At 71.6% G+C, this 55547-nt stretch carries 60 protein-coding genes (2 of these 60 only partly in view); 35 read left to right on the top strand and 25 right to left on the bottom strand.

The annotated features are described in order from the left end of the window. A protein-coding gene (locus ASD11_RS10780) for a SpoIID/LytB domain-containing protein (RefSeq protein ID WP_056286953.1) crosses the window boundary here: on the top strand, window positions 1-1579 show its 3' portion. Its footprint begins 1157 nt before the window's first position; only the last 1579 of its 2736 coding nucleotides appear in the window; its start codon lies off the left edge, out of view; its stop codon occupies window positions 1577-1579. A gap of 24 nt (window positions 1580-1603) precedes the next feature. After that, entirely contained in the window at window positions 1604-1999 is a 396-nt protein-coding gene (locus ASD11_RS10775; RefSeq protein ID WP_056286952.1) for a phage holin family protein, read from the top strand. A gap of 71 nt (window positions 2000-2070) precedes the next feature. Here the strand turns inward: ASD11_RS10775 and ASD11_RS10770 are convergent, their stop codons facing one another. The 4 genes from ASD11_RS10770 to ASD11_RS10755 all read right to left on the bottom strand — a co-directional run bounded on the left by ASD11_RS10770 (window position 2071) and on the right by ASD11_RS10755 (window position 5856). Then, complete coding sequence (locus ASD11_RS10770) at window positions 2071-3855, bottom strand: acetyl/propionyl/methylcrotonyl-CoA carboxylase subunit alpha (RefSeq protein ID WP_235503300.1); 1785 nt, start codon at window positions 3853-3855, stop codon at window positions 2071-2073. 145 nt (window positions 3856-4000) lie between these two features. Further along, a complete protein-coding gene (gene greA / locus ASD11_RS10765) occupies window positions 4001-4501 on the bottom strand; it encodes a transcription elongation factor GreA (protein WP_056286950.1) in 501 nt (166 codons plus the stop codon). Window positions 4502-4566: 65 nt separating this feature from the next. Further along, window positions 4567-4950, bottom strand: a complete 384-nt coding sequence (locus tag ASD11_RS10760) for a DUF4307 domain-containing protein (RefSeq protein ID WP_162246477.1) — start codon at window positions 4948-4950, stop codon at window positions 4567-4569. 51 nt (window positions 4951-5001) lie between these two features. Beyond that, window positions 5002-5856, bottom strand: coding sequence for an SDR family NAD(P)-dependent oxidoreductase (locus ASD11_RS10755; protein ID WP_056286946.1), 855 nt, complete (start codon window positions 5854-5856; stop codon window positions 5002-5004). Window positions 5857-5918: 62 nt separating this feature from the next. Here ASD11_RS10755 and mca point away from each other — a divergent pair, with 62 nt between their 5' ends. Together mca and ASD11_RS10745 are read left to right on the top strand one after the other, a co-directional pair. Beyond that, a complete protein-coding gene (gene mca / locus ASD11_RS10750; protein WP_056286943.1) occupies window positions 5919-6791 on the top strand; it encodes a mycothiol conjugate amidase Mca in 873 nt (290 codons plus the stop codon). 90 nt (window positions 6792-6881) lie between these two features. Then, entirely contained in the window at window positions 6882-7118 is a 237-nt protein-coding gene (locus ASD11_RS10745) for a hypothetical protein (RefSeq protein WP_056286940.1), read from the top strand. 4 nt (window positions 7119-7122) lie between these two features. On the opposite strand, the gene ASD11_RS10740 is transcribed toward ASD11_RS10745, so the two are convergent. After that, window positions 7123-7575, bottom strand: a complete 453-nt coding sequence (locus ASD11_RS10740) for a hypothetical protein (protein WP_156464684.1) — start codon at window positions 7573-7575, stop codon at window positions 7123-7125. A gap of 47 nt (window positions 7576-7622) precedes the next feature. Between ASD11_RS10740 and ASD11_RS10735 the strand changes: the two genes are divergently transcribed. The 11 genes from ASD11_RS10735 to secA all read left to right on the top strand — a co-directional run bounded on the left by ASD11_RS10735 (window position 7623) and on the right by secA (window position 21708). Next, window positions 7623-9614, top strand: coding sequence for a thioredoxin domain-containing protein (locus ASD11_RS10735; protein ID WP_056286935.1), 1992 nt, complete (start codon window positions 7623-7625; stop codon window positions 9612-9614). Window positions 9615-9623: 9 nt separating this feature from the next. Further along, window positions 9624-9794: a Trm112 family protein gene (locus tag ASD11_RS17790; RefSeq protein ID WP_082554292.1), complete on the top strand. Its 171-nt coding sequence runs from the start codon at window positions 9624-9626 to the stop codon at window positions 9792-9794. 239 nt (window positions 9795-10033) lie between these two features. Continuing rightward, complete coding sequence (gene ahcY, locus ASD11_RS10730) at window positions 10034-11461, top strand: adenosylhomocysteinase (protein ID WP_056286932.1); 1428 nt, start codon at window positions 10034-10036, stop codon at window positions 11459-11461. 55 nt (window positions 11462-11516) lie between these two features. Next, a complete protein-coding gene (gene mtrA / locus ASD11_RS10725) occupies window positions 11517-12185 on the top strand; it encodes an MtrAB system response regulator MtrA (RefSeq protein ID WP_442854185.1) in 669 nt (222 codons plus the stop codon). Window positions 12186-12191: 6 nt separating this feature from the next. Beyond that, entirely contained in the window at window positions 12192-13751 is a 1560-nt protein-coding gene (gene mtrB / locus ASD11_RS10720; RefSeq protein WP_056286929.1) for an MtrAB system histidine kinase MtrB, read from the top strand. Further along, window positions 13748-15472: a GerMN domain-containing protein gene (locus tag ASD11_RS10715; RefSeq protein ID WP_056286926.1), complete on the top strand. Its 1725-nt coding sequence runs from the start codon at window positions 13748-13750 to the stop codon at window positions 15470-15472. Before mtrB ends, ASD11_RS10715 begins: the two co-directional genes overlap by 4 nt. 73 nt (window positions 15473-15545) lie before the next feature. After that, complete coding sequence (locus ASD11_RS10710) at window positions 15546-16214, top strand: ComF family protein (RefSeq protein WP_056286921.1); 669 nt, start codon at window positions 15546-15548, stop codon at window positions 16212-16214. 110 nt (window positions 16215-16324) lie between these two features. Beyond that, complete coding sequence (gene hpf, locus ASD11_RS10705; RefSeq protein WP_056286919.1) at window positions 16325-16954, top strand: ribosome hibernation-promoting factor, HPF/YfiA family; 630 nt, start codon at window positions 16325-16327, stop codon at window positions 16952-16954. 76 nt (window positions 16955-17030) lie between these two features. Then, a complete protein-coding gene (locus ASD11_RS10700) occupies window positions 17031-17690 on the top strand; it encodes a response regulator (RefSeq protein WP_056286916.1) in 660 nt (219 codons plus the stop codon). 37 nt (window positions 17691-17727) lie between these two features. Continuing rightward, the gene (locus tag ASD11_RS10695) at window positions 17728-18948 is read left to right on the top strand and encodes a winged helix-turn-helix domain-containing protein (RefSeq protein ID WP_056288751.1); all 1221 of its coding nucleotides are present in this window, start codon (window positions 17728-17730) and stop codon (window positions 18946-18948) included. Window positions 18949-18990: 42 nt separating this feature from the next. Next, window positions 18991-21708 (top strand): preprotein translocase subunit SecA, encoded by a 2718-nt coding sequence (secA, locus tag ASD11_RS10690; RefSeq protein WP_056286913.1) that lies wholly within the window; start codon window positions 18991-18993, stop codon window positions 21706-21708. 33 nt (window positions 21709-21741) lie between these two features. Here secA and ASD11_RS10685 read toward each other — a convergent pair whose 3' ends face one another. Both ASD11_RS10685 and ASD11_RS10680 read right to left on the bottom strand, forming a co-directional pair. Beyond that, a complete protein-coding gene (locus tag ASD11_RS10685; protein WP_056286911.1) occupies window positions 21742-22233 on the bottom strand; it encodes an Rv3235 family protein in 492 nt (163 codons plus the stop codon). After that, window positions 22230-22871 carry a LysM peptidoglycan-binding domain-containing protein gene (locus ASD11_RS10680; RefSeq protein ID WP_056286908.1) on the bottom strand — a complete coding sequence of 214 codons (642 nt, stop codon included), beginning with the start codon at window positions 22869-22871 and terminating at the stop codon, window positions 22230-22232. Before ASD11_RS10680 ends, ASD11_RS10685 begins: the two co-directional genes overlap by 4 nt. Window positions 22872-22998: 127 nt before the next feature. On the opposite strand from ASD11_RS10680, the gene ASD11_RS10675 reads away from it, so the two are divergent. Then, window positions 22999-23502, top strand: a complete 504-nt coding sequence (locus tag ASD11_RS10675) for a hypothetical protein (RefSeq protein WP_056286903.1) — start codon at window positions 22999-23001, stop codon at window positions 23500-23502. Between the two features lie 11 nt (window positions 23503-23513). On the opposite strand, the gene ASD11_RS10670 is transcribed toward ASD11_RS10675, so the two are convergent. Continuing rightward, on the bottom strand, window positions 23514-23750 hold the full coding sequence (locus ASD11_RS10670) for a helix-turn-helix domain-containing protein (RefSeq protein WP_056286900.1): 237 nt from the start codon (window positions 23748-23750) through the stop codon (window positions 23514-23516). 129 nt (window positions 23751-23879) lie between these two features. On the opposite strand from ASD11_RS10670, the gene ASD11_RS10665 reads away from it, so the two are divergent. The 4 genes from ASD11_RS10665 (at window position 23880) to ASD11_RS10650 (ending at window position 27431) form a co-directional block, all read left to right on the top strand. Further along, window positions 23880-24530, top strand: coding sequence for a hypothetical protein (locus tag ASD11_RS10665; RefSeq protein ID WP_056286898.1), 651 nt, complete (start codon window positions 23880-23882; stop codon window positions 24528-24530). Next, complete coding sequence (locus ASD11_RS10660) at window positions 24527-25672, top strand: AAA family ATPase (protein ID WP_056286895.1); 1146 nt, start codon at window positions 24527-24529, stop codon at window positions 25670-25672. The genes ASD11_RS10665 and ASD11_RS10660 overlap by 4 nt, the downstream gene beginning before the upstream one ends. Window positions 25673-25735: 63 nt before the next feature. Next, window positions 25736-27139 carry a WS/DGAT/MGAT family O-acyltransferase gene (locus ASD11_RS10655; RefSeq protein ID WP_056286892.1) on the top strand — a complete coding sequence of 468 codons (1404 nt, stop codon included), beginning with the start codon at window positions 25736-25738 and terminating at the stop codon, window positions 27137-27139. Window position 27140: 1 nt separating this feature from the next. After that, window positions 27141-27431 (top strand): hypothetical protein, encoded by a 291-nt coding sequence (locus ASD11_RS10650; RefSeq protein ID WP_056286890.1) that lies wholly within the window; start codon window positions 27141-27143, stop codon window positions 27429-27431. Between the two features lie 53 nt (window positions 27432-27484). Here ASD11_RS10650 and ASD11_RS10645 read toward each other — a convergent pair whose 3' ends face one another. The 7 genes from ASD11_RS10645 to ASD11_RS10615 all read right to left on the bottom strand — a co-directional run bounded on the left by ASD11_RS10645 (window position 27485) and on the right by ASD11_RS10615 (window position 36011). Next, window positions 27485-27970: a DUF2505 domain-containing protein gene (locus tag ASD11_RS10645; RefSeq protein WP_056286885.1), complete on the bottom strand. Its 486-nt coding sequence runs from the start codon at window positions 27968-27970 to the stop codon at window positions 27485-27487. A gap of 45 nt (window positions 27971-28015) precedes the next feature. Continuing rightward, a complete protein-coding gene (locus tag ASD11_RS10640) occupies window positions 28016-28765 on the bottom strand; it encodes a PspA/IM30 family protein (RefSeq protein WP_056286881.1) in 750 nt (249 codons plus the stop codon). A gap of 53 nt (window positions 28766-28818) precedes the next feature. After that, complete coding sequence (locus ASD11_RS10635) at window positions 28819-30336, bottom strand: TPM domain-containing protein (protein WP_056286878.1); 1518 nt, start codon at window positions 30334-30336, stop codon at window positions 28819-28821. A 69-nt stretch (window positions 30337-30405) separates the two neighbouring features. Further along, on the bottom strand, window positions 30406-31623 hold the full coding sequence (locus ASD11_RS10630; RefSeq protein WP_056286874.1) for a bifunctional glycosyltransferase family 2/GtrA family protein: 1218 nt from the start codon (window positions 31621-31623) through the stop codon (window positions 30406-30408). Then, the gene (locus ASD11_RS10625; protein WP_082554289.1) at window positions 31623-33695 is read right to left on the bottom strand and encodes an ArnT family glycosyltransferase; all 2073 of its coding nucleotides are present in this window, start codon (window positions 33693-33695) and stop codon (window positions 31623-31625) included. Before ASD11_RS10625 ends, ASD11_RS10630 begins: the two co-directional genes overlap by 1 nt. A gap of 131 nt (window positions 33696-33826) precedes the next feature. Further along, window positions 33827-35263: a sensor histidine kinase gene (locus tag ASD11_RS10620; RefSeq protein WP_056286868.1), complete on the bottom strand. Its 1437-nt coding sequence runs from the start codon at window positions 35261-35263 to the stop codon at window positions 33827-33829. A gap of 10 nt (window positions 35264-35273) precedes the next feature. Beyond that, window positions 35274-36011, bottom strand: coding sequence for a response regulator transcription factor (locus tag ASD11_RS10615; protein ID WP_056286865.1), 738 nt, complete (start codon window positions 36009-36011; stop codon window positions 35274-35276). A 127-nt stretch (window positions 36012-36138) separates the two neighbouring features. On the opposite strand from ASD11_RS10615, the gene ASD11_RS10610 reads away from it, so the two are divergent. Genes ASD11_RS10610 through ASD11_RS10590 form a run of 5 tightly spaced genes read left to right on the top strand, consistent with a single transcriptional unit; the run spans window position 36139 to window position 40724 of the window. Further along, complete coding sequence (locus tag ASD11_RS10610) at window positions 36139-36483, top strand: hypothetical protein (protein ID WP_056286864.1); 345 nt, start codon at window positions 36139-36141, stop codon at window positions 36481-36483. Between the two features lie 41 nt (window positions 36484-36524). Next, window positions 36525-37436, top strand: coding sequence for an N-acetyl-1-D-myo-inositol-2-amino-2-deoxy-alpha-D-glucopyranoside deacetylase (mshB, locus tag ASD11_RS10605; protein ID WP_056286861.1), 912 nt, complete (start codon window positions 36525-36527; stop codon window positions 37434-37436). Next, the gene (locus ASD11_RS10600; protein WP_056286858.1) at window positions 37436-37837 is read left to right on the top strand and encodes a hypothetical protein; all 402 of its coding nucleotides are present in this window, start codon (window positions 37436-37438) and stop codon (window positions 37835-37837) included. The genes mshB and ASD11_RS10600 overlap by 1 nt, the downstream gene beginning before the upstream one ends. Further along, on the top strand, window positions 37834-38370 hold the full coding sequence (locus tag ASD11_RS10595; RefSeq protein ID WP_056286854.1) for a flavin reductase family protein: 537 nt from the start codon (window positions 37834-37836) through the stop codon (window positions 38368-38370). The genes ASD11_RS10600 and ASD11_RS10595 overlap by 4 nt, the downstream gene beginning before the upstream one ends. After that, window positions 38367-40724 carry a VanW family protein gene (locus ASD11_RS10590; RefSeq protein ID WP_156464683.1) on the top strand — a complete coding sequence of 786 codons (2358 nt, stop codon included), beginning with the start codon at window positions 38367-38369 and terminating at the stop codon, window positions 40722-40724. Before ASD11_RS10595 ends, ASD11_RS10590 begins: the two co-directional genes overlap by 4 nt. A gap of 13 nt (window positions 40725-40737) precedes the next feature. Here the strand turns inward: ASD11_RS10590 and ASD11_RS10585 are convergent, their stop codons facing one another. Both ASD11_RS10585 and ASD11_RS10580 read right to left on the bottom strand, forming a co-directional pair. Next, window positions 40738-41583, bottom strand: coding sequence for an intradiol ring-cleavage dioxygenase (locus ASD11_RS10585; RefSeq protein WP_056286850.1), 846 nt, complete (start codon window positions 41581-41583; stop codon window positions 40738-40740). 62 nt (window positions 41584-41645) lie between these two features. Continuing rightward, the gene (locus ASD11_RS10580) at window positions 41646-42581 is read right to left on the bottom strand and encodes a GNAT family N-acetyltransferase (RefSeq protein ID WP_056286847.1); all 936 of its coding nucleotides are present in this window, start codon (window positions 42579-42581) and stop codon (window positions 41646-41648) included. A gap of 108 nt (window positions 42582-42689) precedes the next feature. On the opposite strand from ASD11_RS10580, the gene fdxA reads away from it, so the two are divergent. After that, window positions 42690-43013, top strand: coding sequence for a ferredoxin (gene fdxA, locus ASD11_RS10575; RefSeq protein ID WP_056286844.1), 324 nt, complete (start codon window positions 42690-42692; stop codon window positions 43011-43013). Window positions 43014-43017: 4 nt separating this feature from the next. Beyond that, window positions 43018-44118 carry a succinyldiaminopimelate transaminase gene (dapC, locus tag ASD11_RS10570; protein WP_056286841.1) on the top strand — a complete coding sequence of 367 codons (1101 nt, stop codon included), beginning with the start codon at window positions 43018-43020 and terminating at the stop codon, window positions 44116-44118. Window positions 44119-44133: 15 nt separating this feature from the next. On the opposite strand, the gene ASD11_RS10565 is transcribed toward dapC, so the two are convergent. The 3 genes from ASD11_RS10565 to dapD all read right to left on the bottom strand — a co-directional run bounded on the left by ASD11_RS10565 (window position 44134) and on the right by dapD (window position 47044). After that, the gene (locus tag ASD11_RS10565) at window positions 44134-44616 is read right to left on the bottom strand and encodes a hypothetical protein (protein ID WP_056286839.1); all 483 of its coding nucleotides are present in this window, start codon (window positions 44614-44616) and stop codon (window positions 44134-44136) included. Between the two features lie 630 nt (window positions 44617-45246). Further along, entirely contained in the window at window positions 45247-46074 is an 828-nt protein-coding gene (locus tag ASD11_RS10560) for a hypothetical protein (protein WP_056286837.1), read from the bottom strand. A gap of 16 nt (window positions 46075-46090) precedes the next feature. After that, window positions 46091-47044 (bottom strand): 2,3,4,5-tetrahydropyridine-2,6-dicarboxylate N-succinyltransferase, encoded by a 954-nt coding sequence (dapD, locus tag ASD11_RS10555; protein ID WP_056286835.1) that lies wholly within the window; start codon window positions 47042-47044, stop codon window positions 46091-46093. Window positions 47045-47102: 58 nt separating this feature from the next. Between dapD and ASD11_RS10550 the strand changes: the two genes are divergently transcribed. Continuing rightward, a complete protein-coding gene (locus tag ASD11_RS10550) occupies window positions 47103-47792 on the top strand; it encodes a VOC family protein (protein ID WP_056286832.1) in 690 nt (229 codons plus the stop codon). Window positions 47793-47796: 4 nt separating this feature from the next. On the opposite strand, the gene ASD11_RS10545 is transcribed toward ASD11_RS10550, so the two are convergent. Next, entirely contained in the window at window positions 47797-48309 is a 513-nt protein-coding gene (locus ASD11_RS10545; RefSeq protein WP_056286827.1) for a mycothiol transferase, read from the bottom strand. A 51-nt stretch (window positions 48310-48360) separates the two neighbouring features. On the opposite strand from ASD11_RS10545, the gene dapE reads away from it, so the two are divergent. The 5 genes from dapE (at window position 48361) to ASD11_RS10525 (ending at window position 51387) form a co-directional block, all read left to right on the top strand. Continuing rightward, window positions 48361-49431 carry a succinyl-diaminopimelate desuccinylase gene (gene dapE, locus ASD11_RS10540; protein WP_056286824.1) on the top strand — a complete coding sequence of 357 codons (1071 nt, stop codon included), beginning with the start codon at window positions 48361-48363 and terminating at the stop codon, window positions 49429-49431. After that, window positions 49428-50147 (top strand): TIGR00730 family Rossman fold protein, encoded by a 720-nt coding sequence (locus tag ASD11_RS10535; RefSeq protein ID WP_235503298.1) that lies wholly within the window; start codon window positions 49428-49430, stop codon window positions 50145-50147. Before dapE ends, ASD11_RS10535 begins: the two co-directional genes overlap by 4 nt. Before the next feature lie 77 nt (window positions 50148-50224). Beyond that, entirely contained in the window at window positions 50225-50779 is a 555-nt protein-coding gene (locus ASD11_RS10530) for a hypothetical protein (protein WP_056286818.1), read from the top strand. Between the two features lie 102 nt (window positions 50780-50881). Then, window positions 50882-51043 (top strand): DUF3117 domain-containing protein, encoded by a 162-nt coding sequence (locus tag ASD11_RS17785; protein ID WP_162246476.1) that lies wholly within the window; start codon window positions 50882-50884, stop codon window positions 51041-51043. Window positions 51044-51069: 26 nt separating this feature from the next. After that, the gene (locus tag ASD11_RS10525) at window positions 51070-51387 is read left to right on the top strand and encodes a hypothetical protein (RefSeq protein WP_235503297.1); all 318 of its coding nucleotides are present in this window, start codon (window positions 51070-51072) and stop codon (window positions 51385-51387) included. Between the two features lie 22 nt (window positions 51388-51409). Here the strand turns inward: ASD11_RS10525 and ASD11_RS10520 are convergent, their stop codons facing one another. Then, window positions 51410-51937, bottom strand: a complete 528-nt coding sequence (locus tag ASD11_RS10520) for an O-methyltransferase (protein ID WP_442854196.1) — start codon at window positions 51935-51937, stop codon at window positions 51410-51412. Window positions 51938-52242: 305 nt separating this feature from the next. Between ASD11_RS10520 and sigE the strand changes: the two genes are divergently transcribed. Further along, a complete protein-coding gene (gene sigE / locus ASD11_RS10515) occupies window positions 52243-52806 on the top strand; it encodes an RNA polymerase sigma factor SigE (protein WP_056286810.1) in 564 nt (187 codons plus the stop codon). 1 nt (window position 52807) lies between these two features. Then, on the top strand, window positions 52808-53665 hold the full coding sequence (locus ASD11_RS10510) for an anti-sigma factor family protein (RefSeq protein ID WP_056286807.1): 858 nt from the start codon (window positions 52808-52810) through the stop codon (window positions 53663-53665). Between the two features lie 141 nt (window positions 53666-53806). Here ASD11_RS10510 and ASD11_RS10505 read toward each other — a convergent pair whose 3' ends face one another. The 3 genes in view from ASD11_RS10505 to ASD11_RS10495 are tightly spaced (at most 34 nt apart) and all read right to left on the bottom strand, a layout consistent with a single transcriptional unit that may run on beyond the window. Continuing rightward, complete coding sequence (locus ASD11_RS10505; protein WP_235503353.1) at window positions 53807-54115, bottom strand: sec-independent translocase; 309 nt, start codon at window positions 54113-54115, stop codon at window positions 53807-53809. Window positions 54116-54133: 18 nt separating this feature from the next. Next, window positions 54134-55291 (bottom strand): Mrp/NBP35 family ATP-binding protein, encoded by a 1158-nt coding sequence (locus ASD11_RS10500; RefSeq protein ID WP_056286801.1) that lies wholly within the window; start codon window positions 55289-55291, stop codon window positions 54134-54136. Between the two features lie 34 nt (window positions 55292-55325). Then, window positions 55326-55547: the 3' end of a DUF1003 domain-containing protein gene (locus tag ASD11_RS10495; RefSeq protein ID WP_056286797.1), read on the bottom strand. 360 nt of this gene lie beyond the right edge of the window; only the last 222 of its 582 coding nucleotides appear in the window; the start codon falls outside the window, past its right edge — the gene reads right to left on this strand; its stop codon occupies window positions 55326-55328.

Here is a 55547-nt window from a genome sequence, read left to right as displayed (position 1 = left end):
CACGGCGTGTCCGGGGAAGTACGGCTATGCCTGGCTCACGGCCAAGGGGGGCCTGCGTGACCGCGTGGCCAACTACATCGCCGACTACGACACGCCCACGAGCCGGCTCCACGACAAGCTCGGCGACGGCACGACCGGCGCCGTCTACTCCGGGGAGAAGGTCGTCGCCGGGGGCCACCGCACCGTCTTCGACAAGGCCGACATCCTGCAGCGCACGGACGTGGACACCGCCTACGCGGTCCTGTCGCCGGTGCGCAACGCGTACATCGCCCGTGGCCGCTGGACCGACAAGCTGGGCTGGCCTATCGCGAGCTACACGAAGACCGACACGGGCGGCTACCAGAAGTTCCAGGGTGGTCGGATCACGTACACGTCGGCCACCAAGAAGGTGTCCGTCACGTACGGGACCACCTCCACGGGCAGCGCCGGCACCACCACGAAGCCGACGGTCAACAGTGCCGTCGTGCCGTCGAGCCGCACCGTCACGGTGAAGGGCCACGGCTACGGGCACGGGATCGGGATGAGCCAGTACGGCGCGGAGGGAGCGGCCCGCAAGGGCCTCTCGGCCACGAGCATCCTCCGGTACTACTACCCGGGCACGTCGCTGGTGAAGAAGTCCGCCAAGATCCGGGTGCTCATCTCGGCCGACACGTCGCCGACGGTGACCGTGAAGAGCCGCAGCGGGCTGGTCTACCGCAACGTCACGACCAACGCCCGACGCACCCTGTCCACGAAGAACACCGCCGGCACCACGATCGAGCAGTGGCGCATCGAGGTGGACCCGGCCAAGAAGTCGCGGTCGATCCTCCAGTACCGCGTCAAGGGCACCTGGTCCACGTACGGCAAGGTGGCGCCCTGGACCGGTCCCGCCCAGATCGAGGCGTCGTCGGGCGCCCTGGGCCTCGTCCTCCCGAACAGCTCGGTCGCCTCGTACCGCGGCGCGCTGCGGTCGGTGCCCCCCACGGCGGGCTCCGCCGACCGCAACACCGTGAACGTCCTGGGTCTCGAGGAGTACACGCGGGGCGTCGTCGCTGCCGAGGTGCCGTCCTCGTGGCGCGCCGCGACGCTGCGGGCCCAGTCGGTCGCGGCCCGGACGTACGGCCTTCGCTCGCTCACGTCGTCGCGCTACTACGACATCTGCGACACCACGTCCTGCCAGGTCTACCGCGGGGTGGGCGGCGAGACCTCGAGCACGAACGCGGCCGTCTCGACGTCGGCCGGGCTCGTCCTGATGTATCAGGGCAAGCCCGCGCTGGCCCAGTTCTCCTCCTCGTCGGGCGGCCGCTCGGCCGCCGGCAGCGAGCCCTACCTCAAGGACAAGGTCGACGCCTACGACGGCTGGTCCGGCAACGCCAACCATGACTGGAGCACGAGCCTCAAGGCCTCGACGATCGAGAAGAAGTATCCCTCGCTCGGCACGCTCAAGCGGCTCACGGTGACCTCGCGCACCGGGACCGGCGAGGACGGCGGCCGCGTCACGCGGTTCGCCCTGGTCGGGTCCAGGACGACGATCCGGATGTCGGGCCCCGACGCGCGGTTCGGGCTCGGCCTGAAGTCGGCCTGGTTCTCCTTCAGCTGAGCTGAGTTCTGGGATACTGGCGCCATGCCTCGTCTCGCGAAGTCCCTCGCGCTCTCGGCCCTCGCGAACGCGCTGTCGCTGGGCTTCGCCGCCCTCGTGCTCGGCAGCCACTTCAACATCACGCTCGGCTGGTTCGTCGTCGCCGTCGTGCTGTTCACGGCACTGGCCGTGGTGCTGCGAAGCACGATCATGTCGGTCGTGCCGCGGTTCGCCCGGGGCTACACGATCATCGGCGGGCTCGTCCTCACCGCCGCCGCGCTCGCCATCACCGACGCCGCCGTCCCCGAGACCGGCTTCGACATCAAGGGCACCTGGGCGTGGCTCTGCGTCACCCTCATCGTGTGGGCCGCCGGCGTGGCCTACGGCGAGGTCGACACCCACGCCCCCGACGACGTCCCCGACGTCCTCCCCAAGGCCTGACCGCCGGCCCCCACTCCACGCAGAAGGCCCCCGATCCGTGCGGATCGGGGGCCTTCTCGCTGCGCTGCGGACTACTCGGCGGCGTCCTTGATGGTGGCGATGACCGCGCCCGAGGTGAGCGTGGCGCCGACCTCGGCCTCGAGGCCCGTCACGGTGCCGGCCTTGTGGGCGTTGATGGGCTGCTCCATCTTCATGGCCTCGATGACGAGGACCTGGTCGCCGACGGCGACCTCCTGGCCCTCCTCGACGGAGACCTTCACGACGGTGCCCTGCATGGGCGAGGTGAGGGCGTCGCCGCTCACCGCGGCTCCGGCGCCGCCGGCCTTGCGCTTGGGCTTCTTGGCGCCACCGACGGCGGGACCGGCCGCGGCACCGAGACCGCCGGGCAGCACGACCTCGACGCGCTTGCCGCCGACCTCGACGACGACGCGCTCACGCTCGGACGGCTCGTCGCTCTCCGAGGCGCCGGAGTAGGGCTCCAGCTGGTTGTCGTAGTCGGTCTCGATCCACGTCGTGTAGACGTCGAACGAGCCGGGCGAGCCGTCCTCGTTCTGGGCCGTGTAGGCCGGATCGGTGAGGACGTCGCGGTGGAACGGGATGACCGTGGGCATGCCGTCGACGACGAACTCGCCCAGGGCACGACGCGAGCGCTCGATGGCCTGCTCGCGGGTGCGGCCGGTGACGATCAGCTTGGCCACGAGGGAGTCGAAGGAGCCCGGGATGGTCTCGCCGTTGACGTAGCCGGAGTCGAGCCGGACGCCGGGGCCCGACGGCGGCTCCCACGCGGTGAGGGTGCCGGGCGCGGGCAGGAAGCCGCGGCCGCCGTCCTCGGCGTTGATGCGGAACTCGATGGAGTGTCCGATGATCTCGGGGTCGTCGTAGCCCAGCTCCTCGCCGGCCGCGATGCGGAACATCTCGCGGACGAGGTCGATGCCGGTGACCTCCTCGGAGACGCAGTGCTCGACCTGGAGGCGCGTGTTGACCTCGAGGAAGCTGATGGTGCCGTCGCGGGCCACGAGGAACTCGCACGTGCCGGCGCCGACGTAGCCCGCCTCCTTGAGGATGGCCTTGGAGGAGGTGTAGAGCCGATCGAGCTGGTCGTCGCTCAGGAACGGCGCGGGGGCCTCCTCGACGAGCTTCTGGTGGCGGCGCTGCAGCGAGCAGTCGCGGGTGGAGACCACCACCACGTTGCCGTGGCTGTCGGCGAGGCACTGGGTCTCGACGTGGCGCGGCTTGTCGAGGAACTTCTCCACGAGGCACTCGCCACGACCGAAGGCGCTGACGGCCTCACGGACGGCAGACTCGTACTGGGAGGGGATCTCCTCCATGGTGCGCGCGACCTTGAGGCCACGTCCGCCGCCACCGAAGACGGCCTTGATGGCCACGGGGAGGCCGAACTCCTCGGCGAACTTCACGACCTCGTCGGCGTCCTTGACGGGATCCTTGGTGCCGGGTGCGAGGGGGGCGTTCGCCTTCTGCGCGATGTGCTTGGCCTTGGCCTTGTCGCCGAGGTTCTCGATGGCCGAGGGCGGGGGGCCGATCCAGATGAGCCCGGCGTCGATGACGGCCTGGGCGAACTCGGCGTTCTCGGCGAGGAAGCCGTAGCCGGGGTGCACGGAGTCGGCACCGCTCTTCTGCGCGACCGCGATGATCTTCTCGATCGACAGGTACGAGTCGCCGGGGGTGGCTCCGTCGAGGGAGTAGGCCTCGTCGGCCAGCCGGACGAACAGGGCGTCACGGTCGGGCTCGGCGTAGACGGCGACGCTGCCGATGCCGGCGTCCTTCGTCGCGCGGATCACGCGGACGGCGATCTCTCCACGGTTGGCGATCAGGACCTTGCTCAGGGGCTTGCTCACGAACTCTCCTCGGAGGCGGCGGAACTGCCTGCCGAGTCTAGGGGACCCCTGACGGTCCCCTGAGGTGAGGTGGGCCACGCCGAGACGGGGCGGGCCCAGCCGGCATGGTGCCGGCTGGGCCCGTCGTCGTTCCGCGGGGTCGTGGTCAGAAGGGCTTGGCCTCGACGACCTCGACCGAGATGGTGGCACCGGTGGGCGTCTCGTAGGACGCCTCGTCGCCGGCCTTCTTGCCCAGGATGGCCGCGCCGAGCGGCGAGGTGGGGGAGTAGACGTCGAGGTCGACGGCGCTGTCGAGGCTGAGGAGCTCGCGCGAGCCCAGCAGGAACGTCTCGGTGTCGGTGTCGCCCTTGAAGCGGATGGTGACCTTCATGCCGGCCTCGACGACGCCGTCGTCGGCGGGCTTCTCGCCCACCTCGGAGCGTCGGAGCAGGTCCTCGAGCTGGCGGATGCGGGCGTCGGTCTTGCCCTGCTCCTCGCGGGCGGCGTGGTAGCCACCGTTCTCCTTGAGGTCGCCCTCCTCGCGGGCGGCGGCGATCTTGGACGTGATGTCGGGCATGACGACGTCCTTGAGCTGGGTCAGCTCTTCCTGCAGGCGTGCATAGGCCTCCTGCGTGACCCAGATGGTCTCGGTGGGCTGCTGCGTCATCCTGAGGCTCCTTCCACGTACGGCACCCCGGGCCGATGCCCGGGGTGAAACAACGAGGCTAGCACTCAGTCCGAGGTTTCACACGTGCGCAGAATGCCGTTCACGCCGCGGCGCTCGGTCTCGACGCTGACCGTCACGCGGGTCTTCTCGGTACCGCTCGGAGCGATCGGCTCGGTGCGCTCGCCGACGACCGAGTGGTCCTCGGCCTGGACGTAGACCGTGCACTCCACGGGGTCGTCGTCGCTGCGGCGGACGTCGAGGATGACGTCGGTGCGGGTGTTGCTGACGACGTCGTAGCCCCAGACGACGGCGGACACGGGTCGGGGCTGGAACGCGATCCAGGCCGCCCACGCGACGCCGAGCGAGACGCCCACGGCGGCGACGACCCACCACAGCCAGCGCGGGCGGGTGCGTGCGCCGTAGCGGTCGGCGGGCAGGGGCGTGGTCACGGGCACCAGTCTGTCAGGCGGGTCCGAGCCGATGGCCCTGCAGCCCGTCCGTCATGCCTTCATCTGGCTCTGGACGAGACGGTCGAACACGCGGAAGGGCAGGACCGCCGAGGCGCCGGCCATGACCTTGGCCTCGGTGCCGATGACGTACTCGGCCTTGGGTCGACGGGAGAACAGGGCGTGGTGCGCGGCCTCGGCGACCTTGGAGGGCGCGATACCGGCGGCCTCGGCGCCCGCCACGATCTTCTGCATCCCGGCGATGGCCTCCCCGTAGTACCCGCGGGCCTCGGGCGGCAGGGACTCCACGACCGCGTCGACGTCGACCTCGGCCTTGTCCCAGATGGGGGTGGAGACCGTGGCAGGGGCGAGGGTGCTGACGCCGATGCCCCACGGCATGAGCTCGCGACGCCAGCTCTCCGCCAGACCGTTGAGCGCGTGCTTGGAGGCGGCGTAGGGGCCGATGAACGGCGCGGCCACCGTGCCGCCGATGGAGCTGGTGAAGACGATGCGCGGCCGGCCGCCACCCTCCGAGCGGGTGCGCAGGAGAGGGAGGAAGGCCTGGGTGACGCCGACCTGGCCGATCACGTTGACCTCGAGCTGTCGACGCACCTCGTCGAGCTCCACGAACTCGAGCGGACCACCCACCGCGATGCCCGCGTTGTTGACCAGCCCGTGCAGGCCGCCCGGCCCCACGCGGTCGCGCACGACGTCGGCAGCGGCTCGGGCCTCGTCGGCGCTGGTGACGTCGAGCCGGACCCCGGAGACGAGCGGGTGGTCCACCACGGTGGAGAGGTCGCGGACCGCCGCGACCACGCGGACGTCGCGCGAGGCGAGGTGCTCGACGATGGCCCGGCCGATGCCGGTGGAGGCCCCCGTGACGACGACGGTGGGTGCTGAGGTGCTCATGCAGCCAGCCTGGCAGCACCCCGGCCCCCGGCGCGTCCTGCCCAGGTCGGAATAATGGAGGGGTGGAAGACCGACTGCGGCTCATGCATGTGCACGCCCACCCGGACGACGAGTCCAGCAAGGGGGCGGCGTCGACGGCCAAGTACGTGGCCGAGGGCGTCGACGTCCACGTGGCCACGTGCACGGGAGGCGAGCGGGGCAGCGTGCTGAACCCGTCGTTCGACCACCCGGGCATCGTCGACAACCCCGAGCTCATCACCGAGATCCGGCGCGACGAGATGGACCGCGCCCGCGAGATCCTCGGCATCCGCCAGGACTGGCTCGGCTGGGTCGACTCCGGCTGGCCCGAGGGCGACCCCAAGCCACCGCTGCCCGAGGGGTGCTTCGCGCTCGTGCCCCTCGAGGAGGCCGCCGCGCCGCTCGTCCGGCTCATCCGCGAGTTCCGTCCGCACGTCATGACCACGTACGACGAGAAGGGTGGCTACCCGCACCCCGACCACATCAAGTGCCACGAGATCAGCATGTTCGCCTACGAGGCGGCCTCGGACCCCGAGCGCTACCCCGAGCTGGGCGAGCCGTGGCAGGTCGCCAAGGTCTACTACCACCACGGCTGGTCGTGGGACCGCATGAACGCCATCGCCGAGGGGCTCACGGAGCGCGGACTCCCCAACCCCTACGAGGAGCGCTTCAAGGACTGGAAGCGCGACCCCGAGCGCGAGAAGCGCCTCACCACCCGCGTCGAGTGCGCCGAGTACTTCTCCGTCCGCGACCAGGCCCTCCTGGCGCACGCCACCCAGATCGACCCCGACGGGTTCTGGTTCGCCATCCCGCGCGACCTCGAGCGCGACGTCTGGCCCACCGAGGACTACGAGCTCGTGCACAGCACCGTCGAGACCTCGGTCCCCGAGACCGACCTCTTCGCCGGCCTCCGCTGACCCCACCCCGAGATCCGCGGCGCCATGCACCGTTCGCCCGACCCGAACGGTGCATGGTGCCGCACATCTGGGGGCACGTAGGATGGCCTCATGTACGCGCAGCTCGCCACCGCCCTCCTCGAGGTCGAGAACCGGGGCCTCGACCCCAACATCGTCAAGCCCGGCTGGACCGCGCTCGGCATCGTCGCGCTGCTCTGCCTCGCCACGTTCGTCCTGGCCCGCTCGTTCCTGAAGCACTCCCGCAAGGCCCTCGAGCCCTGGGAGGGCGAGGAGCCCGACGTCCCGACGCTCGAGGAGCAGACCACGCGCCCGCACGAGCGCCGCTGATCCCTCAGTCCCGCGGCGGAACCACTCGCGTGGCCGCTCCGAGGCACGCCGCTCCGACGGCGAGAGCCGCTGCCAGCACGGCGTAGAACGGTCCGTCCGGCTGGTCGGCCGTCACGGAGCCCTGGCCCTCGTTCGCGAGGCTCACGCCCACGCCGGCGGCCAGGGCCAGCAGGTTGAGCCCGAAGGTCACGAGCGGGCCGAGCGTCAGGAGGCGTGCCCATCCCTGCGCTCGACCGACCGCCAGCACCAGCAGGCCCACGACGATCGCCTCGGTGGCCGTCAGGACCAGGCAGGTCGTGAGGAAGGACGCATGGTCCGACCAGTCCACGTCGTCCTGGAATCCGTACGCGTAGAGGAACGCGACGAAGAGTGACGGGGTGGACAGGGCTGCCGTCGCCGTGGCGGCCGCGGACCACAGGGTCGACGCCCGCACGGTCACAGGTTGCCAGGGGGACATCGGTCCAGCGTAGGGCGAGCCCGGGCGGTCGCCCGTAGGTTGGAGACGTGGTCAATCGTCTCGGATCCTCCACCAGCCCGTACCTCCTGCAGCACGCGGACAACCCCGTGCACTGGTGGGAGTGGGGCGAGGACGCGTTCGCCGAGGCGCGCCGGCTCGACCGGCCGGTGCTGCTGAGCGTCGGCTATGCCGCGTGCCACTGGTGCCACGTCATGGCGCACGAGTCCTTCGAGGACGAGGTCGCCGCGGCGTACATGAACGAGCACTTCGTGAACATCAAGGTGGACCGCGAGGAGCGCCCTGACGTCGACGCCGTCTACATGCGCGCCACGCAGGCCATGACCGGGCAGGGCGGCTGGCCCATGACCGTCGTGCTCACGCCCGCGGGAGAGCCGTTCTTCGCCGGGACCTACTTCCCGCCCGAGCCCCGGCAGGGCATGCCGGCCTTCACGCAGGTCCTGCAGGGCCTGGCCGACGCGTGGGAGAACCGCCGCGAGGACGTCATGACCGTCGGGTCGCAGGTCGTCGACCACCTGCGCGAGGAGATGGCGTCGGCCGGGACGATCGACGAGGCCGCGCTCGACGCTGCGGTGGTCTCGTTCGGCGGTCAGCACGACGACGAGGCGGGCGGCTTCGGGGCGAGCCCCAAGTTCCCGCCGTCGATGGTCCTGGAGTTCCTGGTGCGTCACGCGGCCCGCACCGGCGACGAGACGGCGGCCCGGCTCGTGCGGCGCACGTGCGACGCGATGGCCCGCGGCGGCCTGTACGACCAGCTCGGCGGCGGCTTCGCCCGGTACTCGGTCGACCGGTTCTGGCGCGTGCCGCACTTCGAGAAGATGCTCTACGACAACGCCCAGCTGCTGCGGGTGTACCTGCACGCAGCCGAGGCCGGCCTGGCCGAGGAGCGCATCGCCCGCGAGACCGCCGACTTCATGCTCCGCGAGCTGGGGACGGCCGAGGGCGGGTTCGCCTCGGCGCTCGACGCCGACAGCGCGGACGACCGCGGGGCGGTGCACGAGGGCGTCTTCTACGTCTGGAACCCCAACCAGCTCATGCGCGTGCTCGGTCCGCAGGACGGCGCGTGGGCCACGCAGCTGCTCGGCGTGAGTGGCGCCGGGACGTTCGAGCGCGGCTACTCCACGCTGCAGCTGCTGGCCGACCCCGACGACGCGCAGCGCTGGGCCGACGTCCGGGCCCGCCTGCTGGAGGCCCGCGCCGACCGCGCGCGGCCTGCCCGCGACGACAAGGTCGTCGCCGCCTGGAACGGGCTCGCGGTCACCGCGCTCGTCGAGGCCTCCGTGCTGCTCGACGAGCCCGCCTACGCCGACGCCGCCGTCCGGGCCGCCACGCTGCTCGCCGACGTCCACCTGGTCGACGGCCGGCTGCGGCGAGCCTCGCGGGGTGGCGCGGTCGGTGCCCACGAGGCGGTCCTGGAGGACCACGCCTGCGTCGCCGAGGCGTTCCTCGCGGTGCTCGGACTCACCGGCGACCCGGTGTGGCTGAGTCGGGCCAGGCTCCTCCTCGACCGGGTGATCGAGCACTTCGCCGACCCGGCCGGTGGGTTCTACGACACCGCCGACGACGTCGAGGCCCTCGTGGTGCGTCCGCGGGACGTCACGGACAACGCCTACCCGGCCGGTTCCTCGGCCGCGGCGCACGCCTTCCTCGCCCTCGCCGGGATCACGGGGGAGCAGCGGTACCGCGACGCCGCGGAGTCGGCCATCGAGTCCGCCGGCGAGCTCGCGCGTCAGGCCCCGCGCTTCGCCGGCTGGACCCTGGCCGCGGCCGAGGCGGCCCTGGCCGGGCCCGAGCAGGTGGCGATCGTCGGGCCCGACGGTCCCGAGCGGCGCGCCCTCCACCGGGCCGCGCTGCGTCGCCCGTCCCCGGGCGTGGTCGTGGTGGTGGCCGAGGAGTCGCACCCCGACGTCGCGCTGCTGGAGGGTCGCTCGGCGATCGACGGCGTGCCGACGGCCTACGTGTGCCGCGACTTCGTGTGCAGCCTGCCCACGCACGATCCCGCGGCCGTCGAGGCTCGCTAGGCTGGCCCCATGAACCTCGACCCGGCGCTCCTCGACATCCTCGTCTGCCCGCAGTGCCGCGCGACGCTGTTCGTCGACGACGACGCGTCCGAGCTCGTCTGCAACGCGTGCCAGCTGGCCTACCCCGTGCGCGACGACATCCCGGTCATGCTCGTCGACGAGGCCCGCTCCCTCGCCTGACCCGCTCCACCGCCCCCGACGGACGAAGGGCGAGGGATCCTGGTCGTCCTGACGACCACGAGCCCTCATCGTTCGTCCACCCCAGTTCGGGCGTCGGCGCCGCGGCCGAGGCCCCGTTGTGACCCAGGTCACGACTATGCTGAGCGGGACGACGGCGAGGATGCCGGTCAGTGACGAACCGCGCACCGGATCTGCGCGGTCTGTCCCTCACGCCGGTCACCGACAGTTACGATGAAGGCATGGATTTCAACGTCGCTGACCTTTCGCTGGCCGAGTACGGCCGCAAGGAGATCGTTCTTGCCGAGCACGAGATGCCCGGCCTGGTGGAGATGCGCCGCCGTTTCGGCGACTCCAAGCCCCTCGCCGGAGCCCGCATCGCCGGCTCGCTGCACATGACCATCCAGACCGCCGTGCTGATCGAGACCCTCGTGGCTCTCGGCGCGGACGTCCGGTGGGCCACGTGCAACATCTTCTCCACGCAGGACCACGCGGCCGCGGCCGTCGTCGTCGGCCCCCACGGCACGCCCGAGGACCCCCAGGGCACCCCGGTCTTCGCCTGGAAGGGCGAGACGCTGGCCGAGTACTGGGACGAGGCCGAGAAGGTCTTCGACTTCGCCGAGGGCGGACCCAACGTGCTGCTCGACGACGGCGGCGACATCACGATGCTGCTGCACCTGGGCGTCGAGTACGAGAAGACCGGCAAGGTCCCCTCGCAGGACAGCACCGACAACGAGGAGTTCAAGGAGGTGCTGCGCGTCCTGGCCCGTTCCGTCGCCGAGAAGCCGCAGCACTGGACGAACATCGCCAAGGACATCAAGGGCGTCTCCGAGGAGACCACCACCGGCGTCCTCCGCCTCTACGACCGTTTCCGCGAGGGCACGCTGCTCTTCCCGGCCATCAACGTCAACGACTCGGTCACCAAGAGCAAGTTCGACAACAAGTACGGCTGCCGCCACTCGCTCATCGACGGCCTCAACCGCGCCACCGACGTCATGATCGGCGGCAAGGTCGCCGTCGTCTGTGGCTACGGCGACGTCGGCAAGGGCTCCGCGGAGTCGCTGCGCGGCCAGGGCGCTCGCGTCATCGTCACCGAGATCGACCCCATCTGCGCGCTGCAGGCCGCCATGGACGGCTACGAGGTCAAGCGCCTCGAGTCGGTCGTCGAGACGGCCGACATCTTCATCACCACCACCGGAAACTTCGACATCATCACGGTCGAGCACTTCCAGAAGATGAAGCACCAGGCCATCGTGGGCAACATCGGTCACTTCGACAACGAGATCAACATGGCCGGTCTGGCCAAGATCCCGAACATCGTCAAGGACGAGATCAAGCCGCAGGTCCACCAGTGGATCTTCGAGGACGGCAAGAAGATCATCGTGCTGTCCGAGGGTCGTCTCCTCAACCTCGGCAACGCCACGGGCCACCCGTCGTTCGTCATGTCTAACTCGTTCACCAACCAGGTGCTGGCGCAGATCGAGCTCTACACGAAGGCCGACGAGTACGAGCTGGGCGTCCACGTGCTGCCCAAGCACCTCGACGAGGAGGTCGCCCGTCTGCACCTCGACGCCCTCGGCGTCGAGCTGACCGAGCTCACCAAGGAGCAGGCCGCCTACCTCGGCGTCGCGATCGAGGGTCCGTACAAGTCGGACCTCTACCGCTACTGAGCAACCCGGAGACACGGTGGTGAGCTATCGGAGGAGCAGGCGGGATCGCGTCCTCGTGGTCGACGACGACGCCTCGCTCGCCGAGATGCTCACCATCGTGCTCGAGGCCGAGGACCTCACGGCCCGGGTGTGCCGCACGGGCTCGGAGGTCATGGAGGCCATGGCCGACTTCAAGCCCGACGTCGTGCTGCTCGACCTGATGCTTCCGGGCATCGACGGCATGCAGGTGTGCCGCGAGATCCGCAAGACCTCCGCGGTGCCGATCATCATGCTGACGGCCAAGGCCGACACCCCCGACGTCGTGCGGGGCCTCGAGGCCGGTGCCGACGACTACATCACCAAGCCGTTCAAGAACACCGAGCTGGTGGCCCGGATCCGGGTACGGCTGCGTCGCACCGACCAGATCGCCGAGCCGCTCGAGTTCGGTGACATCGTGCTCGACCCCGCGGGCCACACCGTCACCCGCAAGGGCCAGCCGCTCGAGCTCACGCCACTGGAGTTCGACCTGCTGGCGTGCCTGCTCGGCAGCCCCGAGCAGGTCTTCACGCGCGAGACCCTGCTGCAGAAGGTGTGGGGCTACCACCACCCCGGCGACACCAAGCTCGTGAACGTCCACATGACGCGGCTGCGCTCCAAGATCGAGGACGACGCCGAGAACCCCCAGGTCATCCGGACCGTCCGCGGCGTCGGCTACCAGGCCGTCACGCCGCCCTCCGGGGCCTAGGGCGCCGTGGCGTCCCTCAAGACGCCGTGGCGATCGCTCACCCGGCTGTGGCGTCGCTCCATCCGGGCGCGCGTCGTCACCAGCACGGTCGTGCTGAGCGCCCTCGTCATCGGTCTCACCGGCTGGGCGCTCCTCGACCAGGTGGCCAACGGCCTGGCCACGTCGCGGCGCGAGGCCGTCGTGGCGGAGGCCCGCGCCGGCTTCGAGCAGGCGCAGGCCCAGCTCGACGCCTCCGTGGAGTCCGAGCCCAGCGCACAGTCCCAGACGCTCACGCAGATGGTCGACTCGCTCACGGGGGCCAGCGCGGGGCAGCGCACGCACGAGCTCGTCCTGGAGGGGCCGCTGGCCTCCGGAGACGCCGCCCCGCCCCTGCGATCCTCGTCGGTGCTCGACACGCAGACCATCCCCGCCGACCTCCGCCGACGGGTCGAGGACCGGTCCGGGGTCTTCTGGCGCTTCTCCCGCATGCCCACGACCACCGGCGACGACGTCCCGGCCGTCGTGGTGGGCAGCCGCCTCACGGCGCCCGGTGCCGGTCAGACGTACGCCATGTACTACCTGTACTCGCTGCGCGACCAGGAGCAGGCGCTGGCCCTCGTGCGCCGGGCGCTGCTCGTGGGTGGTCTGGCCATGATCCTCATGGTCGGCGGCGTCGCGTGGATCGTGTCCCGGCAGGTGCTCAATCCCGTCCGTCTGGCCCGGCGGATCGCCGAGCGGTTCGCCTCGGGCAGCCTGGAGCAGCGCATGCACGTGCGGGGCGAGGACGACATCGCGCGGCTCAGCACGTCGTTCAACCAGATGGCGGCGAGCCTGCAGAGCCAGATCCGTCGGCTCGAGAACCTGTCGCGGCTGCAGCAGCGATTCGTCTCCGACGTCTCCCACGAGCTGCGCACCCCGCTCACGACCGTGCAGATGGCGAGCGAGCTCCTGTACGAGTCGCGGGCCAAGTTCGACCCCGGCACGGCACGATCGGCCGAGCTGCTGAAGCGTGAGCTCGACCGTTTCCAGGACCTGCTGTCCGACCTGCTCGACCTCAGCCGCTTCGACGCGGGCGCGGCCCGTCTCGAGCTGGCCCAGGTCGACCTCGCGGCCGTGGCGCGGGCCGCCGCCCAGGACCCCGTCCTGGCACGCCACGGGATCCGGGCCCGGGTCCGGGGAGCCAACCGGCCCGCTCTCGTCGAGGCCGACATCCGCCGGGTCGACCGGATCGTGCGCAACCTGCTGAGCAACGCGGCCAAGTACAGCCAGGCCGCCGAGATCGAGATCGAGATCGGCCAGGACGAGCGCCGGGTCTCGCTCGTCGTGCGCGACTTCGGCGTGGGCCTGCGGGGCGACGAGAACCTGCGGGTCTTCGACCGCTTCTGGCGTGCGGATCCCGCCCGCACCCAGGGTGGTACCGGTCTGGGCCTCCCCATCTCGCGCGAGGACGCGGCGCTGCACGGCGGCTCGTTGCAGGCCTGGAGCAGGGCCGGGGCGGGCACCGAGTTCGTGCTCACGCTGCCCCGCGAGGTCCGTCGCGACGGCGGGCACGAGACCGCGCCTGCCGTGCGGGTGGTGTTCGCATGAGGGCCCGGCGCACCGTCCCGGCGGCCGGCCTGGTCGTTCTCGCGCTCGTGCTGTCCGCCTGCGCCGGGATCCCGGGTACCGGTCGGGTGCAGTCGGCCTCCGTCGACGACGACGACGCGGCGAGCGCCCCGCGCTACGCCCCCGCAGGTCCGCGAGCGGGCTCCACGCCCGACCAGATCGTGCGGGGCTACCTCGACGCGATGCTGGCCTACCCCGTGAGCACCGGGACGGCGGCCCGGTTCCTGTCGCCCGAGGCACGCCTGACCTGGCAGTCGCAGGAGCACACCACGGTCTACGCGGACCAGAGGCTCAGCGTCGTCCCCACCCGTGGTCTCGACAACGGCCCGTCCGACGACGGCTCCGTCGTCGAGCTCCGGGCCACGCGCCAGGCCCGCCTCGACGCCCAGGGCAGGTACGAGCCGGGCGGCGACGACCTCACCACGCGCTTCCGGCTCACGCGGGTCAAGGGGCAGTGGCGCATCGTCAACCCGCCGTCCGGGACCCTCGTCACGAGCAAGTTCTTCGAGGACTACTACCGCCCCTACTCGTTGTGGTTCTTCGACCGTCCCGGTCGGCGGCTCGTGCCCGAGGTCGTGCACCTGGTCGCGGGGGAACGGCTCGCCTCGAGCCTGGCCACGAGCCTGTCCATCGGACCCGAGGACGACTCCGCCCTGCGGACCTTCCTCGAGCCCGGCGACGGTCTGCGTCCCTCGGTCCCGGTGGACGAGGAGGGCCTGGCCGACGTCGAGCTGGCCGAGGAGGTCGCGTCGCGGTCCGAGAGCGAGCGGGAGCGGCTGCTCGCCCAGCTCGTGCGCACCCTGGGTCAGGTGCCCGACGTGCGCTCCGTCCGGGTCACGGCCGGCACCACACGGCTGGCGCCCGACGAGTCGCGGTCCAGCGGCCTCACCAGCCGCTACGACCCGTCCGGATCGGGCCCCCGGGTCTACGCCGTGGTGCGCGGCCGGCTGCGCGAGGTGACCACCGACGGGGTCGAGCCGGTGGCGGGCGCCTGGGGCCGCTCCACGCAGGGCTTCTCCCGGGTCGCCGTCGGCGACGCCGGGGTCGCGGGGCTCGCCGACGACGGGTCCGGGGTCCGCGTCACGGATCGTCTGGGCAACGACCCGCGGACCGTCCCCGCGTCCCGGCTCGTGGCCCTCACGTGGGACTCGGCCGGGATCCTCTGGATCGTCGACCGACCGTCCGGGTCCACCCGGGTGCGGACCGTGCGCGGCGACGAGGTGACCACCGTTCCGGCGGGTCCCCTGGCCGCGCTCGACGTCTCGTCCTTCGCCGTGTCGCCCGACGGCGGGCACTTCGCCGTGACCGACGGGTCCGACGGAGTGCGCGTCGGGTCGGTCCGTCGCGGTGACACCGAGGAGGCCGTGGTGGCGCTCCTGGCTCCGCGGCGCGTCGTCCGGCGTGCCGAGCGCCCCGCGTCGGTGCGGTGGTTCGACGGCACGCACGTCGGCTTCCTGGCCAGCACCCAGGTGGGCGACCAGGTGCACTCCGCGGCCATCGACGGGTCGGACCGCTCCGGCGGCCTCACGGGGGCGGAGCCGCTCCTGCCCGACGTCGGCGTGGACCAGCTGGCCATCGGGCCGGGCGCCCGGCCCCCTGTCTGGGCCGTCGATGCCAAGGGCCGGCTCTGGTACCGCCCCGTGGGGCAGTCGTGGCTCATCTCGGACCAGGGCCCCGTGGGCGGGCTCTCGTCCTCTCCCTGACCTGCGCCCCGCCGTCCACAGGCGTGGCCGTGGGGGGTTCCGCGACCGTCCGGCTCGCCGTGAGGCTGAGGAGGTGGTCGGGACCGGACAGGGGCGGGCGACGTGGCGGGTCGCTGCCGCCGACCTCGTCCTGGGCGCAGCCTGCGCGGTGTGCGAGCGCCCCGCCCTCCACGTGTGCCCTGGCTGCGCGAGGCTCCTCCTGCCGCAGGTCGGGCACGTCCCCGGGTCGCTGACCGTCGTGGCGGGCGCGCGGTACGAAGGGGCGTGGAGAGCCGTCGTGCCTGCATGGAAGGAGCGCGGGCACCACGGGCTCCTGCCGTGGCTCGCGGTCGCTCTCGCCTCCGCCGTGGTCGAGGTGGCGGGGGAGGAGAGCGACGTGGTCCTCGTTCCCGTGCCGACGTCGCGCCGCAACCGCCGGAGGCGGGGGCAGGACCACATGACGGTGCTGGCCCGGGCCGCCGCCGGGATGCTGCGCTCGTGCGGCCTGCAGGCCGGCGTCGCGCCGGTGCTCGCCCTGGCCCGTCAGACCCGCGACCAGGCCGACCTCACCGCTCCCGAGCGCGAGGCCAACCTCCGCGGTGCGCTGAGGGCCGCTCCGCCGGGTCGGGACCGAGGGCGCGGCCGGCTCGTCGTGGTGGACGACGTGACGACCACGGGCGCCACGGTGCGAGAGGCGCTCCGCGCGCTCGCTGCCGTGGGGCACGTCCCGGCCGGGGCGGCCACGGTGGCGTGGCGGCCGTGAAGGGCGGTTCACAGCCAATCCTCGGGTCGGAAACCTGGCATGTCGTCGTCCGGCGGTCTACGGTCCTAGGTATGTGAACATGAACACCGATCGAGCGCAGGAGGAACGACATGGAAATCGTCGTCAAGGGCCGCAACAGCGAGATCTCCCAGCGATTCAGGGATCACGTCGAGGAAAAGCTCCACCGCATCGAGAAGTACGACCAGCGCCAGAAGATCCTCCGCGTCGAGGTCGAGGTCACCCACGAGAAGAACCCCCGCCAGCACGAGAAGGCGGCGCGCGTGGAGATGACCCTGCGCTCCCGTGGTCCGGCGGTCCGTGCCGAGGCAGCCTCCACCGATCAGCACTCCGCGCTCGACGCAGCCATCGACAAGCTCGAGTCCCGTCTGCGCAAGGCGGTCGACCGGCGGCGGATCAGCCACGGCCAGCACAAGCCCACCTCGCTCGCCGAGGCCACGGCCCAGGTCCCCTCGGGGCTGCTCAACGCCCCCGAGCCCGACGGCGCGCCCGCCACCCACCTCGTGGGCTCGGTCGAGGTCCAGGGCGACGACTGCCCGCTCGTGGTGCGGGAGAAGACCCACGAGGGAACGCCCATGACGCTGGAGCAGGCCCTCTACGAGATGGAGCTCGTGGGCCACGACTTCTTCCTCTTCATGGAGAAGGACTCCATGCGTCCCAGCGTCGTGTACCTGCGCAAGGGATACGACTACGGCGTGATCCACCTCGACGTCACTGAGTGACGGCGGAGAGCTTTCGTCCCACGGCGACCGGGCGCGTTCGAGTGGCGCGCCGCGGTCGCCGTGGCATGATTCCCTCGTGACTGATGGAGCAGCGAGCATCAGAGTCCTCCTGGTCGACGACCAGGAGCTGTTCAGACGTGGCGTCTCCATGGTGCTCGGAGCCGACGACACCCTCGAGCTCGAGGAGGTCGACGACGGCGACAAGGCCATCGCGGCCGTCGAGGCCACCCCGCCCGACGTCGTGCTGCTCGACGTCCGGATGCCGGGGCGCAGCGGCGTCGAGGTCTGCGGGGCCATCAAGGCCATCTCGCCGTCCACCGGCATCATCATGCTCACCGCCAGCGACGAGGAGTCCGACCTCTACGAGTCCATCAAGAGCGGTGCCTCCGGCTACCTCCTGAAGGACGGCTCCACGTACGACCAGGTCGCCGAGGCGGTGCGGCTCGTCGCGGCCGGCCAGTCGCTCATCAGCCCCAGCATGGCCACGAAGCTCCTCGACGAGTTCGTGCAGATGAGCAAGAGCCCGGCCCCCACACCGGCCACGCTGACGCAGCGCGAGCTCCAGGTGCTCCGTCTCGTCGCGCGCGGCAAGAGCAACCGCGAGATCGCCGAGGACCTCTACATCAGCGAGAACACGGTCAAGAACCACATCCGCAACATGCTCGAGAAGCTGCAGATGAAGTCGCGCATGGAGGCCGCCATGTATGCCGTGCGCTCCAACCTCCTCGACGGCTGAGCCTGGCCTGTCGGCGGTCTGCGGCACGATGGCGCTGATGACTCCCCGGATCACGCCCCTGCAGGCCCGCCGCATCGCCCTCGGCGCCCAGGGCTTCTCGCGCGCCCGGCCCTCCGCCACGGTCTCGGCGGCCCATCTCAACGCCGTGGTCGCGAGGCTGGGCTTCTTCCAGATCGACTCGGTCAACGTCGCGGTGCGCGCGCACTACATGCCGTTGTTCTCCCGGCTCGGTGCCTACGACCCTGAGCTGCTGCACCGTGCCGCCGGACGCGCCCCGCGGCGCCTGTTCGAGTACTGGGCCCATGAGGCCGCCCTCGTCGACGTCGGGCTCTGGCCCGCCTTCCAGTGGCGCATGGCCGAGCGCCGTGGCCTGTGGGGCGGCCCGCGGCGCATCGCCGAGGAGAAGCCCGAGCTCGTGGAGCAGGTCCTGGCCGACGTCCGCGCCCACGGGCCCGTCTCGGCCCGACAGATCGAGACCGACACCGAGCGCTCGCGCGACCACTGGGGCTGGAACTGGTCGGAGGCCAAGCAGGCCCTGGAGTACCTCTTCTACACCGGACAGGTCACGGCAGCGCGGCGCAACAGCCAGTTCGAGCGGCTGTACGACGTGCCCGAGCGCGTCGTCCCGCCGGCGGTCCTCGCCCGGCCGGCGCTGTCGAGCGAGGAGGCCCACCGGGTGCTCGTGCGGCACGCGGCCCGGGCCCTCGGCGTGGGCACGGTGCAGTGCCTGCGCGACTACTTCCGCCTCGCCCCGGAGCCCACCGCGGCCGCCGTCGCCCACCTCGTGTCCACCGGCGAGCTCGAGCCGGTGGAGATCGCGGGCTGGCGGCGCCCTGCCTATCTCCACGCCGAGGCGGCCCGGCCGCGGGCCATCAGGGCGCGTGCGCTCCTGAGCCCCTTCGACCCCCTCGTCTTCGAGCGCACCCGCACCGAGCAGCTCTTCGGGTTCCGGTACCGCATCGAGATCTACGTGCCCGAGGAGAAGAGGCAGTACGGCTACTACGTGCTCCCCTTCCTCCTGGGCGACGCGCTCGTGGCCCGGGTCGACCTCAAGGCCGACCGGCACAGCGGCGTCCTGCGCGTCCAGGGCGCGTGGGCCGAGCCCGGCGCGCCGGGCCACACGCCCACGGAGCTGGCGGCGGAGCTGCTCCTCATGGCCGGTTGGCTCGGTCTGGACGGCGTGGTCGTGGCCTCTCGTGGCGACCTCGCCGACGCTCTGTCGCATGCGGTGGGCGCCACGTCACCCGGGGGCGCCTAGACTGAAAGGGTTTTCCATCGTTCCTCTCAGGAGTCTGTTCTCGTGCCCAAGGTCATCGACAAGATCCTCCGCATGGGTGAAGGCAAGATCCTTCGCCAGCTCGAGGCCATTGCGAAGCAGGTCAACGCCATCGAGGACGAGTTCGTCGCGATGAGCGAGGACGAGCTCCGCGGCATGACGAAGGAGTTCCAGGACCGCCTCGCGGCCGGGGAGAGCCTCGACGACATCATGCCCGAGGCGTTCGCCACGGTGCGTGAGGCCGCCAAGCGCGTGCTGGGCCAGCGCCACTTCGACGTCCAGCTCATGGGCGGCGCGGCGCTCCACCTCGGCAACATCGCGGAGATGAAGACCGGTGAGGGCAAGACCCTCGTCGCCACCGCCCCCAGCTACCTCAACGCGCTCGCAGGCAAGGGCGTCCACGTGGTCACGGTGAACGACTACCTGGCCAAGTACCACGCCGAGTGGATGGGCCGGGTGTACACGTACCTCGGTCTGTCGGTCGGCATGATCCTGCCCTCCATGACGCCGGCCGAGCGCCGCGACTCCTACGCGTGCGACATCACCTACGGCACCAACAACGAGTTCGGCTTCGACTACCTGCGCGACAACATGGCCGACAACATCGAGGACTGCGTCCAGCGCGGCCACTTCTTCGCCATCGTCGACGAGGTCGACTCGATCCTCATCGACGAGGCCCGCACGCCGCTCATCATCTCGGGACCCACCGAGGACGAGGTCAAGTGGTACGGCGAGTTCTCCACGATCGTCGGCTCCATGACGATCGACGAGCACTACGAGGTCGACGAGAAGAAGCGCACGATCGCCGTCACCGAGCAGGGCATCGAGGTCGTCGAGGACCGGCTCGGCATCGACAACCTCTACGACGCGGTGAACACCCCGCTCATCAGCTTCCTGAACAACGCCATCAAGGCCAAGGAGCTCTTCAAGAACGACAAGGACTACGTCGTCATGGACGGCCAGGTCCTCATCGTCGACGAGCACACCGGTCGCATCCTCGACGGCCGTCGTTACAACGAGGGCCTGCACCAGGCCATCGAGGCCAAGGAGGGCGTGGAGGTCCGCGAGGAGTACCAGACCCTCGCCACCATCACGCTGCAGAACTACTTCCGTCTCTACGACAAGCTCGGCGGCATGACCGGCACGGCCATGACCGAGGCCAGCGAGTTCGACAAGATCTACAAGCTCGGTGTCACGCCCATCCCCACCAACCGTGTGGTGGCGCGCATCGACCAGCCCGACCTCGTCTACCGCACCGAGGCGGCCAAGTTCGACGCCGTCGTCGAGGACATCGCGGAGCGTCACGCCAGCGGCCAGCCGGTCCTGGTGGGCACCACGAGCGTCGAGAAGTCCGAGCGACTGTCCAAGCTGCTCAAGAAGCGACGCATCGTGCACGAGGTCCTCAACGCCAAGCAGCACGACCGCGAGGCCGCCATCGTGGCCATGGCCGGACACAAGGGCGCCGTCACCGTGGCCACCAACATGGCCGGTCGAGGCACCGACATCATGCTGGGCGGCAGCGTGGAGTTCCTCGCCGACGCCGAGCTCCGCAAGCAGGGTCTCGACCCGCTCGAGCAGGCCGACGAGTACAGCGCCGCCTGGCCGGCGATGCTCGAGAAGATCGAGGCGCAGGTCAAGGCCGAGCACGACGAGGTCTCGGCCCTCGGCGGCCTGGCCGTCATCGGCACCGAGCGGCACGAGTCGCGTCGTATCGACAACCAGCTCCGAGGCCGTTCCGGTCGTCAGGGCGACCCGGGCGAGACGCGGTTCTACCTCTCGCTCGAGGACGACCTCATGCGCCTGTTCAAGGCCGACTGGGTCAACTGGGTGCTGCAGTCCATGAAGATCCCCGACGACGTGCCCATCGAGAACAAGCGCGTCACGGGCGCCATCGCGTCGGCGCAGTCGCAGGTCGAGGCGCAGAACTTCGACACCCGCAAGAACATCCTCAAGTACGACGACGTCATGAGCCGCCAGCGCGAGGTCATCTACACCGAGCGCCGTCGCGTGCTCGAGGGCGAGAACCTCGCCGAGTGGGTCCGCTCCATGATCGAGGAGGTCGCGGGCGCGTACGTCACCGGCGCCACCGACGGCTTCCCGGAGGAGTGGGACCTCGAGCAGCTCTGGACCGCCCTGGGCACCCTCTACCCCGTCGGCGTCACCATCGCCGAGGTGGAGGAGGAGGCGGGTGGTCGCGACGGGCTGCACCGCGACGGCCTGCAGGCCACCATCGTCGAGGACGCCCTGCGCGCCTACGACGCCCGCGAGGCTGAGCTCGGCCCCGAGGTCACCCGCGAGCTCGAGCGCCGCGTCGTGCTCACCGTGCTGGACCGCAAGTGGCGCGAGCACCTGTACGAGATGGACTACCTGCGTGAGGGCATCGGCCTGCGGGCCTACAGCCAGCGCGACCCGCTCGTGGAGTACCAGCGCGAGGGCTTCGAGCTGTTCAACGCCATGATGGAGGGCATCGCGGAGGAGTCCGTGGGCTTCCTGTTCAACGTCGACGTCCAGGTGGAGACGGCCGACGAGGGCGAGGCCGAGGTCTCGGCCAAGGGCCTGGAGCCCCGTCAGGCGCCGGCCAACCTCTCGTACTCCGCGCCCAGCGAGGACGGCGACGTCGAGGTCCGCGGCGAGCAGGCCGTCGACGCCGACGAGGCCGAGACGCGTCGCGCCAACAACGCCAAGAACAAGGCCCGGCAGAAGGCCAAGGCCCAGCGCCAGTCGCGCAAGCGCAACCGCTGAGCCGCGGCTGTCAGGCCCTGGAGCAGGCGTTCATCACGCCCACTCCAGGGCCTTGCACTGCCAGCGCCGCTCGCCACGGTGCGTGGTGACGAGCTCGAGCCGCAGCGCGATGGCCCGGGACCGGCCCCGGTGCACCATGCGAGCCGCCACCTCGGCGGCCTCCTGGTCGACCATGAGCAGGTGGAGCGAGACCACGCGGGCAGCCGTGATGGGTCCGGTGCGCCGGGTGGGGACCCGCGCGTGGGCCAGGAGCCTGCGCTGCAGCTGGTCGTAGACGTCGGGCGCCACCCACGGCGCCAGCTGGCGGCACGCCCGTCCGCCGCTCAGCACCTCGGCGAGCGCCTGCGTGAACCGCATCGCCGGACCCCGGAGCGAGTCCGGCGGCACGAGGCCGCGCTCGACCGGGACGGGGAGCACGGGGTGCAGGCCCGGGAAGGGCAGCGGGACCTGCTCGGCCGCGGTGGCGGAGATGTCGTGGTGGCGCAGGAACGACGTGCGGGGCGCGAGCGCGGTGGCGGTCCTCATGACGCCGTGCCGTCCGGTGCGGCGAGGACCTGGCCGGGGTGGAGGACGTCGGGGTCGGGGCCGATGACGTCGAGGTTCGACCGGTGCCACAGGTCGACCGACCGCTTGACCGCGGACGGGTCGGCCCCGGGCTCCAGGCCGTCCGCCGCGATGGCCCACAGCGTGTCGCCGGTGCGGACCGTGACGGTGCGGACCCGGCGCGCGTCGGGGTCGTGGTCCGGGACACGAGACGCCCGGACCGGCTCCGAGCGGGGTTCGGAGGACGACGAGACCACGGGACGCTCGGGGAGCCGGAGCCCGTCGAGCGAGCCCGGATCCGCGTGCGCCGGCACGACGGTGGCCAGGGTCCCGACCGATGCCAGCAGGACTCCCTGGGCCCAGTGCGGCGTGAGGAGCCGGGCCGCTCGCCGGGGGAGTCCGCCGAGCGAGTCGAGCAGGACCACGACGGCCGACCAGGCGGCCACGACGAGCAGGGCCAGGTGGGCCAGCGCGACGATCGCCACGGGGAAGGCCTCGTCGGACAGTCGAGCGGCCAGTCGAGGTGCCTGGGGTGCCGACCAGGCCGCGACCAGCAGGGCGGGCAGGGCGACGGCCCAGGCTCGCGCGGATCTGGGCGGGACGGCGGATGGACGTGTCATGGCGAACTCCTCGTTGAGTACGTCTCATGACGTTTGACAACGTTTGATGACGTGTAGTCACTCAAGACCTCCGGTATTCATCTGTCAAGAGATGCAGTGAACCTGTGGATGTGACTACGGTGGTCGGATGCGCTGGGACAGGCTCTTCGCCGACCTCGAGGCCGGCTCCGACGAGGTCGCCGCCGAGGAGCGCGACACGCTCGTCGCCGAGCTGACCGACGAGGACTGGGGTGCCACCGCGTGGCTGCGCCTCCTCGGAGGGCGGGTCGTGCTCGAGGTCGAGGGCGACCACCGGGTCGAGGGCGCCCTGCGCTCGCGAGGCGCCGAGGTGCTGCGGATCGCGTCGGCCGGGCACGACGTCGTGGTGGCGGTCAGGCGGGTCGTGGCCGTGACCGCCACGGGGCCGCGGGCGGTGGCGCCTGGCCGGGTGGCTTCGCGGCTCGGCTGGCGTCACGTGTTCCGCCAGGCCCGGGACGAGGGCGAGGAGGTGGAGGTGCGACGGGGCACCGAGCGGCCGCTGCAGGTCTCGGTCGACGTGGTGGGTCAGGACTTCGTCCGGGTGCGGGCGGCCTCAGGGGCCCTGACGGTGGTGCCCTTCGCCGCCCTGACCGCGGTCCGTCTCCCGCACTGAGCGACGACGGCTCAGACGTCGGCGTCGGCGACCTGGTGCGGGTCGTTCACGAGCTCCTCGGTGCGGGCGTACTGGCGCGCGATGTAGTCCTCCAGCTCGACGGACTCGATGCGCCACTGTCCACGCCCACCCACCTGGATCCCGCGCAGGTCGCCGGTACGCACGAGGGCGTAGGCCTGGCGGACGGTGACGTTCAGGACCTCGGCGACGTCGGCCAGCGTGAGGAAGCGGGGCGTTGCGCTGGACATGTCCTCAGTTTCACACGCACGGGTGTCAATCGGTCGATCCGGCCGACCGTGCCTGTGGACACAGAATCGCTCCACAACTCATGCACATAAATGGTGGACGCGCGCTCGGTTGATGACTAGAACGACTGCATGGCCACGAGACGCGGAGTCGAGCAGCGCGAGGTACGACGACTGGAGCAGCGACCCTGGCGTGACCCGCGGCTCCTCGTGGGGGTGATGCTCGTGCTGGCGTCCACGGTGCTCGGCAGCGTGGCGTTCGCGAGCCAGGACGACACCGTGAGGTACTGGTCGGTCCGAGCCGACGTGACGGAGGCGGAGCCGGTCACGAGGGACGACCTGGTGGCCACGTCGGCACGGCTCACGGGCGACGCGGCCGACCGCGCCCTGCGGGTCTCCGACGACCTTCCCGACCGGATCGAGCGACTCGTCTGGCGACACGACGTGCCGGGCGGGACCCTCATGAGCAGGGACGACGTCGTCCGGTCCGGCGACTCGTCGGTCGTGGAGCTCCCGCTGCCGGTGGGGATCGGTGCGCTCCCGCGTGACCTGCGGCGGGGACAGGTGGTCGACGTCTGGGTCGGTCCGGGCAGCGGGGACGGCGGGGGGACGCAGGAGGCCAGGCGCATCCTCTCCGGCGTCCCGGTGGTCTCGGTGAGCCGCTCCGGCGCGGGCGGCGGCGCCACCAGCACGGTCGTGGTGGACACCGGCACCCGGGAGATCGCCCCGTCGGTGCTCGTGGGCATCGGGTCCGGGCACGTCACCCTCGTGAGGCATGCATGACCACGGTCGCCGTGTGCGCGGGGGGAGCGGCGTGGGAGCTCGAGGTCCTGCCGCAGGTGACCCGGGCGACGGACCTCGAGCTGGTCCGGCGATGTGTCGACGTCGCCGAGCTCCTCGCGCTCGCGGCCACCGGTGGGGTCGCGGTGGCGGTGGTCGACGCCGGAGCGATCGGGATCGACCTCGACGCCGTGCGCCAGCTCGGCCGCAGCGGAGTGGTGGTCGTGGGCGTCGGGACGCCGGAGCGGGCCGCCGCCGTCGGCATCGAGCACGCGGTGCGACCTGACGGGGTGGTCGAGGCCGTCCGCCGGCTGGGTGGGTCCGGTGCGGACGCGGATGGCTCGATCGACGAGGAGGTGCTCGAGGGGGAGGACGGACGGCTCGTGGTGGTGTGGGGCCCGTCCGGCTCGCCGGGTCGCAGCACGGTGGCCCTGAGCCTGGCGGCCGCCCTGGCCGCGGGGTCCGAGCGCTCGGTCGTCCTCGTCGACGCCGACACCTACGGCGGGAGCCAGGGCCAGGCCCTCGGGCTGCTCGACGACGTGAGCGGGCTGGCAGCCGCGTGCCGCGCGGCCAACCAGGGTCACGACGAGGTCCGGGACCACCTCGTCGCCGTGGCGCCGGGGCTGCACCTCCTGAGCGGTGTCCCCACGGCCCAGATGTGGCGACAGGTCAGGCCGGCGGCGTTGGAGCGGGTGGTGGACCGGCTCGTCCGCCTGGCCGACGTGGTCGTGGCCGACGTCGGGTTCTGCCTGGAGGCGCCGGAGTCGGGCGGGCGGGGTCGGAACGACGTCACGCTCGCGATGCTCCAGCGGGCCGACGAGGTGGTCGTCGTCGGCCGGGCCGACCCCGTGGGGCTCGGACGTCTGGTCCGCGGCGTCCACGAGCTGGCCGAGCTGGGGCGCCGGGACCCCGTCATCGTCCTGAACCGTTCGCGCCGCACGGTGGGCTGGTCGGAGACGGAGGTCGTGCAGACCGTGACGCGGCTGACGGGGGTTGCCCCGGCCCTCGTGCTCCCCGACGACGCCTCGCTCCACGACGCCGCGCTGATGTCGGGGAGGCTGCCTCGGGAGGTGGCGGCCCAGAGTCCCTTCGTCGTGACGATGGAAGGCCTCGCCGGCCGCCTCGTGGGACTCGTCACGGTCTGAGCCCGCGGGGTCTGGAGGGCTGATGCACAGTGGTACGTTCGTCCCCATCGTGCGAGGAGTGAGATGCAGCGGTTGAGCCCCCTGGACGCGGACTTCCTGAATCAGGACAGTGCCGATGTGCCCCGTCAGATCGCGTCATTGGCGATCGTCGAGCAGGGCGACGACCCGCTCGACCACGACCGCCTCGTCCAGCTGATCACGGAACGTCTCGACATCGTGCCGCGGTACCGCCAGGTGCCGCGCAAGGTCCCCGGTGCCCTGGGCACCCCCATCTGGGTCGACGACGAGGACTTCGACATCTCCTTGCACGTCCGGCGCTCCGCCCTCCCCAAGCCGGGCACGCGGGACGCCCTGCACGAGCTCGTCGGTCGCCTCGTGGCCCGCCGTCTCGACACCGACCGCCCGTTGTGGGAGCTCTACCTCGTCGAGGGGCTCGAGGACGGCAACGTCGCGCTCCTGTTCAAGGCGCACCAGGCGCTGGTCGACGGCTCGGAGACCATCGACCTCGCCCAGGTGCTGCTCGAGGAGACCGACCGCGAGCGCGAGATCCCGCACGAGGACTGGTCTCCGCGCCCGCGTCCGCACGGCCTCGACCTCGTGGCAGCCAGCATCAGCCGCAACGTGAAGCACCCCGGCGAGGCCCTGCGCGTCACCGAGCACAACCTCGGCCGCGTCGCCCGGCACCTGCCGCTCGTCAACGGCCAGGCTCCGCCCACCCGCGGACCGCTCGTCGCCGACCTCTCGCGCCACCGCCGCTTCTCCACCCTGTCGGCCGACCTCGCGGACTTCCGGCGCGTGCGCGACGAGCACGGCGGCACCGTGAACGACGTCATCCTGGCGAGCATCGCGGGAGGGCTGCGCGGCTGGATGCTGACCCGCGCCGAGTCGGTCACGGCCAAGACGAGCTTCCGGGCGATGGTGCCCATGTCGGTGCAGTCCGAGGACGGTCTGCCCACCTCCCTCGGCTCCAAGGTGCGTGGACACCTGCTGTCGCTGCCGGTGGGGGAGTCCAACCCCGTCGTGCGTCTGCACCAGGTCTCGTACGCGCTCAAGGACCACCGGGAGACCGGCTCGGCCGTCGCGGCCAACGAGCTCGCCGCCCTGCCGGGCTTCGCGACGTCCACGTTCCACGCGGTGGGAGCGCGCGTGGCGGCGTCGGAGGACCAGCGCGGCCACCACGTCGTCATCACCAACGTGCCGGGTCCGCAGGAACCGGTCTACATGGCCGGCCGCCGGGTGGCCGAGGTCTATCCCGCCATCCCGCTCACCGGGCACCGCGCGGTCTCCATCGGGGTCACGTCGTACCGCGGCAAGGTCTTCTTCGGCATCGTCGCCGACCGTGAGGCGGTCCCCGACGTCGACGTCCTGGGCCAGTGCATCAACGATGCCCTGGAGGAGCTCGTCGAGACCGTGGGACCGCGTCGCTCCCGCGCCCCGCGGGGCCGTCAGCGCCCGAGCAAGGCCTGACGTGCGGGTCTACCTGGGCACCGACGCGGCCGGCCTGCGCGCGCTCCTGGCGGGCGAGCCGCTCACGGGCGAGCGCGTCGCGCCGGAGTCCGACGACGAGCAGGACGAGTTCGACGCCCTGTCCACGGCGGCCGACGACGGGCCCGTTGTGGTGACCGCCGAGGTGGAGCAGCCCGACGACGCCGTGACGCTGGACCTCGTGGCCGCGCTCCACGTGGATGCAGACGGCACGGGCGACCTGGCCTGGTACGGCGTGCAGGAGCTGCAGGCCGTCATCGCACTGCTGCCCTGAGACCCCGACGGGCTCGGTCGGCGTCGGCCGGCGAGCCCGTCGGGACCGGGGTGTCAGATGCGGGTCTTGCCCAGCTCGACCTCGCCGCGGATGGAGCCCTTGATGGCCCGCGCGATCTCAGGCTCGATCTTCTTGCCGATGAACGGGATGCTCACCTTGACGTCGCCGTCGACGGTGAACTTGGTGCCGCCGCCGTCGTTGACGAGGGTGGCCTTGCCCAGCATCTCGGCCGGCTGCCCGATGATGCTGACCTTGACGTCGGCCTTGCGGGTGCCCTTGGCGTCGGGCTCGCCCCACGTCTCGGTCTGCTTGACCTTGACCGTGCTGCCCGTGAGCTTCTTGACGAAGTCGGGCAGGTCGGCGGGCTGCGTGCGCACGATCGTGATGGTCGTGCTGCCGCCTGAGGACTCGACGGAGACGTCGATGTCGGTGGCCCCGGCGTCCTCGGCCGCCTCGGTGCGGAACTCCTGGCTCGAGATCAGTCCGTAGACGGCCTCGACGTCGGCACCTGCGTACTCGTACGAATCGTTGAACTTCATCTGGGCATCCTTGCAGTTCGGAGGGCTTCAGCGCATCAGGACGGGCTAGGAGTCGAGCTCGGGCGTGGCGGCGGGGCTGCCGAGCTGGCCCTTGAGCTCGGCCAGACGGGCCTCGACCTCCAGCTGGGCGCTGTCGACCTCCAGCTCCTCGAACTGAGCGTCGAGGCTCGAGGCGGCGAGCTCGGCCTGGCCGGCGACCCGGGCCTCCTCGCGACGCACCTTCTCCTCGAAGCGGGAGACCTCGCTCGTCGGGTCGAGGATGTCGATCGACTTCACGGCGTCGTGCACCTTGGCCTGCGCCTCGGCCGTCTTGGCCCGGGCGACGAGCTGGTCGCGCTTGGACTGCAGCTCGTCGAGCTTGCCGCGCATCTGCACGAGCCCGGTCTTGAGCTTCTCGACGACCTCCCCCTGCTGCTGGATGGCGGGGGCCTCGTCCTTGGCCTCCTGCTCGAAGCCGATCTGCTTGCCGAGGGCGACCTTGGCCAGCTGGTCGAACCGGTCGGCTTGGGCCGTCTCGCCGGCGGTGCGCAGCGAGTCGGCCTTCTGCGACGCGGCCAGGGCCTTGGCGCCCCACTCCTTGGCCGCGGCGACGTCCTCGCGGTGGTCTGCCTCGGCGAGCCGCAGGTTGCCGATGGTCTGCGCCACGGCCTCCTCGGCCTCCGCGATGGAGCTGGTGTAGTCGCGCACGAGCTGGTCGAGCATCTTCTGCGGGTCCTCGGCGCGGTCGAGGAGGGAGTTGATGTTGGCCTTGGTCAGCTGGGCGACGCGACCGAGGATGGACTGCTTCTGTGCCATGGCCTTCTCTTTTCCGTGGTGGGGATGCTGCCTTCGAGGTGCTCGTGCCGGGTTCAGAGGCGTGTGATGGTGGGGCGCCGGTCGACCGAGCGGTGACCGCCGAACCCGGTGGCGACGAAGCGGTCGGGACGCTCGCTGCCCGGGAAGGGGGCGTTGCCGCCGGACCCGTGGGTGGATCCTCCCAGGACGCTGCCGATGCGGTGCTGGTCCGGAGCCTCCACGACGGCCCCGGTGCGGGCCAGGGCCCAGAGGCCCTCGATGCCGCCGTCGTCGGGACGCTCCCACGTGGAGAGGTCGGAGGACATCTGCTCGCGGGCACCGTGCTCGTCGCCGGCGGCCCGACGGGCGCGGGCCAGCACGCCCACGGCTCCGCGATGGACCGCGATGTGGGTCTCGACGGACCCTTCGGCCTGCGGCAGCGCGGCGAGTCGTGCTGCCGCGGCCTCGGCCACGCGGAGGTCGGCCACCCGGTCGGCCGGGTCGTCGGCGGCCCGGGCCCGTGTGACGGCCGCGCGGGCGGCCCCTTCGAGCACCTGCGTCAGGGGGTCGGGGGTGCTGGTGGAGCGCGACCCGAGCTCGTCGAGGCGGGCCTCCAGGGCGGTGAGGAGGGCGGCAGCACGGTTCCGGAGGTCGCGGCCCTCCCGGACCTGCGGCTCGAGCTCGTCGAGGGCCCGGTCGACGCGGTCGCACACGGACAGGATCGCCGAGGACGCGGCGCGTCGCCGGGTGGCCGAGGGCTCGTCGTCGAGGGCCGAGCGCTGAGCCAGCGCCTCGTCGAGGTCGGCCCGGAGCTGCGTGAGGGTCGTGCGCCATGCGGGGACCTTGGCGCGGCCGGGTGCCTGGGCGTCGGCCTCGAGGTGGTCGAGGTCCTCGAAGGAGGCCAGCAGGGCGTCGTCGACGGTCACGAGGGCGCGGTCGGCAGCGTCCTCGATCTCGTCGTCGCCGAGGATGGCCGCGGGGTCGATCGTGCGGCCGTGCTCGTCCTGCACGTGGTGGGTCCGCTCGAAGCCACGGCGGTACCGGCGCGCGGCGACGGCCACGACCAGGAGGAGGACCAGCACGCCCAGGACGATCCACAGCCAGGGGAATCCGCGGCTGTCGCGGGCGTCGGCCAGCTGCTCGGCTCCCTCGGTGACGGCCTCGGCCCACTCCCCGGCCTCCACTGCAGGCTGGACGGTCTCGGCCCGCACGCGGTCGCGGTCGGAGGCGGCGAAGTCGTCGGTGTCGGCGGTGAGCTCGCTCTGCCGGGTGTCGGTGGCGATGGCCAGGACCACGTCGGCCGAGCCGAGGCGCGACCTCCGCACGGTGTCGGCGACGAACTCCGCGCCGCCCTGGGAGCCGAACGTGGGCACCAGCACCACGAAGAGCTTGCGGCCGGTCTCCTCGTAGAAGTCGCGGGTGGCCTCCCGGACCTCGGAACGGTCGGCGCCGAGGACGCCGGCGGAGTCGGTGACCTGACCCGACACGTCGACCCCTTCGGCCTCGGCGGACGAGGGGACGAGGAGGACGCAGACCGCGAGGGCCAGGGCCAGGAGGGGGGAGGTGATGGACGCGCGGGGCGAGGGCTGCACGTCTCGATCTTGGCCGACGCAGCAAGCCGACACAAACATCAGGCCCCGACGACCGCGCTCGGGCGCTCCTCAGACACCCCGGTCGACGGGGTGTCGGAAGATCCACCACCGCATGGCGGCGAACCGCATGACGGTCACGGTGAGGTTGGCGACGGTGAGCACGACGACCTCGACGAGCGGGTGGGACGCGCCGGTGGACGCGTGCAGGAGCGCCAGGGAGCCGCTCGTGATGACGAGCCCGCAGCCCAGCACGAAGAGCCCCTGCAGCTGGTGCCGGGCAGCACCCCTGGGGCCGACGATCCCGAACGTGAGGCGCCGGTTGGCCGCGGTGTTGGCCACGGCCGTGACCACGAGCGCGATCGCGTTGGCCGACTGCGCCCCGGTCCAGCGCTGCAGCAGCAGGTAGAGCAGCCCGTAGGCGACCGTCGAGACGACGCCGATGAGGGCGAAGACTGCGATCTGGGCGCTCGTCCGTCCCGACGCGCTGCTGCGAGTGGTCCGTCCCAGAGCCGTGGAGACCTCGCCGAGCGGGACCCGTCCGCGCACGAGCGACCAGCCCAGCCGGGCGATGCCGTGCAGGTCGTCGGTCGCGGTCCGCAGGATGTCGACCTTGCTGTCGGGGTCGTCGACCCAGTCCACCGGCACCTCGTGGATCCGCAGGTCCGCGCGCTCGGCCAGCACGAGGAGCTCGGTGTCGAAGAACCAGGCGTCGTCCTCCACGAGGGGCAGCAGGCGCTGGGCGACGTCACGGCGGATCGCCTTGAACCCGCACTGGGCGTCGGAGAACCGCGCCCGCAACGTCCCGCGCAGGATCGCGTTGTACGACCGCGAGACGATCTCACGCTTGGGACCGCGGGTCGTGCGGGAGCTGCGGGCGAGTCGGGAGCCGATCGCGATGTCGGAGTGCCCGCTCACCAAGGGGGCGACCAGGGGCAGCAACGCCTTGAGGTCCGTCGAGAGATCGACGTCCATGTAGACGAGGACGTCGGCATCGGACTCGCTCCACGCCCGCTTGAGCGCCCGGCCGCGGCCCTTCTCCTGCAGCGTCACCACACGGACGTCGTCGTGCTCGGCGGCCAAGGCGTGCGCCAGCCGGCTCGTGCCGTCGGTGCTGGCGTTGTCGGCGATGGTCACGCGATGGCCGAAGGGGAGAGTCGCGAGGTGGGCCCGGACGGCGGCGACGGCCGGGCCGAGCGCCACCTCCTCGTCGTGGACCGGGATCACGACGTCGATCGTCGCGAGCCGGTGCCCGATCCGGGGTCCGGTCGTGTCGAGCGTCGTGGTCATCACTGGACACCCGAGCTCAGGTCGTACAGCGTCACGCCGTCGACCGTGGTGGACTCGAAGGTCTCCTCGACCCAGCTCGTGATCGCCGAGCTCGTGTCGCCGCCCGGCCCGGCGCCTCCGCGCCCACCGCTGCCGCCGCCGATGAAGTAGTGGATCGCGCCGTCGGCGACGAGCTCCTTGAACGCTGCCAGGGTCGGGCTCGGGTCGGAGCCGTTGAACCCGCCGATCGCCATGACGGGCAGCTCGGTCGAGAGCTGGTAGCCCGCCGCGGTGTTGGAGCCGATGGCGGCAGCGGCCCACGTGTACGAGCCGGAGTCGGCCTCGAGGAGCGCGTCGATCGCGGTCGACGACGTGGAGCCGTTGAGCAGGTTGCTAGCGCCCCCAGTCCCGCCTGTCCCGCCTGGGCCGCCGGCCGCGCCGGGCGCCTGGCCGGTGCCGTTCTGCTGAGGTGGCCGGCCGCCCTGGCCGCCGGGTCCGCCGTTCGGGCCGCGGCCCCCGCCGGGTCCGCCGTTGCCGGTGGAAGGTCCTGCTGACGGGATGGACCCGGTGTGGGCTGTCGAGGCCGTCTGGACGGCGTAGGCGGTGGGCCCGGCCAGCACGGCCACGAGGGCACCCACGGCCACCGCGACGGCGAAGCGTCGGGGGAGGAGGCGGTGCACCACCACGAGGGCCGCACACGCCACGCCCAGCACCACCACGACCCAGCGGAGCCAGGGCAGGAAGTCGCTGCTGCGGCCGAGGAGGACGAACGCGAGCGTCGAGGTCAGGGCGATCGTGAAGGCCGCACCCAGCTGGCCGACCAGGGTGTCGCGCCGGGTCCAGAGCTCATGACCGCCGATGGCCACCACGGCGGCGATCGCCGGGGCCAGGGCCACGGTGTAGTAGGCGTGGAAGATGCCGGCCATGAAGCTGAAGGTCAGGGCGGTCACGAGGAGCCACAGGCCCCACACGACGAGTCCCGACGTGACGCGGTCGGTGCGGGCCGCGACCCGCCCCAGGCTCCGCACACGGAACCAGAGACCGAGCCCCAGGAGGACCAGGGCGGCCGGGAGGAGCCAGGCCACCTGGCCGCCGATCTCGCTGCCGAGGAGGCGGAAGAGGCCGGTGGATCCCCAGCCGCCTCCGCCGCCCACGGAGCCGGTCTCCTCGCCGTTCAGCCGACCCAGGCCGTTGTAGCCGAGCGTCAGCTCGAGGATCGAGTTGTCCTGGGAGCCGCCGATGTAGGGGCGGCTCGAGGCCGGCCACAGCTCGACGACGGCGATCCACCAGCCGCCGGCGACGAGCATCGACGCGAAGGCGACGAGGAGGTGGCCGAGACGCCTGAGCAGTGGGACCGAGGCGGCGAGGAGGTAGACGCCTGCGAGCGGCGGCAGCACGAGGAAGGCCTGGAGCATCTTGGTGAGGAAGGCGAGCCCGACGAGCGATCCGCCCAGCACGAGCCAGCGCACGGCCCGCTCGGGCCGCTCGAGCGCCCGCAGCGTGGCGTGCACGGACCCGACGAGCAGGAGCACGAGCAGGGCGTCGGGGTTGTTGAAGCGGAACATGAGCACCGCGACGGGCGTGAGGGCGAGCACCGCGCCGGCGGCGATCCCGGCCCACGCGCTCGACGTCGTCCGCCGCACGGTCGAGTACAGGAGGCCGACCGTCGCGACGCCGATGAGTGCCTGCGGCACCAGGATGCTCCACGTCGAGAGGCCGAAGATCCGCACGGACAGCGACATGACCCACAGCGATGCGGGCGTCTTGTCCACCGTGATGGAGCTCGCGGCGTCGGACGAGCCGAAGAAGAACGCCTTCCACGACTCGGATCCGGCCTGCACGGCGGCGGAGTAGAAGCTGTTGGCCCAGCCGGAGGCGCCGAGACCCCACAGGTAGAGGACGGCGGTGGCGGCCAGGAGGCCGATGAGGGCGGGGCGGACGCCCGGGTGGTCGTCGGCCCTGCCGCGCAGGACGCGGGGCAGCGGCCGGCGGCCAGGGCGCTGGTGAGCGGTGTCGTCGGTGTCGTCGGGCGAGGTGCGGTGCGGCTCGAGCACGGCCGTTCCGCCGGTGCGGTGCGTCAGGGTCTGGTCCATGGCTCCACCGTCGCGGCCCGCTCTGGCACCGTCGTGTGGTCGATCTGTGACGACCCTGTGACCCTCACCGGCCCCCGTCGGGCGGTGGATCCGCCACCGTACGAGCGCTCGTACGGTGGCGGATCCACCGCTCAGGTGGGGAGGGTGAGGGCGAACGTCGTGTCGCCCGGGGTGCTGCTGACCGTCGCGGCGCCGCCGTGGGCCTCGGCGATGGCGCGCACGAGCGACGTCCCGAGCCCGGCGCCGCCGAGCTCGCGGGTGCGCGAGCTCTCCCCGCGCGTGAACCGCTCGAACACCACGGGCACCAGCCCGGGGTCGAGACCGGGCCCGTCGTCGTGGACCTCCAGCACGGCATGGCCGCCCTCGGTCCGCAGACGTCCCGTGACGGTGGTGCCGGGCGGCGTGTGGCGCGCTGCGTTGCGCAGCAGGTTGGTGACCGCCTGGTGGAGACGGAGCTGGTCGCCGGGCACGAGGACGGGCTCCTCGGGCAGGTCGAGCCGCCACTCGTGGTCGCGCGTCACGACGCTCGCGTCGGTGACGGCCTCGGCCAGCATCATCGAGAGGTCGACGGGCTCGTGCTCGAGCGGGCGGCCCGCGTCGAGCCGTGCGAGGAGCAGCATGTCGTCGACGAGCGTGGACATGCGCTGCGCCTCCGACTCCACCTTGGCGGTCTGGTCGGTCCCCGTGCGACGCCCCAGCTCGGCGTACCCGCGGATCGTGGCGAGCGGGGTGCGCAGCTCGTGGGAGGCGTCGGCGAGGAACTGGCGGACCTGCTGCTCGCTCGCATGGCGGGCGTCGAGGGCCTGCTCGACGTGGAGCAGGAGCTGGTTGAGCGCCTCGCCCACCTGGCCGACCTCCGTGGCCGGATCGGTGAGGCGCTCGGGGACCCGGACGGTCCGGCCGACCTCCCCGGACTCCAGGGGCAGCAGGGTGACCTCGTGCGCGGTGTCGGCGACCTCGCGCAGGGGTCGGAGCTGGCGGCGCACGATCCACGACCCGGCGGCGGCTGCGGCCACGGCGCCCGTGACGCCCAGCAGGACCTCCCACCAGATGAAGCGGGCGATCGCGTCGTCGACGTCGTCCGTCGGCAGGCCCTGCACCACGACGGTCCCGTCGTCCGTGGTCGTCGCGGCCACCCGCACCGTGCCGACGGCGGGCAGGGAGATGGTCCTGGCCGTCCGGTCGGTGTCGACGTCGGCCAGCTCCTGGAGGGCCGACGTCGAGAGGGTGCGGAGGTCGCCGGAGGAGGTGACCTGGCTGCCCCGCGCGCCGCACGCGTCGCTGATGGTGGCGGTGAGGCTGCCGGCCGCCTGGCCCCGTCCGATGGGAGGGACGGAACAGGGGTCGGAGCCGGCGACCGGCCCGTCGAACCCGTCCGGCGGGCCGAGCCGCACCACGCGGCTGGCGCGGTCCATCGACTCCTCGAGCTGGGTGTCGAGCCGGTCGGTGAGGTACGAGCGCATCACGAGCGCCGCGACGACGGCCACGAGGATCGTGACCACGGCCACGAGCGCGACGGTGGCCGCCACGAGCCGGTTCGTGAGCGAGGAGGGGACGAGGCTGGGCACGACGGCGACCCTAGGCGTCGTCGGCAGGCTTGAGCACGTACCCGGCGCCGCGCTTGGTGTGGATCATCGGCGAGCGGCCGTTCTCGATCTTCTTGCGCAGGTAGGAGATGTAGAGCTCCACCACGTTGGCCTGGCCGCCGAAGTCGTAGTTCCACACCCGGTCGAGGATCTGCGCCTTGCTCAGGACCCGTCGGGGGTTGCGCATGAGGTAGCGCAGCAGCTCGAACTCGGTGGCGGTCAGCTCGACGGCCTCGCCGCCCCGGGTGACGTCGCGGCTGTCCTCGTCGAGCATGAGGTCGCCGACGACGAGCACGTTGTCGCTCCGGACCTCGGTGGCGCCGCTGCGGCGCACGAGCGCGCGCAGGCGAGCCACGACCTCCTCGAGGCTGAACGGCTTGGTGACGTAGTCGTCGCCGCCGGCCGTGAGACCGGCGATGCGGTCCTCGACGGCGTCGCGCGCCGTCAGGAAGAGGACGGGCACCTGGTCGTCGTGCGCGCGGACACGACGCATGACCTCGGGGCCCTCGATGTCGGGCAGCATCCAGTCCAGCACCAGGACGTCGGGGGAGAACGTCCGGGCGGTGTCGACCGCGGCGCGCCCGGTGACCGCCGTGCGGACCTCCCAGCCCTCATAGCGCAGGGCCATCATGAGGAGCTCGGCGATGTTGGGCTCGTCGTCCACCACGAGCACCCGCAGACGGGTGCCGTCGGGGCGGGTCAGGGCAGCGGCTGGTGCGGCGGTCGTCATGCTCCCACTATGGGAGGTCTTCCCCTGCGCCGGACAGGAACAGCCTGTGAGGATCCTGTGAGACGTCCTCAGCGTGTGCAGGTCCCGTCCACAGCGTCGCGACAGGTCCGCCGAGGACCGTGGGCCCATGGACGAGAACCAGACACAGACATGGTCCACGCGCATGCTCCTCGTCGCGGCGGCGGCCGTGGTGGTGCTCGGCGTCGGTGCGGGTGCTGCCCTGGGCGCGGTCGGCAACAACGAGGACGGCGGACGCGGCGGCCCGCGCGGGGGCTTCGGAACCGGCGAGGGCTTCCCTGGCCGCCCGAGCCAGCCGGGGACGGACCAGGATCGCCCGGGTCAGGACCCACGGGGCCAGGGCCGCCCGGACCTGCTGCCCCAGGGACAGCGACCAGGCTCCGGACCGGGCCAGGGAGCCGCCCCGGGCCAGGTGCAGCAGCCACCCGCAGCGGACCCCGGCAGCGACGTCTGAGGCACGGCGAGGACGTGGGGTGCGCGGTCTAGGCTGGCGTCATGTCGCAGCCCGCCCGTCGCATCCTCCTGGTGCACGCCCATCCCGACGACGAAGTCATCAGCAACGGCGCCACCATGGCGCGCTACGTCGAGGAGGGGGCTCAGGTCACGCTGGTCACGTGCACCCTGGGCGAGATGGGTGAGGTGCTCGTCCCCGAGCTCGAGCACCTGGCTGCCGACCGCGACGACGCCCTGGGCCCGCACCGCGAGAAGGAGCTGGCCGAGGCCATGCGGATCCTCGGCGTCACGGACCACCGCTTCCTCGGTGGTGCCGGGCACTTCCGGGACTCGGGCATGAAGTGGGACGAGAACGGCAACGCCACCGCCGCCGACGACATCCACGAGAACGCCTTCTGGCACGCCGACCTCCTGGAGGCCTCCGACCTCCTCGTCGAGATCATCCGCGAGGTGCGCCCGCAGGTCCTCGTCACGTACGACGAGTTCGGCAACTACGGCCACCCCGACCACGTCCAGGCCCACCGCGTGGCCACCTACGCCACGGCGCTCGCCGCCGGCCGCTCGTACCGTCATGACCTGGGCGAGGCCTGGGACATCCCCAAGGTCTACTGGGCCGCCATGTCGGCCTCCGCGCTGCGCGAGGGCATCAAGGAGGTGCGCGAGGCCGGCGACCTCTCCTTCATGGAGGGCATGGACCCCGACAACCTGCCGCCCTTCGCGTTCGAGGACGACGACATCGACGCCATCGTCGACGGCACGCCGTGGGTCGACGCCAAGCTCGACTCCATGCGCGCGCACGCCACCCAGATCGCGGTGGACGGACCGTTCTTCGCCCTCTCCAACGACATCGCTCAGCGAGCGTGGGGCCGCGAGTTCTACCGCCTCGTCAAGGGCGTCGCGGTGAAGCCCGAGGGCTCGGCCTTCGAGGACGATCTCTTCGCCGGAACGGAGTGATGGCGGGCTCGCGTCCGCGTCGCGGTCCTGCGGCGCGAGCCGTCGCGGCGCGCCTCGCCGTGGTGCTCGTCGGGCTGTACGTGGGCGTCCTGGGTGCCGTGATGCACCGGGCGCGCCTCGACGACGGTCCGCTCGTCCTGCCGTGGGGACTCGTCCTCGGCCTGGGCGCAGCGGCGCTCCTGGCCTGGACCGCCTCTCTGCTGGTGCGTGCGGGAGCCGCCTGGTTCGCCCTCGGGTGGACCGCGGTCCTGCTCCTGCAGGGCCTCGGCGGAGCGGGCAGCTACCTCGTCGGCTCCGACGGCTGGGGCTGGGCCTTCATGGGGCTCGGCCTGTCGCTGCTGGTCCTCGTGGTCGTCCTGGCACCAGGACGTCACCGACGACCTCCTAGGCTGGTCCGGTGACCTCCTCCGTCGACCAGCGGGCGTTCCGCGACGCCCTGAGCCGGTTCGCCAGCGGTGTCACCGTCGTCTCCACCCTGCACGACGGCATCGACCACGCCATGACCGCGAGCGCCTTCACCTCGGTCTCGCTCGACCCTCCGCTCGTGCTCGTGTGCTCGCACAAGACCAGTCGCTTCCACGATGCCGTCCTCGAGTCGGGCGTCTGGGGCGTCTCGATCCTCTCCGACGCCGGCCGGGCCGCCTCGGCGTGGTTCGCGCACCGCGGTCGCCCGCTGGAGGACCAGCTGCAGGGCATCGCACACCACCGTGGCAGCACGGGCGTGGCGCTCGTCGACGACTCGCTCGCCTGGCTGGAGTGCACCACGCACGCCGTCCACGACGGCGGCGACCACACGATCCTCGTCGGGTCGGTCGTGGGCGCCGGGGTCCACGAGCTGGTCGACGACCCGTTGTTGTACTACCGCTCGCACTACGGCACGATCGTGCGATCGCCGGAGAATGAGAAGACGCTCGGGAAGGACGCCGGCTCATGAACGACGACCAGCAGCGACCGCACGACGACGGTGCCGAGGACGACGCCACCGCGCAGCCCGGCCCCGACGACGCACTCGTCGAGGGCGGCCTCGTCGAGGAGAGCGACGAGCTCGACCTCGACGACGCTCCCGAGCCGGGCGACGAGCCGGAGCCCGAGCCGGAGCCCGATGGACCCGAGGCCGGGGACCCTGACGACGAGGACGAGCCCGACGGCGACGTCCCGCTCGACGCGCCCGAGACCGACCTCGACGCGGAGGCCGACCACGAGACGGAGCTCGGGCACGACGAGCCCGCGGACGAGCCGGACCCGGTGGACGAGGACGAGCTCCTCGCAGAGGACGAGCCCGAGGGCGACGAGGTCGGGGGCGACGAGCTCGACGACGAGGACGAGCCCGACGGCGACGTCCCGCTCGAGGCATCGGACACCGACCTCGGCGAGCACGAGGACGAGGACGAGCACGAGCACGAGCACGAGCACGACCACCGGCCGCCGCCGTTCGCGGTCGACCCGGACGCCGAGGACACCGGCGAGATCCACCCGGTGCCCCGCTCCTTCGCGCCGCTCGCGCCCAGCGCCCTCGACGTCGACGTCGACGACGTCGACGTCGACGACGCCGCCACCGAGGCGGCGCCCTCCGGCGAGGAGCCCCACCGTCCACGCCGACGGTGGCTCCGCCGCGCGCTCGTCGCAGCCGTCCTGCTCCTGGGCCTGGCCTACGTCGGCGGCTGGTGGCTCACGGGCGAACGGACCCCCGCGCAGGCCAGCATCGGCGGGGTCGACGTGGGAGGTCTTTCACCGACCGCCGCGCAGCGAGCGGTCGAGACGGAGCTCGGACCCCGGGAGGCCGACGCCGTCGTCCTCGAGCACGAGAAGAAGACGTTCGAGATCGATCCCGCCGACGTCGGCCTCTCGCTCGATGCCAAGGGGAGCGTCGACCAGGTCGTCTCCCGCAGCTGGGACCCGCGTCGCATGGTGGCTCTCGTGGCCGGCAAGCACACGTACGACCCCGTCGTCGACGTCGACGACACGAAGCTCGCGGACAGCGTGGACTCGGTGGCCGAGGCCGTGCAGGTGCCGGTCACCCAGGCGCTCATCACCTTCCCGGGCGGGAAGCCCAAGGCCCGCGAGCCGCAGGAGGGGCTCGTCGCCCGCAAGGACGACACGGCCCAGGCGGTCAAGGACGCCTACCTCGCGGAGAGCGGCCCCGTGGCGGTGCCCACCGCCGTCGTCGACCCCATGGTCGACTCGGCCGGACTGAAGAAGGCCATGACCGAGATCGCCCAGCCTGCCGTGGCCGCTCCCGTCGCGATCCGGGTGGGCGAGAAGACGATCAAGCTGCCCGTCTCGGCGTACACCCCCGCCCTCACGGTGGGCGTGGTCGACGGCGCCATGAAGCCGCGCATCGACGCGGAGAAGCTGGCCGAGCCGCTCACCGACGCCACCACCGGCATCGGCAGGAAGGCGGTGGACGCCACCGTCGTGATCCGGGGCGGCAAGCCCGTCGTCGTGCCCGGCAAGGACGGCGTGGGCCTGCAGCCCGAGGAGATGGCCAAGAAGCTCGTCCCGGTGCTGACCCGGACGGGGGACGCCCGGTCCATCAGCATCGAGGCCGACGTGGTCGAGCCCGAGTTCACGACCGCCGACGCCAAGAAGCTCCAGATCAAGGAGCGGGTCAGCGAGTTCGAGACCGAGTTCCCGTACGCGGAGTACCGCAACATCAACCAGGCCCGTGCGGCCGAGCTCATCGACGGCGTCATCGTGAAGCCCGGAGAGACGTTCAGCTTCAACGACACCGTGGGGGAGCGCACCGAGGCGGCGGGATTCGTCGTCGGCACCATCATCAACGGCGGAGTGTTCCGCGAGGAGCTGGGCGGCGGCGTCTCCCAGGTCGTCACCACCACGTACAACGCCGCCTTCTTCGCCGGCATGGACGACGTCGAGCACCACCCGCACGCCTTCTACATCAGCCGCTACCCCGTGGGCCGCGAGGCGACGGTCGCGTGGGGCTACCTGGACCTCAAGTTCAAGAACCCCACCAAGTACGGCGTGCTCATCAGGGCCTCGGTCAAGAAGTCCACGCCGGGCTCGGCGGGCGTCACCCGGGTGGAGCTGTGGAGCACCAAGGTGTGGGACGTGAAGGCCGGGAAGTCGGCCAAGCGCAACCTGCGCGACCCCGGCACGCGCTACGACGACACGCCGGCGTGCGTCGCGCAGGACCCGGTGCAGGGCTTCGACATCGACATCTACCGGACCTTCTTCAGCAAGGGCAAGAAGGTGAAGTCCGAGACCGTGACGGCCAACTACCAGGCGGCCGACAAGGTGATCTGCGGCAAGAAGCCCACGAAGGACTAGCGCGACCGACGCATCAGACCGGGACGCGCAGCGTGGCAGTGCAGCCGTCGGACGCCGAGCCGGACACCGTGGCCATCTGGAGCGAGTAGCCGTCGCTGAACACCAGGTCGGAGTCGAGGGACACGCGCGCGAGGTTGGCGACGCTCGTCTCGTAGCCCTTCGTGGCGTAGACGGACTCGCAGACGTCCTGGGGGAACGCCAGCTGCGAGGTGCGCATGCGTCCGGTGGCTGACGTGGCGTCGGCCAGGCTGGGGTAGACCTCGAAGTGGATGTGCGGCCAGCGCCCGTCGTAGCAGGCGGGAAATATCGACGTGAAGGTCACGCGGCCGTCCTGGTCGGTCTCCTGCACGCCTCGCAAGTAGTTCTCGTCCTTGGCCTCGTCGGAGTACATCGAGTAGGCACCGGCACGGTCGCAGTGCCAGACGTAGACGGCCGCACCCGCGAGCGGCTTCCCCGCCTCGTCGGCGCTGCTCACGTCGACGACGGTGAGCGTGAAGTCGAGGGGAACGCCCTCGGCCGTGCCGGTCGCCTCGCCGAAGCTGGAGCGGATGTCGCTGCGGACGATCCCGGTGGCCGTGAGCACGTTGACGCCGTTGGACCCGTCGGCCGGGAAGGGTCCGTTGGTCTCCTCAGGGATCTCGCTGCCACCGGACTGCGTGGTGCCGGCGCGGGAGGACGGACTTGTCGAGCGAGCGGTCGGACCGCTCGTGGTGCTGGACCCGTCACCCGGCGTGCACGCGACGAGCGCTGCGGCACCTGCCCCGCCGAGCAGGCCGAGCAGGCGGCGTCGTCCCACCAGGGTGGGAAGGTCGTGGGAGAGCCCTCGGTCGTGGTCCTCGACCTCGTCGGTGTGGCGCATGACCCCACCGTACGAGGGCTCGCTGTGGGTTCCCTGTGGTCCAGGCCTGGTCCGGGCCTGGTTCAGGCCGGCGGCACGAGGTAGACGTACTCGTGGTGGTCCACGAAGCCGAACGGCGCGTAGAGCGCCAGGGCCGGGGCGTTGTCGCGCATCGTCTGCAGGTACGCCTTGTCCGCGCCGTGCTCCACGGCCCAGGCCAGGGCGGTCTCCACGACCCGTCGGCCGAGCCCCTGTCGCCGGAGGTCCGGCCGGACCTCCACCGCAGCCACCCCGGCCCACTCGCCGGTGACCACCACCCGGCCGATGGCCACGGCCGGCTCCCCGATGCTCACGAAGCCCACGGTGGGCGTCCCCTCGAGGACGGTCCTGGCGATGTCGCGGTGCTCGGGGGCCAGCCGACCGTAGAGGGCCAACCAGTCGTCGTCGACCGTCGGCGAGACCACCGCCTCGGGGTCACGCCGGTGGGTCCCCAGCGCGCTCACCTGGACGACCGCTCCAGGGCGGGCACCCGACGAGGGACGCCACCTGGCGGCGAGGAACGCGGTGTGCCACCGCGTCCCCACCACCACCTGGGCCAGGGGCGGGAGGTCGCGCTCCCGGTAGAAGCTCTCGACGGACGCCAGCGCCGCGTCGAGCGGGACCCCGGGGTCGCCGTGGACGGCCACGGAGCAGGCCCGTCCGGTGAACCCTCCCGAGGCGCGCAGCTCCCAGTCCCCGAGCGGGACGGACTCCACCGCGGCCCACCCGCGCGACGTGATGCGCGTCAGGTCCTCGGGGTCCACGTCGAGCGGGCGACGCGAGCGACGGGGGCGGTCGGGCACGACCCGCCACAGCAGGACGGCGTCGCGTGGCACGTCGACGACGGATCCGTCACGTCGTTCCAGGCGTACGACGTCGTCCAGGGCCAGGACACGGCCCACGACGTCGGCCGCGGAGCCGTCGGCCAGGCGGTGTCGGACGGTGACGCGTCGGCCCAGGGCGTCGTCGCTGATCAGCACGTCCTCACCCTGTCACGCCCGTCCCGTCTCATGAGGCAGACCTCAGTCACGGGCCCGGACCCGCGAGGGCGATAATGGATACGTTCAGCCCTGTCGTGAGGAGTAGACGTGACGTACGTGATCGCCCAGCCGTGTGTGGACGTGAAGGACCGCGCATGTGTGGACGAGTGTCCCGTCGACTGCATCTACGACGGCAAGCGCATGCTCTACATCCACCCCGACGAGTGCGTCGACTGCGGTGCCTGCGAGCCGGTCTGCCCGGTCGAGGCCATCTTCTACGAGGACGACACCCCGGAGGAGTGGAAGGAGTACTACGACGCCAACGTGCACTTCTTCGACGACCTGGGCTCCCCGGGCGGTGCCGCCAAGACCGGCGAGATCGACGCCGACCACCCGTTCGTGGCTGCTCTGCCGCCCCAGAACCAGGAGTGAGCGCATGACGCGGTCGCGCGTCTCCAGCCGTCTCCCCGACTTCCCGTGGGACACCATCGCGCAGGCCAAGGCCCGCGCGGCGGCGCATCCCGACGGGATCGTCGACCTCTCCATCGGCACGCCGGTGGACCCCACGCCCGCCGTCGCCCGGCAGGCGCTCGCCGAGGCCGCCGACTCCCCGGGCTACCCGACCGTCCTCGGACCCACGCCGGTGCGGCAGGCCGCGGTCGACTGGCTCGAACGTCGGGCCGGCGTCACCGGGCTCGAGGCCGACCAGGTCCTCATGACCGTGGGCTCCAAGGAGCTGATCGGCAACCTGCCGGCCCAGCTGGGTCTGGGCGCGGGCGACCTCGTGGTCTACCCCGAGCTGGCCTACCCCACCTACGAGGTGGGCGCGCGCTACGCCGGCTGTGAGGTGCTGGCCGCCGACTCCACCGTGGCGATCGGCCCGCGCAACCCCGCGCTGCTCTACCTGAACTCACCGGCGAACCCCCACGGCCAGGTGCTGGGCGTCGACCACCTTCGCAAGGTCGTCGAGTGGGCCCGCGAGCGTGACGTCCTCCTGGTCTCCGACGAGTGCTACCTCGAGTTCGGCTGGGAGGCCCAGCCCGTCTCGGTGCTGCACCCCGACGTCTGTGGCGGCTCGCACGAGGGCCTCCTCACGGTGCACTCGCTCTCCAAGCGGTCCAACCTCGCGGGCTACCGCGACGCCTTCGTCGCCGGCGACCGCGCCGTCGTGGCCGAGCTGCTCGCGGTGCGCAAGCACCTCGGCTTCATGGTGCCCACGCCCGTGCAGCACGCCTTCGCCGCGGCCCTGGCCGACGACACCCACGTCGAGCTCCAGCGCGAGCTCTACGCCAACCGACGGGCCGTGCTCCGCAAGGCCCTGCAGCGTGCCGGCTTCCGCATCGACCACTCCGAGGGCTCGCTCTACCTCTGGGCCACGCGCGACGAGCCGTGCCGCACCACGGTCGACTGGCTGGCCGAGCGCGGCATCCTCGCGGCCCCCGGCGACTTCTACGGCGCCGCCGGCGCGCAGCACGTGCGGGTGGCGTTCACCGCCACCGACGAGCGCGTCGAGGCCGCCGTCTCCCGCCTGGTCTGAGCGAAGGCCTGCTGGTCAGGGGGCTTCGCTGTCGGCAGCGGGGTTCATCAGGCGCTTGCCGATGATCGTCACACCGTCTCGGTCATAGACCGGAGCCCAGATCTCGCCCTTCTCGTTCGGCTGGACCATGTCCTCGCGCTGCCGGCGTTCCGCTGCCGCGAACTGTTCGGTCGTGTCGATCGGAGATCCGGACCTGCCCGACGGAACGACGAACCCGTCGTCGATGTCGGAAAGCTTCAGGTAGCCGACCTTGCCGTCGACGCGCGTCTCGACGAAGTCCGGACGCTGGTCGAGGGGCGTGTCGACACGCCAGCCCCCCACCGTCGCGCCGTTCTCGAGGCGTGTGAATGCTGGGAGATCTTCCGTGAAGGTCGGCAACGCCGTGGCCACCTCCTCGGTCGAACGGTCGGACTGCGATGCGAACGCAGCTCCGCCGAGGTAGCCCGCTCCACAGAGCAGGACGGCAGTGCACGATGCGACGACGATGCGTGGTCTCATGAATATTCTCCTGGCGCCTAGGTGGGTCATGCCAGCCAGCTAGGGAAGTAGTAGGCAGGTGCTGCTCGTTCGACCGTGTAGAGGTACCCGGCGTCGGAACGGCGCGAGTTGTACGAGTATCCGAGGTAGTTCCGAGGCGATTCGCAGCTCGTGGTGTAGTACTCGCGGGCGGTGCTGGCATCTCGAGAAGAGGCAGTCGAAGTGTTGAGCAAGGTGCCAGAGTCGCCGCAGACCAGACCATTGGATGAGTTGACCACGAGTGCGCGGGTCCGGAGGTAACCAGCTGGCACGCTCTGGGCGTTGTTTGACGCGCTACATCCCTCGTAGTTGTTGGTCAGGCCACCGCCGCGTTCTGTCGCGTCGTTAGTCGACGCGCGTCCGAGCGAGCATGAAGTGCTGTGGCCGAAGATCTTGGCCCAAGGCCCCGGATGGGAACCAGCGGCGACTGCTGGTGAGATGCTCACCCCCAGCGCGATGCACGCGAGTGAGAGTGCTGAGAGGACAAGCGACTTCATATTCGGCTCCGGGGTCGAGACCGTTCAGATCCATGCGGCATGGACTGTAGTCAATGTGACGTGTGCCATGAACGATGTCAACTGTCCGCGGTCCATCGACGGTGAGGAGCTGCCCTCAGCTGACCGTGGCGGTGACTCGGTCGTCGGCCGCCCGGGGGGACTCCACCCAGCCGTCGGGGGAGTCTCGTGCGGTCCAGCGGAGGCGGTCGAAGGAGACCGACTCGATGTTGAGGCGGGAGGCGTTGGCCACGAGGTAGTGGGCGACCGCCCAGCCGCGGATGGTCACGTCGGCGGCCTTGCCGCCCTTCACGGGCGCCGTGACGGTGGTGCCGTCCTTGATGGTGCCGAGGTCGCCGAACGTCGACTTGAGGTCGGCGGCGATCTGGTCCGGGTTGCCGCCAGCGGCCTCGTTGACCTGGCACGAGAACGTGGCGGGGCTGTAGCCGCGCAGGGCCGACGCCAGGGCTCGGGCATAGGCCTCGTGGGCCGCGTACGCGGCCGGGAAGGCGGACCGCTGCACGGCCTGGGCCGCCTCGGTGATCTCCATCGAGGAGTAGCCCTTGACCTTCACGAGTCCGTCGTAGAAGGCGTTGATGGAGTGCTGAGGGTCCTGGACCTGCTCCGCGGTGCCCCAGCCCTGCGACGGGCGCTGCTGGAAGAGTCCGAGCGAGTCGCGGTCGCCGTAGTCGATGTTGTGGATCTTGGACTCCTGGAACGCCGTGGCGATGGCGATCGTGGTGGCCCGCGGCGGGAGCCCGCGCCGTTGGGCGATCCCGGACATCAGGGCTGACCACTGGGCCTGCTCGACGTCGACCTGGGCGTGCGTGTCGCCGACGTCGGCGGTGCAGTACTCGCTGCGGACGGGCTGCCGGTCGCGGACCGTGACGGCGACCAGCACGGCGGCCACCACGAGTCCTGACAGCAGGATCCAGCGAAACCTCATCGGGTGGGCGCGGACCTCAGTTGGCGTGCAGCGCGGCGTTGAGCTCGATGCCGCTGCGCTCGCCGCGCGGCCGGACCTCGACGCGGCCCGTCTCGCTGTTGGTGAGGAACAGCAGGCCGTCCTGGCCGGACAGCTCGAGCGCCTTCACGACCGAGCCGTCGGGCGTGGTGACCTTGGTGCCGGCCGTGACGTAGCAGCCGGCCGCCACGACGCAGTCGTTGCCGAGCGAGATGCCGATGCCGGAGTTGGCGCCCAGCAGGCTGTTCTCACCGATGCTGACGACCTCGCTGCCGCCGCCGGAGAGCGTTCCCATGATGGAGGCGCCGCCGCCGACGTCGGAACCGTTCCCGACGACGACGCCGGCCGAGATGCGGCCCTCGACCATGGCGTGGCCGAGCGTGCCGGCGTTGAAGTTCACGAAGCCCTCGTGCATCACGGTCGTGCCCTCGGCCAGGTGGGCGCCGAGACGGACGCGGTCGGCGTCGCCGATGCGGACGCCGGTGGGGAGCACGTAGTCGGTCATGCGGGGGAACTTGTCGACGCTCGTGACGTTGACGACGAGGCCGGCGGCTCGGGCGCGGCCGCGGGTGGCCTCGAAGCCCGCCACGGCGCACGGCCCGATGGTGGTCCAGACGACGTTGGAGAGCAGGCCGAACTGACCGTCGAGGTTGATGGTGCGCGGACGGACCAGGCGGTGCGACAGCAGGTGCAGGCGCAGGTAGACGTCGTACGCGTCGGTGGGCGCGGTCTGTAGGTCGTCGATGACGGTGTGCACCACGACCTTGCGGACCTGGCGGACCGCGTCGTCGCCGCTGATGGCGATGAGGTCGTCGGGCTCGCGGTCATGGTCCGAGGCGGGTCCGAGGGCCGGCGCGGGGTACCAGACGTCGAGGACGTCGCCGTCGAGCGTGACGGTGGCGACGCCGAAGCCATGGGCGCTCTGGGGCAGGTCGGGATGCTGCGCGTTCATGGCACCCAACCTAGCGGTGCAGTGGCTGGCGTCGGCGCTCGCTCCTAGGCTGGCAGGCATGAGCCTGGCGACCTTCAAGGACCTGTGCATCGACGTCGGCGACCTGCCCGGCGAGGCTGCCTTCTGGGCCGGGCTCCTCGGCCTGCGGGTCGAGAGCTTCCCCGACGATCCGGACGAGCTGGTGCTGCGCGGCGACCGGCCCCAGCAGACCGTCTGGCCCAACCCGGTGCCGGAGGGCAAGGCCGTCAAGAACCGCGTGCACCTCGACGTCTGGGCGTCCTCGCTCGACGGCATCACGGGGACGCGGGTCACCGAGCCGGGGGAGCAGGGCTGGACGACGTTCACCGACCCCGTCGGTGGCCAGGAGTTCTGCGTCTTCACCCGTGCCGACGTCGGCCTGTACCGGCTCAAGGACGTCGTGGTCGACGCCGCCCACCATCAGTCCATCGCCGCGTGGTGGGCCCAGGTGCTCGGCGGCACGGCCCACGACGACGAGGGGCGCTACTCGTACGTGAGCGACATCCCCGGCGTCCCGTTCGACGACATCGACTTCACCCCGGTGCCCGAGCCCAAGACCGTCAAGAACCGCATCCACTGGGACATCGATCTCACGCCCGGATCCACCGTCGCCGACCTCGTCGCGCTGGGTGCCACGGTGCTCCGCGAGCCCGACGACGACATCCGCTGGACGGTCATGGCCGACCCTGAGGGCAACGAGTTCTGCGTCTTCGCACCGCGAGCGGACTGACGGCTCAGCGGCGCGAGGCCACGCCCAGCACGAACGAGGCCTGGCCCAGGTGCTGGAGGCAGTCGCCCAGCACGCTCACGAGCCGCGCCGAGGCCGTGACGGGCGGGTCCCAGCGCTCGTCCACGACCCGCTCCAGCTCCTCCGTGGTCAGGGAGTCGAGGTAGCGACGGGTGAGGGCGTCCACGTCGGCGTGGTAGCCCGCGAGCAGCTCGCCGTCGACCCGGACGGCCGCGACGTCGTCGCTCGACTGGCCGTACCCCGTGGCGTCGTCGTCGAAGGGCAGGTCGAACCGCTCGCGCCACGACTCCCACGCCTGCTCCTCGTCCGAGAGGCCTGCCACGTGGTCGTCCTGGATCCGCGTGAGGTGCCACACGAGCCAGGCCACGGTGTTGGCCTCGGCGTCGACCCGGAAGGTCGCCGCCTCGAGGTCGAGGTCGTCCGTCACGGAGGCCACGAGGTCGCGGACACGGTCGAAGGAGTCCTGGAGCAGGGCGGTGGTGGGGTCGAGGTCGCTCATGTCTCCAGGCTCGCACCGCCTGCCCGCACCCGCACGTGGCAGAGTGAGCCCGTGGCCTCCCTGGACCTGGACCGAGACGTCGTGACCCTCACCGCCGACCTCGTCGACATCGCGTCGGAGAGCCTTCAGGAGCAGGAGATCTCCGACGCCGTCGAGACGGCCCTCCGAGCACTGCCCCACCTCGAGGTCGTGCGCGACGGACACACGATCATCGCCCGCACACGCCTGGGCCGGTCCGAGCGCGTCGTGATCGCCGGCCACGTGGACACCGTGCCGGTCAACGGCAACTTCCCGTCCCGGCTCGAGGGCGACACGCTCTGGGGCCTCGGCTCCTGCGACATGAAGGGCGGCGTCGCGGTGGCCCTGCGGGTGGCCGCCACGGTGCCCGAGCCCAACCGCGACGTCACGTTCGTCTTCTACGACGCCGAGGAGATCGCCGCGGAGTTCAACGGCCTCGGCAGGATCGCGCGGGAGCGGCCCGAGCTCCTCGAGGCCGACTTCGCCATCCTCATGGAGCCGTCGGTCGCCCGGGTCGAGGCGGGCTGCCAGGGCACGCTGCGCGTCGACGTCCGGACCACGGGCGAGCGCGCGCACTCGGCCCGCTCCTGGATGGGGCACAACGCCATCCACGACGCCGCCGACGTCCTCGTGCGACTGCAGCGCTACGAGCCGCGGGCCGTCGAGATCGACGGTCTCACCTACCGCGAGGGCCTCAACGCCGTCGGCATCCGTGGGGGAGTGGCCGGCAACGTCATCCCCGACGAGGCCGTCGTCACCGTGAACTTCCGCTTCGCCCCCGACCGGTCGGAGGAGCAGGCGCTCGCCCACGTCCGCGACGTCTTCGAGGGCTTCGAGCTCACCGTCACCGACTCCGCACCCGCAGCCCTGCCCGGGCTGGACCGGCCGGCGGCGGCCGCGTTCGTCGAGGCCATCGGCGGCGAGGTGGCGCCCAAGTTCGGCTGGACCGACGTCGCCCAGTTCACCGTCCTGGGGATCCCCGCGGTGAACTACGGGCCGGGCGACCCGGTGTACGCCCACAAGCAGGACGAGCAGGTCCCCGTGGCCCACCTCGTCGACGTCGAGGCAGCCCTGACCGGCTGGCTGAAGGGAGATCCGCGGTGACCACCTACAACAAGGGACCGGTGCGGCTGCGCGGCGGGCACATCCCGGCCAGCACCACCGACCAGCGCCTCCTCGACAGCGACGGAGGAGCCGACTGGGTGCACACCGACCCGTGGCGGGTGCTGCGGATCCAGGCAGAGTTCGTGGAGGGCTTCGGCCAGCTGGCCGAGCTCGGTCCGGCCGTCGCGGTCTTCGGCTCGGCCCGCACCAAGCCCGACGACCCCATGTACGAGGCTGCGCGCCAGATCTCGGCCAAGCTCTGCGAGCGCGGCTACGCCGTCATCACGGGCGGCGGGCCGGGCGCCATGGAGGCGGCCAACCGCGGGGCGAGCGAGTGCGGGGGTGTCTCGGTCGGTCTCGGCATCGAGCTGCCCCACGAGCAGGGGCTCAACGAGTACGTCGACATGGGTATCAACTTCCGGTACTTCTTCGTGCGCAAGACGATGTTCGTGAAGTACTCCCAGGGCTACGTCGTCATGCCCGGCGGCTTCGGGACGCTCGACGAGCTCTTCGAGGCGCTCACCCTCGCGCAGACCGGGAAGGTCACCACCTTCCCGGTGGTCCTGTTCGGCTCGGCCTACTGGGGCGGCCTCGTGGACTGGCTTCGCGACACGATGCTGCCCGACGGGAAGATCAGCGAGAAGGACCTCGAGCTCGTCCACGTCACCGACGACGTCGACGACGCCGTGGCGTGGTTCGACGCCGTGGCCGACTGACCACTCGAGTCACACGCGTCCCACCCGTCACGGTGTGGCGCCGCCGTTCCAGCAGGTGGCGTGCCTAGGGTGTGGCCATGAAGGCCTCCACGGAACCTGGCGGACGGCGCTCGCGGCGGTCGTCGCGCACCGTCGCCGCCGTCGCGCTCATCGCCCTGACGTTCGTCCTGGGACTCCTCACGATCGTCGTCGGCTCCGTCCCGCTCCTCGTGCTGGGCGTCGTCCAGGCCGTCCTGCTCGGCACGGTGGCTGCCCGGCTCCTCGCCGACGAGACCGCGGCCGTGCGCCGCGACTGGGCCCAGGACCGTGCCGCCTCGGCCCACGTCCGCCGCCGCGACGCGCAGCGCACCGCCCGCGAGCAGACAGCCTTCGCCGAGACCATGGCGGCCCGCGTCAAGGAGCGACAGGGCGAGGTCCATCGTCTCGCGCGCGAGCTCGACGACGCCACCGACAAGCTCATGGGCTCCGAGACCGCCCTCGCCTCCGCACATCGGGAGATCCGCCACCTGACCGAGGCGCTCGCGGAGAGCCAGGCGGCTGAGATCCAGGCCCGGACCGAGCTCCTCGCCGCACGCGAGGCGGCCCAGGTCACCGACGCGCTCGACGCCCCGTACGACCGACGCTGGGCCTGACACCCGGCTTGGTCGGAGGCGGCTCTTCCGCGCTGGGACCCATGGGCGATAATGGGGAGAGTGCCAGGGCGACGCCTGGCAGGACGATCGAGAGGGGAACCCATGGCGGCCATGAAGCCTCGGACCGGAGACGGACCGATGGAGGTCACCAAAGAGGGGCGCTGCATCGTGATGCGCGTTCCGCTGGAAGGCGGCGGCCGTCTCGTGGTCGAGCTCAACAAAGAGGAAGCTGCGTCGCTCGGCGACGCCCTCAAAGCGGTCTGATGCTCGGACTCTCGGTGCGTTGGTCCTTGACCGACGCACCTTCGGGGATCCTCGAGCAGCTCAAGACGTTCGTCGAGGACGAGTCGTTCAGCCGGTTCGCCGGCCTGCCCGACCTTCGCTTCAAGGCCTGGCGCACGCGTGAGGGCGAGTGGTTCGAGGGGACCTACGTCTTCCGGACCGCGCAGGCCCGCGAGGCGTTCCAGGCCGACTTCGAGAAGTCGGCGCACGAGGTGCCCGGCACGACGATGATCGGCAGCGTCCCGATCCTCATCGAGCCCTTCGAGGTCGTGGCCGTGGTGCGCGGACCCGCAGGCTTCCGCTCGTCAGCCCGTTTCGAGGACTGAGCGCGCTGACGCTCGGCGCGCCTCAGGCGAGGCGCTGCGCGGCGAGGAGCCCGTCGCCCACCGGCAGGAGCGCGGCGCGCAGGTCCTCGTCGACCCGCACCTGCTCCAGCAGGTCGCGCACGGCCTGGGTCTCGGCGTCGCGCTGGGCCGGGTCGGCCACACGGTCGTGCCAGAGCGCGTTGTCGAAGACGATGACGCCGCCGGGGCGGACCAGGCGCAGAGCCTGCTCGAGGTACTCGCCGTACTCGGCCTTGTCGCCGTCGACGAACACGAGGTCGTACCCGGCGTCGGTGAGGCGGGGCATGACGTCGAGCGCGGACCCGGCGATGAGCCGGAAGCGCTGGGAGGGGATGCCGGCGGCCAGGAAGACCTCACGGGCGTGGCGCTGGTGCTCGGCCTCGAGGTCGACCGAGGTCAGGACGCCGTCGGCGCTCATGCCGCGGAGCAGCCAGAGCCCGGAGACCCCCGTGCCGGTGCCGACCTCGGCCACGGCCTTGGCCCCCACGAGGGAGGCGAGCAGGCGCAGGGTGGCTCCGCCACCGGCGCCGATGGGCGTGACGCCGACCTCCTCGGCCCGACGGCGGGCGTCGGCCAGGTGGTCGTCCTCGCTCTGGTAGCCGTCGACGAACGCGAGGCTGGCTGCGGTGGTGATGGCGCACTCCTTCGTCGGGCTGTCCTCGCAGGTCAGCGGGACAACGGCTCGGGGTCAGCCTAGTGGGCCACGACCCGGATCCGGTGGAACGGATCGCCGAAGGTGCGGGGTGAAACCTGGCCCGCCAGGATGGTCGGAGGATCGCAGGGAACCGTCAGGCGGCTCTGGGCGTTCTCTCAGGTGACAGCACCACGATACGAGGCATGGACGTCGATCAGATGAGCAACCAGACGAGCTGGGACGAGATCGTGGCGGAGCACTCCGCCCGCGTCTACCGGCTCGCGTACCGGCTGACGGGCAACCGCCACGACGCCGAGGACCTCACGCAGGACGTCTTCATCCGGGTCTTCCGCTCGCTCGACTCGTACCAGGCCGGGAACTTCAACGGCTGGATCCACCGGATCACCACCAATCTCTTCCTCGACCGCGTGCGCCGCTCGAGCCGCATCCGCATGGACGGCTTCACCGACGGTGCCGAGGAGCGCCTCGCGGGCTCCGAGGTCGGCCCCGACGCCACGCTGCACGACGCGGGCTTCGATCCCGACGTCGAGTCGGCGCTCGCCTCGATCTCCGAGGAGTTCCGCGTGGCCGTCGTGCTGTGCGACGTCGAGGGCCTGTCGTACGAGGAGATCGCCGACGTGCTGGGCATCAAGATCGGCACCGTGCGCTCCCGCATCCACCGTGGCCGCACGCAGCTGCGCGCCGCCCTGGCCCACCGCGCTCCCTCGGTGGGGCGCACGCGCTTCCTGGGACCGGTCGGAGCCTGAGTTGGCGCATCTCGGTGACGACGTCTCAGCCTTCGTGGACGGGCAGCTGTCGCCCCGTGCCGCCAAGGCTGCCGAGCGTCACCTCTCCCACTGCGCTGCGTGCCGCGGCGTGGTCGACCTCCACCAGCAGACCAAGGCACGCATGCAGCTGGGCACGCGACGTCCCGACGTCCCGCTGTCGCTGCTGCAGACGCTGAGCAACCTTCCCGACGAGGCTCCTGCCGCAGGGCCGCTGCCACGTCGTCGCCGGTGGTGGGCCCGGCTCGGACGCTCGCGGGGCCTGGGTGCCGGCGTGGTCGTGGTGGGTGCCTCGTTCGCCGTCGTGGCGACGGCCTACCTGGCGGGGGCCCGGCCGGCCGAGGCCGACCCGGTGGCGCCGTCGTTCGACTCCTACGCCGCGGACTTCGCCGACGGCTACGGCACGGCGCAGGACACCATGACCGTCGCTGCCATGTCGAGGCTCGACAGCAACGGCTTCCCGTGTCACGAGCGCCTGGCCGGGACGCTCGAGCGCGTCGACGGACGCTGGCACGAGGGCAGCGGCACCATCGCCGTCACGTACTCCGACGGCACGCACCGGCTCCGCCTCTACGAGCAGAACGGGGCGCTCGACACCTCCACCGTCACGGGCTTCTCGGCCGACGTCTGGGACGAGCACCGCGTGTGGGTGCGCAGCGGCTCGCCCGCCGTGGTCACGTGGGACTCCGACGGTGTGGTCTACACGGTCGTGAGCGACGTCGACCGCGACACCCTCGTGCAGGCCGTGAGCGAGCTGCCCTCGGCGGCCCACCCCCAGAGCAGGCTCGACCGGCTCGAGGACGGCGTGGAACGCATGTCCGCCTGGCTCGGCGCGGCCTGAGACCTGCCTGCCGACGGGCGGTGAGCAAGCGTCCGGACCCGGGGACTCACGGACCGGGAACGGACGCTGAGGCACCGCCCGGCGCGCCGACCCTGCACGAAGGACGCCAGGTCACCGCCGCCAGGCGCGGGCGCCGACGACTCAGGTGGACTCGGGGTCGTACGGGGGGACCTCGCCGACGCGCAGCGAGCGGTCGGTCGTGGGGGCAGGCGCCGTGTCGGCCTCGTCGAGGAAGCTGCGGCGCACGACCTCGCGGGGGTCGAGGTCGCGCAGCTCCATGCCGCTGAGGTCGTGGCCGATCTCGCGACCCAGGTCGTTCTTGGCGTTGTCGGCCATCTGGCGGACGGTGCGGATGAACTTGCCCGCCTGGCGAGCCATGTCGGGGAGACGGTCGGGACCGAAGACCATGAGGCCGACGACGACGATGACGCCGATCTCCGGCCAGCCCATCCCGAACACGGGCGCGACCTACAGTCGGCCGGTGGGCGCGAGGCCCAGCTGCATCCCGGCGAGGCCGCGCGAGCGTCCGGACAGCTGGTCGGCGATCCCCTGGAGGATCTTGGCCGACTCGGCGTCGGGGTCCGCGGACACGATGGGGGAGCCGGAGTCGCCGCCCTCGCGGAACTTCTCCTCCAGCGGCACCTGGCCGAGCACGGGGACGTCGTAGCCGAAGCGCTCGCTGAGCGCGGCCGAGACGGCGGCGGCGCCACCGGACCCGAAGACCTCCATGCGGTCGCCGTTGGGCGTGGTGAGGTACGACATGTTCTCCACGACGCCCACGACGCGCTGGTGCATCATCGAGGCCATCGTGCCGGCGCGCTCGGCCACCGAGGCGGCGGCGGTCTGCGGCGTGGTGACGACGATGACCTCGGCGTTGGCGAGGTGCTGGCCCAGGCTGATGGCCATGTCGCCGGTGCCCGGGGGGAGGTCGAGGAGGAGGGCGTCGAGGTCGCCCCAGTAGACGTCGCTCAGCATCTGCACGAGCGCGCGGTCGAGCATGGGGCCGCGCCACGCGACGACCTGGTCCTTGCGGGGCTTCAGCATGCCGATGCTGATGGCCTTGACGTCGTGCTCCGCGCCGGCGACCGGCACGGGGACGGGCATGATCATCTCCTCGACCTGCGTGGGTCGGAGGTCGCCGATGCCCAGCATGTCGGGGATGGAGTGACCGTAGATGTCGGCGTCGAGGACACCGACCTTGAGTCCGCGGCGGGCCATGGCGACGGCGAGGTTGACGGTGACCGACGACTTGCCGACACCGCCCTTGCCCGAGGCGATGGCGTAGACCTTGGTGAGCGAGCCGGGCTGGGCGAAGGGGATCTCGCGCTCGGAGCGGCCGCCGCGGAGCATCTCCTGCATGCTCTTGCGCTGGTCGTCGGTCATGACGCCCATGTCGACGTGCACGGTGAGAGCAGGGTCCAGGGCCACCACGGCCGCGGTGACGTCACGCGTCAGTGTGTCCTTGAGAGGGCAGCCGGCCACCGTGAGGAGAAGGCGCACCGTGACGGCGTCGCCGTCGATGGTGATCGTGTCGACCATGCCGAGCTCGGTGATGGGTCGCTTGATCTCGGGGTCGTTGACGCCGCCGAGCGCTGTGCGGACTGCGTCCTCGCTGATCACTGCCATGTCCACCATCGTACGTGCGGGTGACCAGGCAGGATCAGTGAGACTGCCCTGACCTGCGGTCGTCGTCCTCGCGCCCGTGGTCCGCGGCGTCGTCGTCGGACTCGGCCAGGGTCTCGGCCAGACCGCGGAGCTCGCTGCGGATGAAGTCGCGCGTGGCCATCTCACCGATGCCCAGACGCAGGCTCGCGACCTCGCGGGTCAGGAACTCCATGTCGGCGTGCGACTGGGCGTTGGCGTCGCGGTCGTGCTCCTGCTG

Source organism: Aeromicrobium sp. Root495, assembly GCF_001426755.1.
Lineage (GTDB): Bacteria > Actinomycetota > Actinomycetes > Propionibacteriales > Nocardioidaceae > Aeromicrobium.
This window is presented reverse-complemented; position numbering and strand designations above follow the sequence as displayed.

Coding starts and splice junctions, on each gene's coding strand:
- ASD11_RS10630 (WP_056286874.1), bottom strand. CDS start 31,623: ATGACCACGACGCTCGACACGACCGGACCCCGGATCGGGCACCGGCTC.
- ASD11_RS10565 (WP_056286839.1), bottom strand. CDS start 44,616: ATGAGACCACGCATCGTCGTCGCATCGTGCACTGCCGTCCTGCTCTGT.
- ASD11_RS17785 (WP_162246476.1), top strand. CDS start 50,882: ATGGCGGCCATGAAGCCTCGGACCGGAGACGGACCGATGGAGGTCACC.
- ASD11_RS10625 (WP_082554289.1), bottom strand. CDS start 33,695: ATGGACCAGACCCTGACGCACCGCACCGGCGGAACGGCCGTGCTCGAG.
- ASD11_RS10675 (WP_056286903.1), top strand. CDS start 22,999: ATGCGCTGGGACAGGCTCTTCGCCGACCTCGAGGCCGGCTCCGACGAG.
- ASD11_RS10775 (WP_056286952.1), top strand. CDS start 1,604: ATGCCTCGTCTCGCGAAGTCCCTCGCGCTCTCGGCCCTCGCGAACGCG.
- ASD11_RS10660 (WP_056286895.1), top strand. CDS start 24,527: ATGACCACGGTCGCCGTGTGCGCGGGGGGAGCGGCGTGGGAGCTCGAG.
- ASD11_RS10670 (WP_056286900.1), bottom strand. CDS start 23,750: ATGTCCAGCGCAACGCCCCGCTTCCTCACGCTGGCCGACGTCGCCGAG.
- ASD11_RS10545 (WP_056286827.1), bottom strand. CDS start 48,309: ATGAGCGACCTCGACCCCACCACCGCCCTGCTCCAGGACTCCTTCGAC.
- ASD11_RS10505 (WP_235503353.1), bottom strand. CDS start 54,115: ATGGGCTGGCCGGAGATCGGCGTCATCGTCGTCGTCGGCCTCATGGTC.
- ASD11_RS10745 (WP_056286940.1), top strand. CDS start 6,882: ATGTACGCGCAGCTCGCCACCGCCCTCCTCGAGGTCGAGAACCGGGGC.
- ahcY (WP_056286932.1), top strand. CDS start 10,034: ATGGATTTCAACGTCGCTGACCTTTCGCTGGCCGAGTACGGCCGCAAG.
- ASD11_RS10615 (WP_056286865.1), bottom strand. CDS start 36,011: ATGACGACCGCCGCACCAGCCGCTGCCCTGACCCGCCCCGACGGCACC.
- ASD11_RS17790 (WP_082554292.1), top strand. CDS start 9,624: ATGAACCTCGACCCGGCGCTCCTCGACATCCTCGTCTGCCCGCAGTGC.
- ASD11_RS10610 (WP_056286864.1), top strand. CDS start 36,139: ATGGACGAGAACCAGACACAGACATGGTCCACGCGCATGCTCCTCGTC.
- ASD11_RS10655 (WP_056286892.1), top strand. CDS start 25,736: ATGCAGCGGTTGAGCCCCCTGGACGCGGACTTCCTGAATCAGGACAGT.
- ASD11_RS10530 (WP_056286818.1), top strand. CDS start 50,225: ATGAAGGCCTCCACGGAACCTGGCGGACGGCGCTCGCGGCGGTCGTCG.
- ASD11_RS10645 (WP_056286885.1), bottom strand. CDS start 27,970: ATGAAGTTCAACGATTCGTACGAGTACGCAGGTGCCGACGTCGAGGCC.
- greA (WP_056286950.1), bottom strand. CDS start 4,501: ATGACGCAGCAGCCCACCGAGACCATCTGGGTCACGCAGGAGGCCTAT.
- ASD11_RS10715 (WP_056286926.1), top strand. CDS start 13,748: ATGAGGGCCCGGCGCACCGTCCCGGCGGCCGGCCTGGTCGTTCTCGCG.
- ASD11_RS10665 (WP_056286898.1), top strand. CDS start 23,880: ATGGCCACGAGACGCGGAGTCGAGCAGCGCGAGGTACGACGACTGGAG.
- ASD11_RS10600 (WP_056286858.1), top strand. CDS start 37,436: ATGGCGGGCTCGCGTCCGCGTCGCGGTCCTGCGGCGCGAGCCGTCGCG.
- dapC (WP_056286841.1), top strand. CDS start 43,018: ATGACGCGGTCGCGCGTCTCCAGCCGTCTCCCCGACTTCCCGTGGGAC.
- ASD11_RS10560 (WP_056286837.1), bottom strand. CDS start 46,074: ATGAGGTTTCGCTGGATCCTGCTGTCAGGACTCGTGGTGGCCGCCGTG.
- ASD11_RS10500 (WP_056286801.1), bottom strand. CDS start 55,291: ATGGCAGTGATCAGCGAGGACGCAGTCCGCACAGCGCTCGGCGGCGTC.
- ASD11_RS10755 (WP_056286946.1), bottom strand. CDS start 5,856: ATGAGCACCTCAGCACCCACCGTCGTCGTCACGGGGGCCTCCACCGGC.
- ASD11_RS10685 (WP_056286911.1), bottom strand. CDS start 22,233: ATGAGGACCGCCACCGCGCTCGCGCCCCGCACGTCGTTCCTGCGCCAC.
- ASD11_RS10740 (WP_156464684.1), bottom strand. CDS start 7,575: ATGTCCCCCTGGCAACCTGTGACCGTGCGGGCGTCGACCCTGTGGTCC.
- dapD (WP_056286835.1), bottom strand. CDS start 47,044: ATGAACGCGCAGCATCCCGACCTGCCCCAGAGCGCCCATGGCTTCGGC.
- mshB (WP_056286861.1), top strand. CDS start 36,525: ATGTCGCAGCCCGCCCGTCGCATCCTCCTGGTGCACGCCCATCCCGAC.
- ASD11_RS10680 (WP_056286908.1), bottom strand. CDS start 22,871: ATGACACGTCCATCCGCCGTCCCGCCCAGATCCGCGCGAGCCTGGGCC.
- ASD11_RS10590 (WP_156464683.1), top strand. CDS start 38,367: ATGAACGACGACCAGCAGCGACCGCACGACGACGGTGCCGAGGACGAC.
- ASD11_RS10585 (WP_056286850.1), bottom strand. CDS start 41,583: ATGCGCCACACCGACGAGGTCGAGGACCACGACCGAGGGCTCTCCCAC.
- hpf (WP_056286919.1), top strand. CDS start 16,325: ATGGAAATCGTCGTCAAGGGCCGCAACAGCGAGATCTCCCAGCGATTC.
- sigE (WP_056286810.1), top strand. CDS start 52,243: ATGGACGTCGATCAGATGAGCAACCAGACGAGCTGGGACGAGATCGTG.
- ASD11_RS10550 (WP_056286832.1), top strand. CDS start 47,103: ATGAGCCTGGCGACCTTCAAGGACCTGTGCATCGACGTCGGCGACCTG.
- ASD11_RS10640 (WP_056286881.1), bottom strand. CDS start 28,765: ATGGCACAGAAGCAGTCCATCCTCGGTCGCGTCGCCCAGCTGACCAAG.
- ASD11_RS10695 (WP_056288751.1), top strand. CDS start 17,728: ATGACTCCCCGGATCACGCCCCTGCAGGCCCGCCGCATCGCCCTCGGC.